Source organism: Nocardia sp. NPDC050408 (genome assembly GCF_044458905.1).
Taxonomy (GTDB): domain Bacteria; phylum Actinomycetota; class Actinomycetes; order Mycobacteriales; family Mycobacteriaceae; genus Nocardia.
In genome coordinates this window covers 1-56,791 of sequence record NZ_JBITIL010000026.1, presented here as the reverse complement: position 1 = coordinate 56,791, position 56,791 = coordinate 1, and the positions used below count along the sequence as shown (strand labels likewise).

The following is a 56,791-nucleotide window of genomic DNA, read 5'->3' as shown; positions in this document are numbered from 1 at the left end:
AACCCGCGCCGCTGCAACAGATCCGCGCGATTCACCCCGGCCGCGGCAACCTCGATCAGCACCTCCCCATGCCCAGGCACCGGATCCGCCGCCTCGCCCCACTCCATCACCTCGGGCCCCCCGAACCCGTTCAGCTTGATAGCGCGCATCACCCCATCGTGCCCCACCCCCGACCGGCCCGCTGCTCACCCCTGCACACCCGGGGTAGAGCCTGTTGCCGAATCAGCGCGGATTTCGGTCGTGCCACAGGTCACCTGCCTGGATGGACTGCTGCCACGTGATCATGCTCCGCTGGTAGGTGATTTGGTCCCAGCAGCGACGTCACGGCTCGGTACTGGATGCGGCTCACACATGGAGTGCGGCGTCCACGTCCTCGGGCGGGGAAATATCGTGAGCTGCCTGCGGGCATGAGGGCGTGGGACTAGCGTTCCCGGCGTGAGCAGCTTTGTCGACTTCCAGAATGAGATCTACGCGGGTGGACTGGGGGGCGTGGTGCCCGAATTGCCGTTGACGGCTGCGGGTTTGGAAGAGCGGGCGCGCGAAGTGCTGAGCAAGGAAGCCTTCGCTTATGTGGCGGGGAGTGCGTCGAGCGAGCGGACGGCGGCGGCCAATCGGTCCGCATTCGACCGGTACCGGATTGTGCCGCGGATGCTGCGCGGCACCTCGGGACCGGGGGCGCGCGATCTGTCGGTGGAGGTGCTCGGGACGCGACTGGCCGCGCCGGTGCTGACCGCGCCCGTCGGGGTGCTGGAGTTGCTGCACGAGGGTGGTGAGGTGATCGTCGCGGAGGTTACGAAGGAACTCGGTGTCGGGACCGTGCTCTCGACGGCGGCCTCCTCCACCATCGAGGATGTCGGCGCGGCGGCCGGTAGCTGGTGGTATCAGCTGTACTGGCCCGCCGATAACGAGCTGGCCAGATCCTTCGTCGAGCGCGCGGAGCGGGCGGGTGCGTCGGCGATCCTCGTAACCGTCGACACCCCGGGTCTCGGTTGGCGACCCCGCGATCTCGAGCTCGCACATCTGCCGTTCCTGCACGGCAAGGGCATCGCCAACTATCTATCGGATCCGGTCTTCCGCGCGAAGCTTTCCGCGCCACCGGAACAGAGCGAGGATGCGATGCGAGCCGCGATCCTCACCTGGAGTGGCCTATTCGGCAACCACGCCCTGCGCCCCGCCGACCTCGCGCACCTGCGGGAGTGGACCGATCTGCCGATCGCGGTCAAGGGCGTCCTGCATCCTGACGACGCCCGCCAAGTCGTCGACGCTGGTGCGGACGCGGTGGTCGTCAGCAACCACGGCGGCCGCCAGGTAGATGGCGCCATCGCCGCACTCGATGCCCTCCCCTCCGTGGTCGCCAGCATCGGCGACCGCGCGGACGTCCTGTTCGACTCCGGGATCCGCACCGGCTCGGACATACTCACTGCGCTGGCACTCGGCGCGAAGGCGGTGCTCTACGGTCGCCCATGGGCATACGGTCTCGGCATCGCAGGCCGAGCGGGGGTGCGCCACGCGCTGCGCGTTCTGCTCGCCGACTTCGACTCCGTCATGGGCCTGTCCGGATGCGCGAACCCGGCCGAGCTCGACCGTTCAATGATCGCGACAATCCGCTGAACCGCCCGACCCACATGCCCTGGTTCAGGGCATGATTAGTCGTGTGTCCAGGTCTTTCGCCGGACCGCTGGGTTATGCGTTTGCGCAGTTCAGGCGCGCTTAGAATGGAGCATGTGCAACCAGAACCGAGCAGCTACGCGCCCGCCGAGCCGAGGTGGCTCTCGCCGTCGCAGCAGCGTGCCTGGCGGGCCTATATGGACGGTAATCAGCGCTTGGCGACGGCACTCAACCGTCAACTGCAACGCGACTCCGATCTCACCCTCGCCGAATACCGGATCCTGGTCCTGCTCTCGGAGGCCCCTGACCGTTCGTTGCGCATGAGCGAGCTGGCCGACGGCGTGCTGTCCTCACGCAGTCGACTCACCCATCAGATCCGCCGCTTGGAAACCCAGCGGATGGTCCGCCGCAACACCTGCGTCGAGGACGGCCGCGGTGTACTCGCCGAACTCACCGATGAAGGTATGCGTCGGCTGGAGGCCGCCGCACCCGGTCACGTGGAGGCGGTCCGACGCAACTTCATCGACCTACTGGGTCCCGAACAACTCGACGTCGTCGGCGAGGTCTTCGCCCGCGTCGACAACGAGGTAGGCAACTCCGACTGACCCCTCGGCGGACGACGTACGGCGACGGGTACTCTCGTGGGCCTGGAGACGTGGCAGAGCGGCCGAATGCACTCGCCTTGAAAGCGAGCGTCGCGAGAGCGACCGGGGGTTCAAATCCCTCCGTCTCCGCAACACTTTTCGCCGAACCGTCCCTCGCGATCAACCGGTCGCCGTGACCATCAATTCGGTCAGCAATCGCAGTGCGTGGTCCATCTCCGCTTCGGTCATCCGAGCCATACCGCACGATGTGCTCAGCCCGCCGAATGGACGAGGGTAATACTTCCTCGCCTGCGTCAAGGCCGAGCGGATATGGTCCGCACTCGCCTGCTCGTGCACGATGCCGGCGTAGATGGTCGCGTCGGTGGTCAGCTGCTCCAACGGCTGATAGATATCGGGATTGTCCACGTCGGCGAACGGCAGTACGTCGGCCGCCGCCAGCGGAATATGAATACCCTGCAGCGTCCGGCCCTCGGGCCATGCCGCCACAATGGCATTGACCAAAAGCACAACCGGCTCGAATCCGTTGATCTGCTTCAGCCACGTGCTGTGCTCCCAGTCGCCCCGACACAGATGGATCGTGACACGGGCGCCGTCGGGCATGCGGCGCACGAATGCGGCCAGATCCGACGCCAGCTCAACAGCTTTCGCGGCCCGCTCTTGCGCCGACTCGATCACTTCGATCGTCAACATGCGCCCGGGGCTCTCGAGTTGGAACACCACGTCACCGTCGAACAGCCGATGAATAGCGAAGATCTCCTCCAGCGCCGGTTTCCGGAACGACTCGTAATGCTGCTCGAGTCCGGCCTCACCCAGGGCGAAGTACGCATGATCGTACGGATCGACAATGCACGCCTGATAGCTCTTGCTGCTGCCGCGTTCGGCGATCATGCGCTCCAGAATCGGCTTGGCCGCCTCGGCTTGGTCGAAATACCCGAGCAACACTGGCGGAATCTCGAGCTCGCGCTCGCCGGTGTACTCGTAACCAGGCATCCCCGGATAGGCCAACTCGATGTTTCCGTCCTTCACCTTCCGCATTCCAGGAAGCGCGAAGGTACTGCGCAGCCTCGGCATGATCCAACCGGGAAAGGCCGTGTCACCCTCCGGAAACGATGGCAGGTACTCCCACATCGTGCCGAATTTCTCCATCGCGATCTGTCGTGTCGGCGCGTTGGCGCTTCCGACCAGGTATGTCACGGGAAGTGAAAGAGCCATCGAGTGTCCTCTCCGTACGGATGTGCCGGGACTATAGCGCCCAAGACCTCCGCCCGACTCTCACTACGCGGCATCGATCCGAATCGGATACTGCACGAAATCACCTTTCTCACAGGCAAATTCACCGAATTGACGTCGATGCTCGACCTGCCCCGATCGCCCTCCCGCTACTGGGAACTCGATGTTGGGCGCGGCCAGCCGTCACTCCAGACGTCCTGCCGACAATCGCGTTTGGCCCGCACAGCAGAGCCGTGACCATTGAGCGGGTCGGGTCCGCCTGTGGAAGTGCTCACGAATTGGGCTGTGTCAGGCCAGAATTGACCGATGACTGAGCTCGCGTTGACGGCGGAACGGGGTGGGGGTGGCGTGGTCAGCAAGGGGCCAGAGGCTGGTGATGACGTGCCGGAACCTGCTGGGCCGCCGACGGCCGCCCGGGGGTTGCGGAGCAGCGACGAACTGTCGATCAGTGTGACGCGGGCGGGATGCTCTGCTCGTACTGGAAGACGTTGTGGGGGTCGTACTTCGCCTTGATCCTGCGCAGCCGCTCGAAGCGCTGGCTCCCCCAGTAGGCGGTCTGCCACTCTTGCATTCCGACGTTCGGCACGTTGACGTAGGCGCCGTCCGCGTAGGGCCGAAGCGCCTGGCTGAACTCAGCGGTCCATGCCTGGGCCTGCGAGGTCAGCGGGTCGCCGACGCCTGGTTGTGTTGACCGAGTCCCCCAGGCCGCGCCGATCTCGCCGTAGAAAAGCGCGTCGCGATGCGCGAACGCCGTGCCGCCGGGGGGCTCCCTCTTGATCGCCCCGCCGAAGGCATCGACGAAGTAGTTGCTCTCCTCTGTGGGAGCGTTTCGCATGAAGTCGCCGATGATGTCGATCGCCTTCTTCGGGAACCGCTCTTTGACGAACTCCGAGAAGAACTTCCAGTTCGCGGGCTCTTGCGCGAGCGGGACCTGGGCTCCCGCAAAGAAGTCGCCCCAGTTACCGACCTGCACCGTGACATCGGGTCTGCCGACCGACAGGATCGGAGCCAGCATCTCTGTGGCCTGTGCCGCTGCCCCGTCCACAAGCCACGCGGACAGCAGGATCTGGGACTTGTGGATCTCGAGCTCCGATCCCAGACGGCTGTCGGCGGACGGTACCGTACGCTGCCACGCTTCGAAGACCCCGTACAGGTCCCCGAGTCCATCCCATGTCGCCTGCACGTAGGCGAGATGCTCGAGCGGATACACCTTATAGGTGAGTTGTGTGACGATCCCGAAGTTGCCGTTTCCGGCCCCGCGAAGCGCCCAGAGCAGGTCCGAGTGGTGCTGCAAGTCCGCGTTGATCACCTCGGCGCAGTCGTGACCCGACGGGACGACGACCTCGGCCGCCATCAGGCTGTCGCAGGCCATGCCGAGCCAGCGGTTGAGGGGCCCGAGGCCACCGCCGAGCGTCGCACCACACAAGCTCACGCTGCCCTCGCTCCCGGTTGTGACCGCAAAGTTCTGCTTCGCGAGCGTCGTCACCGCTTCCAATTGGTTCAGCCCGGCACCGACCGTCGCGATACGAGCGTCAGGGTCGATCTGGACCGACTTCAGCTGGCTGACGTCGATCACGATGCCGTTGTCGAGGTTCGACCAGCCTTCGAGGGCGTGGCGGCCGCTGCGCACCCGCAGCGCGATGTTGTGCTGCCGCGCCCACGTCAGGGCGTTCACCACGTCCTGGGTTTCCTGTGCGAAGGCGATGACCAGCGGATAGTGAGAAAAGAGCTGGTCCCAGCCGAGTCGCGCATCCGTGTACGACGCGTCACCCGGGCGGACGATGTGGCCGGTCAGCGTCGCGGCCACACTTCCAGGGGCGCTCGCGTCCGCAATATTCGGCGTGTCCGCGGCCGTAAGGCCCGAGACAACGACTGCTCCGACGCCAGCGGCCGCCGACGTCCTGAGCAGGTCACGGCGAGAAAGATCGCTCAAGGTTGAGATCCTCTCAATCGGTCTACGCCAGTACCGGCTGCCAAGGGAACTCTTATCCGCTGGCCGCCGGGCAGTCCCTTGTGGTCGACCCCGCACGGTAACGGGATGACGTGGTGGTGTGTCCCGACACGCCAACCGAGAACGATGACGACAGCCTGAAGGAGTAATGGACTGAGCACACGCTCTACGCAGCGGGGTTTGACGGCTTTCACGATCGCCGAGTGCATACCGTCGGCCACCGAATGGGTCGGGATGATCTCGACATCACCAAATCCCGCCGCCTCCAGGTGGTTTCGATACTCGGTGAACGACAGGGCTGTCGCGGTGCCGTCGAGCCGTGCGCCGTTATTGCAGTTCCTGATCAGTACCGGCCGTCACCACGAATACGAGTCGCTGGCAGAGGCTCGGCTCCTATTGATGCTGGGCATCGCTGGAGAACTGACCGAGGTGCTGGCTCAACCGCCGAGGTTGCGCTACCTCACGGACGAGGGCGCGGCGAACCATACGCCGGAGTTCTCGGCCTGCACCGAGTCCGGGGATTGGCTGCGCAACGGCGAGTCGCCCCAATCTTCGAGCGCGCGCTTGCCCGCGGCCGTGATGCGGTATCGCTTGGTGTCGCGCGGGCACCGTCCCGGCACGACGGTGTCTCGCAACCGCCTGCAGACTCGAGTGCCGCGAGTTCGCCGTAGACCTGCGAGTGGCTGGTCGACCACATGTACCCGATCGGCACGTTCATGCGTCGCGTGACGTCATAGCCGGTCATCGGCTTTCGAGCGAGCAGCACGCCGGAGGCCGCTGACGCTACCGCCGAGAACTCCTGCACTAGACAGCAGCGGGCACCGCATTCGGAGTCTTCAGCCGATCACCCGGTGCCCGGCCCTGCGCAGCAGCTCAGACGCCTCGTCCACCCGATCAACGGGGATCAGCACGATGTCGCCGTCGAAGCTGGCCGCGACCCAGACAGGCACATTGCCGGCTGCGAGCGGCGCCACGATCGCAGCCAACATGCCGGTCGCGTCCGGCGGGTGCGCCTCGTCGCCATTCCACAGCGCCACCCAAGCGTCGTCGGCCGCGTCCTGGCGTCGCATGCAAGCTCCGCCGTCAGGGCCGCGCACGACCGCGAGCACCTCGCCATCATGGGCGACCTCGACGTCCGATACCGCGCGCTCCAGCACGTATCGACCCTCCAGCATCCGCAACGTCTGATGATCAGCGACCGACACCAGCGCATCGTCGCACACCGATCGCGTCTGATGTCCAGCGTTATGGACAGTTCGTAAGGAATCACAAACGGGAACGCCACAGACCACCGCGGCCCGGCGATGCACGCATCCCGCAAGACCCGTCCGGTGAATCGTCCGGGAAGCGACGTCGGCCGGAGCAGGAGCCGGCGCCATCGCGACCGCGAAATCGTTTACAGCTACTTGCGGACCGGCGCTGCCTCGGACTGGCCAATCTGTTGGCTCTACGTGCGAGGGCTTCCTATCACCATCTTCGGCCCAATCGAACTCGGGCGGCGGCGGTCCCCATTGCCGCGGATTGGTGAAAACAACTCGGCAGGCACCGAAATGGCCGCGAACCAGTTGGGGCATTCTCGTGAGGGCGTCACGGAGCGGCATTACATCGTCTCGCCGGAGTAGGCACCGGACTCATCGGCCGTGCTGGAGCTGGGACTAGGAACGGCCAGGTGACGAATTTTTGGTGTTTCTTTGGTGGTGGTCCGATATTACGGATTGACCCGACCTCGAAAAGGTCTCGACCTGGTAAATATGGTGCGCCCGAAGGGATTCGAACCCCTGACCTTCTGATCCGTAGTCAGATGCGTCGGGCCGAAGCAGCGTGATGCTCAGCGGTTTTCGTCCGTCTTCGGCGGTGGAGATGTCGCCGGTGTCGTCGCCGTTGTCGTCAGACCTGTCGTTTGCTCCGGAGGGCAGAACCCCCTAACTGGTTAAGAAGCTGAGCACAAGAAAGACCATCGCGGCGGCGGCGGACCACAGCGAGAATTGGATGTACGTGTGTTTTTTCCAGGCGATTTCGCTGACCCGGTGCAACTGCTCTGCCAGGGCGGGAAGAACCTGCTTGCTTTTGAGAATCTTCTCTACAGCCGGAGGATCGCTGTATTTGCGAAGGTTACCGAAATAGATGAAGTTCTCCTCAGTTGGTATGGACCGCAGCTTGGGAATTACGACGGAGACTGCGAACGCAGCCGAGGCCGCCAGCAGCACCAATCCGACGAAATACCAGATACGCGAAAATCCGCCCAGCCCGGCGAAGATACCGCCGTCTTTCGACACAGCAAGGACACCACCGAGCGCAGCGAAATCGAGGGTTAGCGTGATAGACGCCTTGAGGTCGACCTTGCCCATCCAGTCCATGATTGCAGTGTGGATCCGCCATGCCGTTTCCACCGGATCCGCATCGCGGTCGGTTTGAGGTGCAGCACCCAGCGGGTTCAAGTCGTCAGCCATGAGACCGTCTCCTTCTTTGATCGGTGGAGAGTCGTTACAGGTGCGCCCTTGTTGCCCAGCGATAGCTAGAAGCTATGTTCCTCTCGTGGCCAGGCGTGCGCAGGCGATTAGCCACCTCGGCCTCTTGACCAGCCTCTTGCCTCATTTCCGTGTCGAAAACCGCGATCACCACCGGCTTTCGCATGTCTGGGGACTTCCCATCCCCTGCTTCCTCATACTGGCCATCCCTGGGCTGAGGGAGGACGTGTCAAGGGCGTTCTTTCCCTTGACTCGGCCGAGTGAGGTCAGACAATTGGGCCATGAGGAGGCAGGGGTTTACGGCAACCGCGTGCTTCCACCTCGCGAAGGTGCCGAGCCGATTTACAGGGTGTCGTTGAATGACCGGACCACAGCCAGTCACCCCGTCAGGTGCTGGTCGATTTCGTGGGCGGGTTGCGGGAGAGCAAGTCGGGGACGGCTAGCGTCGTGCCCAGCACTGCCTGGTGAACGAAAATGCGGCCAGAGTCGAACAGTCCGCGTGCTACCACGTCGTCAAAGCGGATGCCAGAACACGCAAACAGGGCCAGAATGCGCCCCGGCGGCCGGTGTGCCGCCGACGCGCCGCGGTGACCGCCGTTCAGGGAACCGCGCTGCGCGTCGCAGCGCCGCCGGGGCGCCCTTGATCCTGTATGGCGGAATTCGGCAATGACTTTGGTGCTTTGGTGTACGTGCAGCGCATCGTGCGTGAGGCGCGAACGGAAGCTCCCTGGGTACGGGCGTGGTAGACCGAGGCGACCCGGAGCATGAACGTCCCAACGGTCGTGGGATCGGCGGAAGTGTTCGCCAATTGGGCTGTGTCAGGCCAGAATCGAGGGATGACGGAGCTGGCGCTGACCACGGATCGTCGTGATGAACTGGCTGCGTTGCTTGGGGATGAGGGGAAGCTTCGGGCTGAGTATCCGAAGGTGGCGGAGTACTTGGATACGGCGCCGATGTTGGCGGGGACGGGGGACGATCGGGCCGACGCCGCGTTCGATCTACGGTTCGTGCACTACATGACTGGTGGACGGTCGGTCAGTGCGAATCCGTACTGGGAGATCGTGGCGCCATCGGTGTTCGAGCATGAAGGCCGTCGTGTGGTGAACGGTGGTCGTGAGAAGGGCAGTGTGCGGCTGGGGTTCGCGCAGACGATCTTGCAGGCCGCGTACGCGTACGCCATCCCTTCTCCCGAGACGATCGAGTGGCTGACTCAATTTGCTGATGGCCGCAAGGTGGTCGAGCTGGGAGCCGGTCGCGGGTATTGGGCGGCGCAGATGACCAAGGTGGGAGTGGACGTCGACGCGTACGACTCTGAGCCACCGAACAAGACGGAGAATGTGTCGTTTTCAGGCGCAGCGGGGCAGTCGGACGTGTGGCACGCGGTCGGTGATCTCGCTGAGTTCGCTGCGCGTCCAAGCGGCGGCCCGAATGATGTGCTGTTCCTCTGCTGGCCGCCTGGCTGGGGTAACACGATGGCGTCTGATGCGCTTGCCGCGTTCGAAGCCAAAGGTGGCGAGCGGCTGGTCTACATCGGAGAGCCGAAAGGCGGAAAGACCGGTGATGAAGCGTTTTTCGATGGCCTCGCTATGCGCTGGGAGCTGAAATCCGAAGATCCGCAGTTCGTTTCGTGGTGGAATCTGGCGGACCGCGCACAGGGTTGGGTTCGTCGCTGATTCCGCCGACGGCTACATGAACCCGGGAGTTCATGCGCCACGCTGCTATTCACGGTGGACGTGGGCTCGGTAAAAATGAGGCGCGTCCTGGATTAACGGCACATTGGCATTGGGTGTTGCCGAGTGCCGAGTGCCGAGTCGGCGGCGCAGGATTGTGCGATGGCTGACTGGGGCACGTATTCGTCCTGGGGCGCTGCGGGCATCTCGGCTGGCGTGCTTGGGGTCTCAGTGTGGCGAGACTGGTGGCATCGTCCACTCGCGGACTGGTCGGTGAGTGGACGGATGGTCTCGGTATCTCAAATGCCTTCTGTGTCCGGGGCATTTCGACCGAACGATCCGTACTACGTGTTCGGGATGGCATCGGTCGTCAACTTCGGGGATGGGGATGCACATCGGGTTTCCGTCAACCTGCGTGATCGTCCGGGGGCCGATGTTCGTATTATCGGGGCGGCTTCATTGCTTCGGCCAGGAGAAAGGCTGGACGTCCACTTCGCTATCGAGGTGAGTGACTGGACGGCGAGTTTGAGCGAGATGTGGGTGACGTGGACACCACCCCCGATTCGTCGTCGACGTGTCCAGACGTCCCACGCGTTTCGCCTCAGCCTGCGTCTGGAACGCGACTCGGACGTGGACGAAGAGATCGAGAAGGTCCAGCGCAAGAAGAAAAAGAAGGCTGAGTGAACATGACAGCTTCGCGGCGACTGCGCAAATGATCTGCGCACAGTTCGACCACTGACAACAAGCAGCCGGTATTGAAGGGCCGTCCGGGGGCGAGGCCCTACTCACTGAACCCGGCTCAATTTCACTGAAAGATGTCGTTAACGTGTCGCTGGTCAATTGACCTTAGCCCTTGCCCGCCAGTGATTTTCGCGCAGTGAGGGACCGACGACGGCTCATCCACGCCCAGATTCGACCCCTAACCGGCCCTACCACCCCTCCCGCTACCGGACCGCTGACTTGCTCGTCCTGAATACGGATTCCCAGGGGGCAAGTTCAACGCTGGGGACTTTTGCGCTTCTGCGCTACCCGCCCCGGTATCGACTTTCTCGTTCCCGTTCGGCTTCGCGTTCGCGTTCCCTGGCAGCTTCTCGCGCTCGGTGCTCGTTATGGTCGCGTTCATGTTCGAGTGTTCTGGGTTTCTCTCCGGGCTGTATTCGGCCGACTTCCAACACGTGTATGACTTCGCGCGGAATACCTTCCCGTGTGGCACGTTCACGGACTTCGCGCACTTGTTCGCGTTGTTTCTCGACAACTTCCTGCTCCGCCCGCTCTGTGTCTTCACGTGCGAGGGTAGAACCGATGTTTCCGAGCTCATGCGTTACGTCTCGGCGTTTGTCTTCGTGGTTCTGTTCGATGAGTCGTTCCGTTTCTTGGGCGTGTTCGCGTCCTAGTCCGGCGTTTCGAACCATCTCCCGAGCCTTCGCGCGTTCTATTTCGCGGATATCCGCGAGGTCTTTGGTTAATCGCATGTGCGATTCCCGTAGCTTATCGATTTCTAGTGTCCGGCCTTTTTCACGTGGTTGGGCGATCTTCCGCGCCTCGGCCATGCGTTTGCGTAACTGCTCGCGTTTTTCGTTCAACTCTCGCGGGCCGACGCTACGCGCTAATTCCTTGTCGCGTTCTCGCTGCTCGCGCTCTTTCTCCTGAGCATGCTGCTCGCGTATCCGCTCGTCCCGTGCTTCTCGTGCAGCCTGTTGGCGTGCCTTATGCTGTTCCCGCAACTGGGCGATATCAAACAATTCTAGCTGCGGTGCTTCTCGTTCGAGCTGTCTGCCTAGTTCTATGGCCTTCAACCGCTCGGTCTTCGTGACTACTATGATTTGGAACCGTTCCGGAAATTCTCTCGCCAACTTTTCCAGGGGGTCCCGAATTTCTCTATCGAACCGTTCTCCAGCGACCGTCACCCATTGCCCCGACCATCCCTCTTCCCGAACTAGATAGATGTCTTTATCTACCTGTTCACGGCTCGTCTTGCCCGAGACCTGACCAGATTTATATTCGGTGAATCGTCTATCATCCTTGTCGACTACTCGTGACGAATCCATACGTCGATAGCCGTCCGGCGTCCAGACTTCCCGCTCGTGCCGCCAACCCTTCTCCGGTGTCTCGCCCCTTTGATGAGCCATTCCGTGATGGAAAAGTCTGGCATTTTCTCGGCGTTGGTCGTCGTAGTCGGACAAAGATCAACCCACCCCCGTATGTCGAGATTATCGAACAAACCTGAGGTCAGCCGAGCGCATGCCTCACATACGCGAGGTCATCGTGAGCGGCCCACTCCAATATTTCGATCACGAATGTTGTCTCGGCTTCGTTGCTGGGTTCCCGCACTGCCGGACCGAATCCCTGATACAGCCCACCAGAGGCGTGAGGATGGTTGTACCACTGCATACCGCGACGATGTACGTAGCATTCACCGATCCAACGGATGAATTGGTCTGCGATATCAGCCTTTTGAGGGTCCGTAACGGAATCCTCATTGGGGAAGAACTCGCCGAATACCGCTGCAACCCGATCTATTGCAGCGTCCGACCATATCGGCTGCGGCAGACCAGGAACCGTCTCGGTGGTGAATTTCTCCAGTTGTGCGTCCATCTGCCGGAACCATCGAACCCATTCCGGCGGTCCAGGTGGCGGTGTCTTGACCTGTGTCGGGTCGACCTCGCCGAAATCCAGACCGATCTGTCCGTCACTCCCCACGATGATCCCTCCGCTTCCGTCGCTGCTCGGCCTCGGCCAGTGTCTCACTTCACGCTGACAGGTCGCGGCGCTCACAACTGCCTTACCGTTCGACACGTGTGCTTGGTCGGAGCACCCCCGCGTCGATCAAAGTCCAGACGGCCTCGTGCTTTGCGCCGCATGAGTCGGCGTCGCAGTTGATGCGCTGACGGAATACGCGGCGCGCTTCATCGATGCTGTACGGATAGTCCGGTGCACGGTGGCACTGGTCGCGAGCGAGGCGAGCGAGTATTTCCGTGCTGGGGCGTTCCCCGTCGACGTGCACCGGGCGGTCGACAAGGTAGGGCAGTACGTAGAAGACCACGACGCCCAACGTCACAACCCCTGCGACGGCGGCGCATACAAGTCCGGTCGTCGACACAGCTAATCGACCTCCGTGCCGTCGATCGAGATCGGCTCGATGGTGATCACGGTGTGTTCGTCGAATTTGTGGCGGTCATCCGATGCGAAGGCGAATGTCCGGCCGATAAATCCGTGATCGTCAACAGGTGCCCAAGATCCGTCGTCGCGCTGCAACCACCCCGCCTGGCGATCGGTTCTGGCGTTGGTGTCGCGTAGCGCGAGGACGATTGCGCCGCTTGCACATTCAATATCGGCCGTGCAGTTGTGGCAAATGCCGGTGTCCGGCTCGGCGTCCTCGTAGGTGCAACGGGGGCAGAGCTTCGCTTTCGGCTCACTGAGCACCATTTGGCACCCCCGTGCGTGGTTCGTAGTCACCGGTGCCGGAGGACTCGACACCCCGGCACCGGGACGATTCGTTCGACGCTGGACCAGTTCCCCACTCCCGGACCGCTTCCGCGAAGAGTTCAACTTTTTCGGCCGGTGCTCCTGTGTACCTGCGGGGCGGCCCTACGAACGGGTCGCGTTGTTGAAGCTCGTTGTTCGGCATCTGCCGACCTCCGGTGCGTCGACTGCGGCTTAGGTGCGCTCGGTCCTGAATGGCGGCGTGCCGACTCGGGGCACAGGAATCGGCCGACATCGGGACGACGGGCGCAGTGCACGGCGTCGGGCTTCTTGATGAAACGTCGCTGACGTGCACTGAGTAGTAGTCTCGTGTGAGAAGGCTTGACACAGAACAAGTTCAGCGTCCACCAGCGTCCACAGATCGGTACCGCAGATCCATGGATAAGCCCGGCTCACTGCTTCGGCTGGCCCGCGAATCACAAGGCGTCAGCCTGTCGGCTGTCGCGGCCAAGACCCACTTCTCCAAGTCGATGCTTGGGATGTTGGAGAATGATCAGCGGGACGTGAAGCAGGAACACATCGTCGCGTACTCGCGGGCGTTGAACATCCCCATATCAGCTTTGATGGCACCGCCGGATGACCCGATCCGGCTGGCTCATGAGTGGCTGGTGTCCGACTCCGCTCCGGTCACTCATTCGGCGGTAGGGCACCGGGTTGGGCGTTCACTCGCGGACAGTGTTGAGCAGCGCGTTATTGACCTCCGCCATCTCGATGACACAGTCGGCGGCAAGGACCTATTTCCGCTCGTCGTCAAGGAACTCGAAGACCTCCGAACGGTCATCAACGAATGCAGCTACGCCGAGAACATCGGTCGTCGCCTCCTGACGGCGGCTGGCGAGCTTTCACAGCTCGTCGGATGGGTCGCGAGCGATGCCGGGTACTACGGGCGCGCCCAATACGCCTACCTGGACGGCGCGAAAGCGGCCAGTCAGGCTGGGGATCGTGTCCTCACCGGCCAACTGCTCTCGAGCTTGAGCTACCAGATCGCGAACGTCGGCCAGCCGGATGAGGCAGTCCTTCTCGCCCGGACTGCGGTCAAAGGGGCGCACGGGGCCACACCCGTGGTTGTCGCACTACTGACCGAGCGAGTGGCGTGGGCCGCAGCGCGCGCCCGTGACCGTGACGGGGCGATGCGCGCTCTAGATACTGTGGACGACACCTATGAGCGCCGGACAGCCGGTCTCGAAGAACCTGAATGGGTCTATTGGGTAGATCGGTCCGAAATCGATGTGATGGCAGGGCGATGCTTCGTGGAACTCGGCGATCCGTCGCGCGCCCGGCCTTTGCTGCATCAGGCGATCGACAACTATCCAAAGGATCGGGCACGAGAGGTTGCGCTCTATCAAACCTGGTTGGCGGAGTCGTATGCGCGGAACCGGGATTTCGACGCGGCACAGGAGACCATCAGGGCAGCTCGGAAGGCTGCGGACGCTATCCCTTCGGCGCGGTTGGAACGGCGGGTTGTTGAAGTTGAGCTGATCCTCAGCGGGCGCGGTAGCTGGTAGACCCCAACCGGCCCGGCGCTTGTGTTCCCCCCGGCTCAGTGGGAGGCGTGCAAGCACGATAAACCCGTCGATGATTTCTAATTCACGTCGGACGGCATCACCGAGGTCGAGGTATTGCTCGCGAGTAATGGGCTGACGCTGTGACCCATGCCAGTTGACGGTCAGCGATTTCCAAAGGCTGAGTGGTGCTGAATAAGAGCCCGCCCGATGGGAGCCGAACCGAACCCGCTGCCGAATCCACCCGGGGGCGAAGCCCTCCGGGGTGGGGGTGTGGGGGTTCCACCCCCACAAAACACGACGAAACGAGCAACGGCTCACGCTCTTCGTGAGCATGAGCCGCTGGCGAGTGAAGTGCGCCCGAAGGGATTCGAACCCCTAACCTTCTGATCCGTAGTCAGATGCTCTATCCGTTGAGCTACGGGCGCATGCTTGTGTTCAGTTATATAGCCCGGCGAACCGGGGTGTGGCGGAGGCGAGAGGATTTGAACCTCCGGTCCCCGTGAAGGGACAACTCATTAGCAGTGAGTCCCATTCGGCCGCTCTGGCACGCCTCCTGGAGCCTTCTCTTCGAGGGCACCGGTCCTTTCGAACCGCCGAACAGGAAGGTTACAGTAGCCGACGTCCAGATCGCAAAACGCCAGGTAATCACCGAAGATTGCTGTCGAACCAGTCGAAAATCCGGGTCTGGGAATCGATGAGATCGAAGTCGTCGTCGCCGCCGGGTCGGTCGGCGCGGTGGTGCAGGCCCGGATAGGTCACGACGAGGCTGGCGACTGCGGCGCGGGCGGTGGCGTCGCGGAGTTGATCAACTTGGCTGGGTGGGGTGTCCGGGTCGTCGGAGCCGAAGAGCCCGAGCCATGGCGCCTGCAGATCGGGGGCCGCGCGGATGAGGGCATCGGCCTCGTCGGTGAGCGGTTCGACGATGCCGGCCGCGGCAACGCTGACCGCGGCACCGACGGGGCGATTGGTCGCCACCAGGAAGGCCGCGGTGCCCGCATGGTCGAAGCCGAGCACGCCGATGCAGTCCGGGAAGACGCCGCGGCGGGTGAGCCAGTCGAAGCAGGCGTCGAAATCGTCGAAGAGCTCGTCGCCGAAAACCTCGTTCGCCGGCTCGCCGTCGATGCGATGGAACAGATCGGGCGCGACTACCGTCCAACCCTCGGTCGCCAGGGCTTTCATGAGTTCCAGCAATGGCCCGGTGAACTCCCGGGCTTCGTGCAGCATCACGATGCCGCCGCGCGCATTGCCTTCCGGCTCGGCGACCGTGATGGGTACCTGTGCGCTGGCGGTCCGAGGCCGATCGTCGGTCGATTGTTGTGGGTGCGAACCGGAAATGATCTCGTCGCGACTACGTAGCGGCGCAATATCGTCGTAAATGCCCGACATGAAACAAGGGTAGGTGGATCTGCTGATCTTCGCGAGAAATTGCACGTGAGCGGCCCTGACGCGCAGATTTTCCGGTACCCGGCATATGGTTGAACGGTGACAGCGCACATCCGGCCGGACCTCGATTCGATCCCGGCGTACGTCCCCGGCCGCAACCATCCCGGCGCGGTCAAGCTCGCCAGCAACGAGACCACCTTCGGTCCGCTCCCGTCCGCCGCGAAGGCCATTGCCGAGGCCGCGGAACTGGCGAACCGCTATCCGGATAATCAGGTCACCGAGCTGCGCGCGGCCCTCGCGGACTTCCTCGGCGTCTCCTCGGCGAACGTCGCGGTCGGGTGCGGCAGCGTCGCGCTGTGTCAGGAACTGGTGCAGATCACCTGTGACGCACCGACCGACGAGGTGCTGTTCGCTTGGCGCTCCTTCGAGGCGTATCCGATCGTCACCCAGGTCGGAAATGCGACCTCCGTGCAGGTGCCGCTCACCCCGGAGCATGTGCACGATCTGGATGCGATGGTCGCCGCGGTCACCGAGCGCACCAAGCTGATCTTCGTCTGCAACCCGAACAACCCGACCGGCACCGCGGTCGGCGAGGCCGAGCTGGTCCGCTTCCTGGACGCGGTCCCGCGGCACGTGCTGATCGTGTTGGACGAGGCCTACTTCGAATATATGCGGCTCACCCCGGAGCAGCGCCCGAATGGTGTCGAGTTGGGCCGGAATCGGCCGAATGTCATTGTGCTGCGGACCTTCTCCAAGGCGTACGGTCTGGCGGGGCTGCGCGCGGGCTATGCGGTCGGCGATCCGGCGGTGATCACCGCGCTGATGAAGGTACACATCCCGTTCAGCGTTAACCGGGTCGTGCAGGCCGCCGCGATCGCCTCGCTGGAGGCGCGGCACGAACTGCTCGACCGCACCGACGGTCTCGTCGTCGAACGCGATCGGATCCGCGACGCACTGCTCGCCGCGGGCTACGAGGTGCCGCCGAGTGAGTCGAACTTCCTGTGGCTGCCGCTGGGCGAGCGCAGCGCTGAATACGGCGAGGTGAGCGCGGAGGCAGGGGTGCTGTTGCGGCCGTACGGCACCGATGGCGTACGGGTGACCGCCGGTGAGCCGCACGAGAACGAGCAGTTCCTGCGGTTCGCGACCGATCCGGATGTGTTGGCGCGCTTCGGAATCGGCTAAAGACCCAACGCCCGCGAGATGGTCGGCCACGACAAACCCAACTCATCGGCCCAGTACGGCCACGAATGCGTCCCGGTCGCCCGGAAGTTCGCGGTCACCGGAATCGCGAGCGCGGTGAGCCGATCGGCCAGCCTGCGGGTGCAGGCATTTGTCGCGGCCTCCAGCGGACCGCCGAATCCGATGGTGCTGACCACATCCGGGTTGTTCGGGGTGTCATATTTACCGGGCAGTCCGCTGCCGACCGACAGATAGATCGCCTTGCCGCGCAACGCTTCCGCGTGCAGCAGCACATCATGGTCCAGCCAGGCGGGATCGTGCTGATCGCCGAACATATTGTCCGGCCCGCCACGATAGGTCGCGATCACCGCGCGAGCCTGTGCCTGCCCGAGATCGGTTCCCATGGAGAAACACCCGCTGTGCGCCGCTATCGCCGTGTACAGCTTCGGCTGCCGGAAGGCCAGCATCATCGCGGCCTCGGCGCCCATGGAGACGCCCATGACGGCATTGCGCCCATTGCCGTTGAATTTCGCGTCGATAAGCGGCGGCAGTTCCTTCGTCAGGAAGGTTTCCCACATATTGGTGCCGAGCACCGGGTCCGGGCGCTGCCAGTCGGTGTAGAAGCTGGCCGGTCCGCCGACCGTCAGCACCACGTTCACGTCTTTGTCTTCGAAGAATTTGTCCGCGTGCCCGAGCTCGGTCCAGTTGTTGCTCTCCGCCTCGGCGCTGCGCCCGTCGAGCATGTAGACGGTCGGGCGCGGATGGTTCTGCTCACGCGGCAGCAACACCTGTACCTCGACGGCGCGACTCATCGCGGGTGAGTTCACCCACACCCGCAGCCACCGGTCGTTGACGGGCACGATCCGATCGATCGAAGCGTGCGTCACGCCGGGGACGATGGGCTCCGCGGGGGAGGGACCATCCGCCGAACCGGTATTCGGGCGGGGCTGATCGCCCGGCGCTGCTAGCACCTGGGGTGGGCCGAACATCGCCGCACCGGCAATCAGTGCGACGCTAACTATGGCGCTGGATACCCAACGCCGCACCTCGCGCCGAGACAGCATGCCGCCCATCCTGCCAGAAATGCGAAAGTGGGCGCGCCAGGACGAGGCACTGGTGCCTGGCGGATTCCGAACAGGCATTACGGCGAATTCAGGCACACGGCCAGCACACCGGTCTTAGGCTGCTGTGCGGGCGTTTTCAGGCGTCGATTGGGACGAGCATGATCGTGCACAGCAAACGGCAGCAGTCAGGTCATGCTGCTGTGCGCGTGCTCGGCAAACCGACAGCCTGCGCGACCCCGCTTCCTGAACCGTCTGTCGCATGCGGGTTCTCCGCAACGCGGAGGCTACCGCGCGGACCTCCGGCGTAGCCCGGTGTCAGCTGCGCCCTGTGCGCGAAATTCTCTGCTCGATCAATGCCTGTCTGTTTAGCCGCAGTACCTCGTGCCCGACCGGAGAACACCGTGAATCAAGCGTTACCTGTCATGCCGCTCGAAAGCACCGCTGACACAAAACCTTTCGGACTCGATCTGAAAAGGCGGATGCGGGAGTGCGATGAGTTCTTTCGACTGCCCGAACTCGCGCATCTATCCGCGCAGCGCCGCCGCGCCGCATTGGAGCAACTCCAACAAACCGGCAGCTACGTGCAGACCGCCGAGGAAATCCTCATCGGCGCCAAGCTCGCATGGCGCAACCACGCCCGCTGCGTCGGGCGAAAACACTGGCGATCACTGAAATTGCTCGACGCACGGCGAGTGCGTTCGGCCCGCGACTTGGCCGAGGTGTGCTGGCAGCACCTGCATATGGCGACCAACGGCGGCGCCATCCAATCGATGATCACCGTCGGACCACCGCGCCAGGCCGACGGCCGCGAATTCCGCATCGTCAGCCCACAACTCATCCGCTACGCCGGCTATCGCAACGGCGACGGCACGGTAACCGGCGATCCGGCCAATATCGCGATCACCGAATTCGCCATGAAGCTCGGCTGGCGCGGCGCGGGCACGCCCTTCGACATCCTGCCGGTGCTCATCAGCACACCGGACGAGCCGATCCGCTGGTTCGACGTCCCGCCCGAACTGGCCCGCGAGGTCGAACTCGAGCATCCCGAATTCGACTGGTTCGCCGGTCTCGACCTGAAATGGCATGCGCTGCCAGCTGTTTCGAATATGAACCTGGAAGTCGGCGGTATCACCTATCCGTTCGCACCGTTCAACGGCTGGTACATGGGAGCCGAAATCGGCGCACGCAATCTCAGTGACACGACCCGCTACAACATGCTGCCGCTCATCGCCGAAATGATGTGCCTGGATACCCGACACGAGCGTTCACTGTGGCGCGATCAGGCGCTGGTCGAATTGAATCGCGCTGTGCTGCACAGCTTTCGGAAGGCCGGAGTGTATATCGTCGACCATCACACGGTCGCCAAGCAGTTCTGCGACCATGTCAGTCGCGAGCAGGCCGCGGGTCGCAAATGTCCGACCGATTGGAGCTGGATCAATCCGCCGATTTCATCGGGTGTGACCCCGACCTTCCACCGCTACTACGACGAACCCGAGCCGGAGCTGCGCCCGAATTTCGTGCGGCGGGACTTCGGCGGGGAAGGCGAAATCTGATCTTCGTTCGGCAGCGGTGGTGCGGTTGATGGACAAGAATGAGGCCATGGCACGGCGTTCCATGGGCTCGCAATGGGAAGAATTCGGCGCGCATCTGGAAGGTGCGCCGGGGCGGCTGCCGGTCGAGGTGCGGCGGTCGATTCGGGCCCGGGCATCGGGGGAAGATGGGGCGGCCGGGGTCCCCGATGATCTCGCCGACTTCGTCGAGCTGGTCGCCGAACGCTCGTATCGGCTCACCGAAAAGAACATCACGATGCTGGCCGAGGCGGGTCGTAGCGACGACGAGATCTTCGAGGCGGCCGTGGTCGCGGCCTACGGCGCCGCCGATCGACGGCTGCGTGCCGCCCGCCGTTCGTGGGAAGGTCGGTAGAATGTGGCTCGACGCAGTCGAATCCGGCCAAGAACTCCCGGCCCGAATCATGTTCGCGACCATGCAGCGGTTGGGCCGTACCGAGGTTCCCGCGGTCATGAAGGTCATCTGCTATCGCCACCGCTACTTCGGCACCCCGCTATCCGACCTCATCCAGGACGCCATGCGCGGACCGTCCTGCTGGACCGTCGCCGAACGCGAAATCTTCGCGACCAGGGCCTCGCAGTCCAATGAATGCCCTTTCTGCCAGTCCGCCCACCGCGGCATCGCGGGCGCTTACATCGCCGAAAACCTGGTCGATGAAGCACTGGCAGACGGCGACAACTCACCCCTGCGCCCCGAAGCCCACGCCATGCTCGAATTCGTCGGAAAAATGGTCCGCGACCCCGACGGCCTCACCTCCGGCGACGCCGATAAAGTCCGCGAGGCCGGAGTCACCGCCGAAGCTTTCGACGAAGCCGTCTGGGTAGCAACCCTTTTCAACGTCATCAACCGAGTTATGAATACCGTAGGGGCCGAAGCGCTCGAAGCCGGCCAAGCCCGAGTCGGCGCCCGCTTCATCAAGGCCTTCGGCTACCGAACCCCACCCCCGGTGCGCTACCTTTCCCGCGGCGCTCGAGAACCAAGCGGCTTCGAGCATGCTTGACCGGCACTCGGGAGATGTGCCGGGTTGGGCCTGCGGCCCTGAAGTAGCTTCGGCACTTCGGCTCGCGCCGACGCTGCGGTGATCAGCGCACGCACCGCCTCGCCCGTTAACGCTTGGTCGGCCGAATGCCGAACGCTGTGCCGTAGCGCCCGATCCCACGCGGCTGGCCACCGTCAATCGAGGGTGTTATCGAGTAGCGGGGGCAACTGACTCGCTGCTGGTGCGTGTGTGGGCGGCGCGCTGAATGGACCCGCAGCGCAGTCCGGGATCGTGACGAAAGTCTGACGGCGTGGGCGGGTTGCGGCGAATATCGAGGTGTTGGCAGCAGAATCAGCGGCATGACCTCACTAAACGACGGAGTGGGTAGCGGGCGGGTCGGGCACTGCGATCTGGGGTGGTGGTGACATGCGTGTGCTACTGACGGGGGCTGCGGGGTTTATCGGGGCCCGGGTGCATCGGGAGCTGGTGCGGGCGGGGCACGAGGTGGTGGCGGCTGATTTGATGTTGCCTGCGGCGCACGGGGTTGGCGCGGTTGTTCCGGAGGACGTGCGGTTGGTCGATGTGCGGGATGCGGCTGCGCTGGATTCGGTGTTGCGGGGGATTGATGTGGTTTGTCATCAGGCGGCGGTCGTGGGTGCAGGGGTGAGCGCGCAGGATGCGCCCGCTTACGCGAGCCATAACGACCTGGGGACCGCGGTTTTATTGGCGGCGATGGATCGGGCTGGGTGTCGGCGGCTGGTGTTGGCTTCGTCGATGGTGGTTTATGGGGAGGGGCGGTATCGCGGGGCTCGGGCCGTCGAGGTCGGGGTGCGCCGACGCGGGGATCTCGAGGACGGGATGTTCGAACATCGGGATCCGGATTCGGATGAGGCTTTGAATTGGGTGCCGGTGCCGGAGCATGCGCCGTTGCGGCCGCGGAGCCTCTATGCGGCGGCGAAAGTGGCGCAGGAGCACTACGCGTCCGCGTGGGCGGCGGTAACCGAATCCGGGGTCACCGCGTTGCGTTATCACAATGTTTATGGCCCCGATATGCCAAGGGATACACCGTATTCCGGAGTCGCCGCGATCTTCCGATCCGCGCTGGAAGCGGGCGAGCCGCCGCAGGTTTTCGAAGATGGCAGGCAGGCGAGGGATTTCGTACACGTCAGCGATATCGCGGCGGCGAATCTCGCGGCGGTCGAATATGCGCATACCGGGTTCGTTCCGCTCAATATCGCCTCGGGACGTCCGATCACTATCGGCGCGGTCGCGGGCGCCTTGGCCGCGACGCGCGGTGGTCCTGAACCGGTGATCACCGGACGCTATCGCCCCGGCGATGTGCGGCATATCGTCGCGAGCCCCGAACAGGCACAACGCATTCTGGGATTCACCGCGCAGGTGGATCCACTCGACGGCCTTGCCGAGTTCGCGTTCGCACCGCTGCGCGCGGTTGCGGGGGCGGGCGCGCCGGTGGCGTAATTCAGTTTCCGCTGAGCGGTAGTCGAACTTCGAAGCGGCAGCCCTGCTCTCGGTTCTCGGCGCTGATATCACCGTGGTGGGCTTCGACCAGTCCCGCTGCGATCGCGAGCCCCATACCGCTCCCGGAGGACACACCGTCGGAGGCGACAGGGGAGCGAGCGGCGGTACCGCGGTAGGCGACTTCGAATATTCGTGGCAGATCGGCCTCGGAGATGCCGGGGCCGGTGTCGTCGACGCGTGCCCAAGCCTGACCGTTGGAGGTACCTGCGGATATCGCGACCTGGCCACCGGGTGGGGTGTGGGCGATCGCGTTGGAGACGAGGTTGGTCAGCACACGGCCGAGGGCGCGATCACTCGCCGCGACAACGATTTCGGAGTCGGGTTGTTCGGCATGCAGGAGGACTTCGGCACGTTCGGCATTCGGTCGGTTGGCGGCCAGTACCTCATCGATCAACTCGCGCAGATCGACCGGCTCCAGCTCCAAACGCAACGCACCCGCATTGATCTTCGACATTTCGAACAGGTCATCGACCATGACCGACAGCCGATCCGTTTCGCGCACAATCTGTTCCGCGTAACGTGCCACGTCGTCGGTGCCGGTGACTACGCCGTCGGACAGGCCCTCGGCCATCGCGCGGATACCGGCCAGCGGGGTCCGCAGGTCGTGGCTCACCCAAGCGACGAGTTCGCGGCGTGAGTGTTCCGCCATCCGCTCCTGTTCGCGGATCTGCTTCTCCCAGACCGTCTTTCGGGCCTGCTCTCGGCCGAGTAGCAGTGCGGCGGGCACGGTGACCGCCGCGACGACCGCGAGCACGACCGCCGTGCGCTCGAGTTCATCGGTGAACATCAATCCGCTGACCCCGATAATGCCTGCCAGCGTGGACAGCGTCGGGATCAGCACCAGCACCGCCATGCTCGCGGTCATGGAGCGATTGCTGGTGGTGCGCAGGATCGTCGCGCCGATGGCGACGATCGGAAGCGAACACGCCAGCGCGTAGCCGATCAACTGGAGGGTGTTCTCAGGCACTGGATTCTCCATTCCGGCCCCAGATATAGCCGCGGCCCCAGACTGTCTCGATTCGGTGCCGGGCACCGAGTTTCGCCCGCAGACGCTTGATATGCACGGTGACGGTGGACAGGTCACCGAAATCCCAGCCCCACACCTTGGCCAGCAGTTCCTCCCTGCTGAACACCTGGTGCGGATGACGCAGCAGGAAGACGAGCAGATCGTATTCGCGCGCGGTCAGGTCGACCGGCCTGCCGTCCACCAGCACCGACTGCGAACCCGGTCGCACCTCGACCGCACCGTCGCGCAGGACCTCCGTACTCGGCTGCCGCGGCGCCTGCGAACGCCGCAGCACCGAGGCGACCCGCAGCGCGAGCTCGCGGGCGCTGAACGGCTTGGTGACGTAATCGTCGGCGCCCGCTTCCAGCCCGAGCACACGATCGTCCTCGTCGCCGAGCGCGGTGAGCAGGATGATCGGGGTGTCCGGGCGTGGGCCGGAACGCACCGCGCGGCAGATTTCGATGCCGTCGGGGGCGGGCATCATCACGTCCAGGACGGCCAGCTCGATGGGGTCGCCGGTGGGTTCGGTGAGTTGTGCCAGGGTCGAGATGCCATCCGAGGTTTCCACGACGGTGAGCCCGTCGCGTTCGAGGTAGCGTCGCACCACATCACGAACCAGCGGGTCGTCGTCGGCGATCAGAATGCACATGGATTACCAATTCGTCAGGATCGTGTGGGCGAGTACGAGGGTGCCCAGCGCTTGCAGAAATAGCCAGACGCGGGTGCTGGACCGTGGCAGAAACGCGGTCGCGGCGAGTAGCCAGAGGTCGAACGGCAGCCAGATGCGCTCGGTCTCCGCCTTGCTCAGGCCACTGAGGTCTGCCACCAATATCGCGCACAATGCCGCCACCACCAAGAGCGCGGTCGCATCGAATGGTCTGCGCAGCGCGCTCGGTAGACCGGCGGCGGTGGCCAGGCCGACCGCGCAGACGGTGGCGGCGAGATTCGCCCAGACCCAGTACGCGTACGGACGCTCGGCGGCGATGCCCTGGTAGTACCGCTCGACCACCAGGTGATAGCCATCCAGCCACCAGAAGCCGGCCAACGTGAAGGCTGACACGACGATCAGCGCGCCGAGCGCGGCAGGCAGCAGCGGCCGGAGGGTTCGGCCCGCGATCAGGACCGCGAGGGCGGGAACGACCATGATCACGAGGCCGTAGCTGAGATAGCTGCCGAGCCCGAACAGCACACCAGAGCCAACGGCGACCAACGGCCGTCGGACCGCGATAGCCAGCAGTGCCACCGCCCATGCTGTGACACCCGCGAACATGGCGTCCGCCGAAACCGCGATCCACACCGCAGCGGGCGCTATCGTCAAGAACGGCAATGCCTGTCGTGCTCGATCCTCGGCACCGAGCGCGCGCAGGGTGACCGCGACCGCGACGATCGCACTGGATCCGATCAGTAGACAAGCCAGTCCCGCCCATGCGCCGCCGCGCAGGCCGATGCGATCGAGTAGGACGAAGAACAGCAGCGCGCCGGGTGGATGCCCGGAGACGTGGGTCGTCCAGGAATCCGGTTGGAAATCCAGAATGCGGTCGGAGAACCCGCGCAGCATGGCCGGAATATCGCGGACGGCGGGGACCTCGTACAGATATTCGTGGCCGTCGGTGAGTCTTGCGGCGAATCCGCGCTGCCAGCCGTCGATCATGGCCAAGGCGAAAGCCCATGCCATAGCAGCCACCCAAGACACCGTGAGCAGTCGCCGCCAAGGCAGCCACTGCGCCATTGCTGGACCGAATCGGATAACCAGTATCGCGATCGCGATGGCCGGTACCGAACCCCAGCCGACGTGCGGCAACCAGTTGCCGAAGATGGGGGCTGATCCCGCGTAAAGTTTGCTCCGCCACTGTTCGCTGGCAATTCGCGGGACCAGGAATGCTGCCAGAGTGAGCACTGCGGCAATACCTGCTCCCAGATACTCGCCACGTATCCGGCCGCGTGGGGATGTCGGGGCCTCCGTCACGTCATGCACGAACCTCACGATAAGGCCGCATCACGCGGAAAACCTGTGCTCGAGCGGTTCTGAACATGGATGTCACTGTTTCGTCACCAGTTTTTCGGCCTCGATTCGGCCGGGCTGACATAGCGTCGGAAAGGTGACCGAGACCCTCCACAACCCGGACGGCGTGACCGTTGTCATCCCGTGCCGAGACGAAGCTGAGGCGTTGCCAGATGTGCTCGCGGCCATCCCGGCAGGGTTCCATGTGCTGGTCGTGGACAATGGCTCGACCGACGCGACGGCCGAAGTGGCCCGCCGATGCGGCGCCGCTGTCGTATCCGAGGTGCGGCCCGGGTACGGGGCTGCCGTGCAAGCCGGGATTGCCTCGACCAGAACGGATTTGGTCGCCTTTCTCGATGGTGACGGATCGATGGACCCGAGCGAGTTGCCGCCGCTGGTCGAATTGGTGCGTGCGGGTGCCGATTTGGCGGTCGGACGGCGTAAGCCGGTGCGTCGGGGGGTATGGCCGTGGCATGCGCGGCTCGGCAATCTGGTTATCGCCGGGCGGTTGCGTCGCCGATACGGACTGCCCGTGCACGATATCGGTGCCATGCGCGTGGCCCGCCGCACCGCTTTGCTTTCCCTCGGACCGCTGCACACGCGCTCCGGCTATCCGCTGCAATTGTTGATCGGCGCGGCAGGCGCGGGGTGGCGCGTGGTCGAGCGTGATATCGCTTATCGGCCACGGGCGGGCGGTGTTTCGAAGGTATCGGGATCGTGGCTCGGCACCCTGCGCGCGACCCGCGACTTCCTGGCGGTGCTGCGATGAACTACTTTCGACCCTCGCCCGTCGCCGCGACACTGCTCGTGCTTGCCAAGGCTCCGATTGCTGGGCTCGCCAAAACTCGTCTGACACCGCCGCTTTCGCCCCGTGACGCCGCCCGAGTCGCCGCGGCATCGCTGCTGGATACCTTGGAATCGATGTCGCGGAGTCCGGTCGCACACCACATCGTCGCGTTCACCGGTGAACTCGCGGATGCCGAGTGTGCGGATGAAGTAGCAAGGGCACTAACTGGTTTCGAGGTGATCCCGCAGCGCGGCGCATCTTTTGGTGAGCGCCTGGCCAATGCACACGCCGATGCCGCGCGGTACGGGCTGCCGGTTTTGCAGATCGGCATGGACACACCGCAGATCGGTCCGGAGGTGCTGAGCTGGGCCGCCCGCGAGCTGGTGTTGCGCGGCGACGCACTGCTCGGCCCCGCCGACGATGGCGGCTGGTGGGCGCTCGGGCTGCCGACACCACAGGCCGCGCGCGCACTCGTCGACGTTCCCATGTCGACTGATCGAACCGGCGAGCTAACCCGAGATGCCGTGCGGCACTGCGAGCTTCGCGTGCGCTCGCTGCCGCGCTACAACGATGTCGACACCTTCGCCGACGCACTCCAGGTGGCACGCGAATCCGACGGGCGGTTCGCGCGCCTGATTCAGCAGCTGCACCACGCCCTGCTGGCACACCGATGAGCGATATCTTCGATCTCGCGCTGGCGGGTGAGGACTGCTGGGTGCGCGATGCGGACGGACGGCGTCATCCGCTGCGCACCCGGCGCTGGCTGGGCTTCGACGATGCCGACCGTCCGGCCGATGTAGCGCTGACCTGCTGCTGTGATGGACCGACGCTGGATCTTGGGTGTGGTCCGGGGCGGTTGGTGGCAGCATTGCTGCGCCGCGGGATCATCGCATTGGGGGTCGATATCTCGCCGATGGCCGTGGCTACCACCAGATTTCGCGGTGCGCCGGCATTGCAGCGGGACCTGTTCGGGCCATTGCCCGGCTCTGGCCGTTGGTCTTACGCGATTCTCGCGGACGGCAATATCGGGATCGGTGGTGACCCGGTCCGCCTGCTGACCCGAGCGGGCGAGCTCCTTGCCCGCGATGGCATCGCGGTGGTCGAATTCGCTCGTCCCGGTGTCGGTGTAGTGACGAATCCGATTCGGCTGGAGACGAGAAACCGAGTGGGGGAATGGTTTCCGTGGGCGCGCGTGGGGATAGATCGGGCCGAGGAATTGGCTGCGGCGGCCGGGTTCCGCATGGTGGCGGCAATGGAGGTGTCCGGTCGGCATATTGCCTGGTTGAGATCGGGAAGTAGTAGGTGGGCGTCATGACGACCGCGCGCGGACCCGAAGTCGCGAGTCGAATAGGGCTGGCTCTGGGCAGCGCGATACTGCTCTGTTTCATCACCGGTTTGCTGAGTCACTGGATTCAGCATCCGCCGAGCTGGTTCTGGTGGCCTGCCCATCCCGCGTGGATGTATCGGGTCACCCAAGGCACCCATGTGATCTCGGGTGTCGTAGCGATCCCGCTGCTGCTGGTGAAGCTCTGGGCGGTGTACCCCAGACTGTTTCAGCGTCCGATCATCGGTTCACCGTTGCGGATCCTCGAACGTGGTTCCATCGCGATCCTGGTCGGCGCTGTCATCTTCCAACTGTCGACCGGCCTCCTCAATATCGCCCAGTACTACCCGTGGAAGTTCTTCTTCCCCACCGCGCACTACGCTATGGCCTACCTTGCCGCCGGTGCGCTAGCGGTGCATTTGGCCGTCAAACTGCCTGTCATTCGTGACGCGCTGCAACGTCCGCTGACGGAATCCGAGGTCGGGTCTCCCACCAGACCGCGCACTGGGCTGCGGACCGGAGCGGTTGCGGTGTCCGAGACGAAGGTCGGGAGCGGTAGGGCCGACGAAACCGATTCCCGGCCGCATATTTCACGGCGCGCGGTGTTGACCGGCACGGGCATTGCCGCTGTCGCAGCGGGTTTGGCCGTTGCCGGGCAGACGATCCCATTCCTGCGCTGGGCCGCCGTGCTCGCACCGCGCAGTGGGCGTGGGCCGCAGGGGGTTCCGGTCAATCGATCCGCTGCGGCCGCGGGGATCGGTGAGCGGGCGAGCGACCCCGGATACCGGTTGACGGTGACGATAGGTGATCGGAAGCGCCAGTTCACCAGAAACGAACTGCTTTCCCTGCCGCAAACTCGGGCCAGTCTGCCGATTGCGTGCGTCGAAGGATGGAGTGCCGGAGCAGACTGGTCCGGCGTGCGCCTGTTGGATCTGCTCACGGCGGCCGGGGGCTATTCCGGTGGCGATATCCGATTCCGCTCGCTGGAGCAGACCGGCATCTACGGCAGTTCGATTCTCCCGCAACGTCATGCGGTCGACGACAGCACGCTGGTCGCCCTGACCATCAATGGTGAAACCCTCGATCTCGACCATGGCTACCCCTGCCGTCTAATCGCCGCCAACCGGCCCGGCGTCCTGCAAACGAAATGGCTGTCCGAAATCGAGGTGCTGCCATGATCGCGGCCCGCATTGTGCTGCTGCTCGTCGGCATCTGGCTCGGCTGGTTTGGCATCAGCGCGTTATTCCACCTGCCCCCAACAGATCTCACTTCTGCCGTGATCTGGTTCGCGGGCGGAATCCTGCTCCACGATGCGGTATTCGCCCCGATCTGCGCCGCAATCGGACTTACGGCACGCCATCTCCTACCGCGCACGTGGTGGGCCGTCACCGCCTGCGGTGCGATCTGCTCGGTCGCCCTGGTGCTGATCGCCCTCCCGGTCCTGGATCGTCGCAACGCCATGCCGAGTAACCCGACGGTCCTCGACCGCAACTACACCCTCGGACTGGTAGCCGCCTTGATCCTCGTTTGGTTGCTGGTCTTCATCGCACACGCCGTGTCGAACCGATCCGGTCGAGGGCATGCGCCCAACCAGAAACCAGGCCTGCAACAGGCGAAGATCAGGCGTGGAGGCGCATCGTAGCCGGGGGCTTCTCTACAGGCTCCATGCAACAGCGACATCTGCTTGGGCGACAGCTTCACCGAACCGCGTGCACTGCCGGTCCCGTCGCAGCACGCGAGAAGACTGCAGTGCGGAGCTGCGCACCTCGCGATGCTATTTCCACGAGGGAAGAGTAGGCAGCGCGCCGCTCAGCTCCGCACCTTCGGAACGGCCGAGCAGCCACGCGAGCACGGCGGAAGCGGGCCCGCTGACGGCGTGGTCAGCAGACCCACCCCCAACAGTCGCCGTGAAGCCCGTATCAGTGGTTCGGACCTCGAAAGCAGCCGCAGGATCAGCCTCAGCAGCAATCCCTTTCGTCAGATCCGCAACGGCGCGCGGAAGTAACCGAGCAACGAAATCAGCTGGCCAGTCACCAGGTTGGTAGCCAGCCGCCAAATCGACATGGTGGATCTCCACCTCTTGTAGCCGCATCCAAATGACCTCGGTCGCCGGAATAGGCCGCCCCTGCCTGGTCCGAACTGTCGCGGTCCACGCATCCTCGGGAATTGCCTCGGCGAGCGCCAGCCAGCGATCAGCCGCCGCTTCGTTATCGGCCAACTGCTCGGCAAGCGGCCGCGGCGCACCCGCCTCGATATCGGCATCCCGGATGAACATGCTCGCGTACTGCGGTGTTTCGATCCCGGTCCGCGCCCAGAGCAACAAATTGACCAGGCTGTCGGCGTTGCGCGCAAGGTGTGCGAGCAGATGTCCCCGCGTCCACCCGGGCAGCAGCGACGGCACTGTCACGTCATCGTCCAGCCCACGGATGGTGTCGAGCAGACGTTTCGTCGCCGCGGCGACAGTTTCGAGCTGAACGGTGGTCTCCGGCGCGTCGCTGGTCACCCGATCGACATTAGCGATCCGAGCCCGGAACCGTCGCACAAATTGCGTCGGCCTCGATCTCCACCAGCAGTGCGGGGGTGATCAGCGCCTTGATCTCGTACATCGACGCGGCCGGGCGGATATCGCCGAATACCTCGGCGTGCGCCTTCGCGACCTCGGGCCAGCGCGCGATATCGGTGACGAAGATCCGCGTCCGAACAACATCGGCAAAGCTCGCACCCGCCTCGGTGAGCGCAGTGCCGATGCGGCGCAATGCTTCTCGGGCCTGCTCACCGATATCGTCACCGCCGACGGCGTTCCCGCCGGGCAGCGAGGCCGTGGTGCCGCTGACGGCGACCGTATTGCCGACCCGAACCGCCCGCGAGTAGCCGACGATATCCTCGAACTCCGATCCCGACGCGATATTCATCCGATCACCCATGGCGAAAGCATGACATCAACTGGTCATTTGGACGTAGGGCTTTTGTCGGAGATGTGCGGTAGGCAGACATCGTGAAAGCGCACCCTCGTATCACCGCGGTCGCCGTCCTCTGTGTGGGCGTGCTGGCCGCAGGCTGCTCGTCCTCGGACACCAAGGCCGACTTCACCGTGGCCAAGGACCAGCCGCTGGTGATCTCCCTGGACGACCTGCTGGCCGCCACCGGTGGCACCGCCGCCGTGACGATCGCCGATCCGGAACACGGCACACTGACCCGCCGCCTCGACGGCGCGCTGGTCTACCAGCCGAAGCCGGGTTATAGCGGCACCGACGAGCTGAAGGTCACCACCACCGACGCGGTTCGCCTTTACACCACCGACATTCCATCGCTCGGCGAATTCGGTGGCACTACCGTGCAGGCCAGCGGTTACGGCTCCGCATGGACGCCGGTACCGGGCACACCGGGCGAGTTCTACGGACTCACCGACCGCGGCCCCAACGTGGACGGTCCCGGTAAGAACGAGAAGCTGACCCCGACACCGGGTTTCGTACCCAGGATCGGTCGATTCAAGCTGATCGGCAATCGCGCGGTCCTGCAATCGACGATCGATCTGCACACCGCCAGCGGCACCCCGTTCAACGGCCAGGTCGACATCGCCGCGAGCACCGGCGAAACCATCAGGGACCTCGCCGGAAATATCCTGCCGCCCACCGACCATGGCCTCGACCCCGAGGGACTGGTCGCCCTGCCGGACGGCAGCTTCTGGGTCAGCGACGAATACGGCCCATTCCTGGTGCATTTCGACGCCAAGGGTTCCGAAATCGAGCGATTCGCGCCGGGATCAGTTCTGCCCAAAGAACTTTCGCTGCGCACCCCGAACCAGGGTATGGAGGGCCTGACCATCACACCCGACGGTGGCACCCTCGTCGGCGTCGTACAGAGCGCCCTGAAAACCCCCGGTCTCGACGGTTCGGCCAAGGACGTGCCGATGACCCGCATCGTCGCCGTCGACCTGAAGACCAAGGCGGTCAAGGAATTCATACTCCCGCTGCAGGATCCCAAGCGCACCAAGGTCGCAGACTCCGAGATCACCGCGCTGAGCGCCACCACCTTCCTGGTCGACGAACGCGACGGCGAGTTGCCCCCGAAGGCCGACAAGAAACTGTGGACAATCGATATCTCCGCTGCCACCGACGTCGGTCCGGATTCGAAGGTCCCCGGCGCACAATACGATCCGGAACGTGGCGGCCTCCAGGTCGAGGGCAAGCCGCTGGAAACCCTGGTCGGCCCCGTTTCGACGAATGACGCAACCGCGGCACTGAAGAAGGTGGGCATCACCCCGGCCGCCAAGACCGCGAACCTGGATTTCGCCGCCCTGGTCACCAGCTTGAACGCCGACGGCAAGTTTTTCGGTCACGATAAGATCGAGGGCGTCGCCACGCTCGACGGCGGCAAAACCCTCTACATCGCCAATGACAGCGATTTCGGCCTCGCCGCCGGCAAGGGCGACCAGCCACCCTTCGGCCTGAAGCCCAAGACGCTGCCCAACGGTCTGCCGGACACCGGCGAAATCCTCGAGATCGACACCACCGAACTGCCCGCGAAACTCGACACCCACACGGTCGAGATCGAAGTCGACTAACCCGAATCGCTCTCGACCCATTCGCGGCCTTCCAGAATCACCGCGGCCGCCAATGTGATCAGCCACAGCGACATCGATCCGACCTGGATCCGCTGGGCGATGCCGAGCGCGTAATTGCCGGTCAGGTTGTCGGCGACCAACATCCACACGGTCGCCGCCGACCCGATCACCAGCACCACCACACCGGCCTCGCGCAGAATCCGCCAGCGGTGATACCGGAAGGCGGCCACGCTGAACGCGAAGGTCGCGACGGCGATAGCGGTGACCGCGATGGTGCTGGTCAGCGCGTGCGGCTGATGCAATTGCGGGAACAGTTCGCTGCCACCGCCGCCGCATTCGGCTTTGTCCTGCGGGGTGCAATCATGCAGTGGGAGCAGCACATCGCCGATGGTCGCGGCGCCGAAGCAGAACAGCGCGATCCAGCCGATGGTGGTGAATCTGCGACGCGGAAATAACAGCAGCCCGGCGATCGCGGCGGGCATCAGCAATACTCCGACGATCTTGTCGGCGGTCGCGAACAACTCGCGATGTGGTTTGCCCTCGGCATCGAGCTCACTGAGGAACGAGTTGACCGGATCGACGTCGATCTTCAGTACGAACTCCAGCAACCACGACGAATAGCAGAGTCCGGCGATCGCGATCGCGACCGCGATGAGCCCGCAGGCCACCCGGACGTGGCGTTCGGCGAGCGTCCGGCTATCAGTCACTGGATCATTCTCCGCCTCCTGGTTGGTCCGGTGTTCAACAGTAGGTGCGGGTGTCCGCACCGACAGGTCTTCCACACACCTCATTACCAACTCGAACACAGGCTTCTGTCAGGTCCGTCGGCGATGGTTGGTAGAACTGAGGAGGTCCCCATGATCGGAATCACAACGGCCATCGCCGGAATGCTGGTGCTGACGGTAATGGCGGTGTCGGGCTATCTGGCCGCACACGCGCCTCGCACGCTGGTTCGGGTGCGAGAGCGCCGCTAGCGACTGCTTGCAGGTCGCTCGAAAGGGTCGGCTAGCGACTGCTTGCAGGTCGCTCGAAAGGGTCAGCTAGCGCCGCGCGGCCAATACGGCCTGGATCCGGTCGGCCGCCACAGTGGCGTCCTCGTGTTCCCACACTCGGATCACCAGCCAGCCCGCGGCCGCCATTGCCGCATCGGTGGCCCGGTCACGGGCCACATTTCCAGTCAATTTGTCTGCCCACCACTGTGCGTTGTTCTTCGGATCGGTCGCGTGCTGCGGGCACCGATGCCAGAAACATCCGTCCACATACACCGCAACGCGCAGCCGGGGAAACACCAGATCCGCCCGCCGACGCTGCCCGCGTACGGGCGCACGATCGACGAAATAGCGCAATCCGCGCCGATGTAATTCCCGGCGCAGCGCGAGTTCGGGCCGGGTACCGCTGCGCCGCTGGCGGGCCATCCGCGCACTGGTCGCGGCATCGGTGAGCGGACGCCGAGCCGGGTTCATGACGTCGGTAACCTCATGCCGCCCAGCCGCCCATCCGGTCGAGATGACTCTCCACATCGGCCAGAAATCCGGGCGGGAACCGTAGATTGCCCATTCCGGTGCGGCGTAGGAACCCGGCAGTCGCCCGCGCCGAGAGCAGCCGCGAATCGGTGAGGAAATGGTGCAAGTCCTCGTATGGCTCGTGCACCGGCCAAGTCGAAACCGGCACCCGATAGGCGCTGCCCGCGCGACCCCACGCGGCAACCGGCCACGGCCGTCCCGCCGGCAACGGCTCATCACCCGGAATCGGGTCCAGCGGTTCGGCCAGCCGGGCGCCGACCCAGGAGGCCATCCGCACACTCACCGCATTCCCGATCAGCTTCCACCGGTGCCCGTGCCGAATTCCGGGCACCGTGGTCGCCGGTTCGGTCCAGTCGGCGTCGAAGCCCTGCAGCCGCTCACCGTCGATGATGCCCGGCGTCACGATCTCGCCCGATGGCAACCGAACCGCGGGCGGACTCGCGATGCCCAGCGCCGAACCGCCTTTGAGCGTCGGGATCGCATTCACCGCCCAGCCGAGCCCCCGCACACCCTCGGTCCAGTAGAAGCCGCACGGATCCTGTTCCGGGTCACCGAGATCGAGCTGTCCGGCATCGTCGGCGAACAGCACCCGGCGCGGATCCTCGGTGCGCGAGGCCAGCATCAGCACCCGCTGACGGCGTTGTGGCAGCCCGAACGCGCGCGCATCCACCACCCGGTATGCCCAGGTGTAGCCGAGCTCCTCCAGCGCGTTCGTGATGTGTCGCATGGCCGCCCCGCGGCCCAGCTGCAGCATGAACGGCACATTCTCGATCAGCAGCCAGCGCGGCCCACGCTGACGGCGCACCAGCCGGAACACCTCGTCCACAAGACCTGAGCGCTTACCGGTGATGCCCGCGGTGCGTCCGGCCTGCGACAGGTCCTGGCAGGGAAATCCGGCGGCGACCAGCTCGGTACCGGCGGGTAGGGCACGCAGCCGAGTGATGTCGGCCTGCAACGGAACTCCGGGAAAGCGCGCGGCGAGCACCGCCTGCGCACCGGGATCGATCTCGCACAGCAGCTCGGTGTGCCAGCCGTGGTCGCCAAGGCCGAGCTCCAGCCCGCCGATACCGGCGAACAGCCCGACCATCCGCCCGCCCGTCACAGTCATCCCTTCTCGCGGTTGCTCGCGGATCGCTCGGACCTCACCAGCACTGCGTATCCGCTCAGCAGGTTACTCGAGCAGTAGATGCGACGACCAGCGACGGCCACGGTAGTGTGTCGAGCACCTGATCCGGCCGGATGCGCGACAATGCTCACGGTCGAATCACGGTTTGCTCGGTCGTTCGATGACCTTCCACGCGCAGTTCCCGGTTTACCCCAAGAGTGATGCCAGGAAAGTGAGCGAAATGCAGATTCCGTCCACCAAGAACGGGAACTATCCCAACGTTGTCGTGACCAGTCTGGCGGCGACCACTTCGATCGCCGGTGATATCGACTCGACCTGGAAGGGCCTGCTCAACGGTGAGAGCGGCATCGATGTCCTGGAGGACAGTTTCGTAGAGCAGTTCGAGCTACCCGTGCGCATCGGCGGACATCTGAAGGTCAAGCCGTCGGATTGCCTCACCAGGCAGGAGACCCGACACCTGTCGTATGTGGAGCAGATGGCCGTGGTGTTGGCCCGTGAGGTGTGGCGCAATGCGGGCAGTCCGGAGGTGGACAAGAACCGCCTCGCCGTCGCCATCGGCACCGGTCTCGGCGGCGGCGAATACATCACGGCCGCCCGCGACCGGCTGCAGAACGGCGGCTACCGCAAGGTGTCGCCGCTGACCGTGCAGCGCATCATGCCCAATGGCTCGGCCGCCTGCGTCGGCCTGGAACTGGGCGCGAAAGCGGGTGTGGTGACGCCGGTCTCGGCCTGTTCGTCGGGTTCGGAAGCGATCGCGAACGCCTGGCAGATGATCGTGATGGGCGATGCCGACATGGTGGTCGCCGGCGGTGTCGAGGGGTCCATCCAGGCCGTGCCGATCGCGGCATTCACCATGATGCGCGCCATGAGTACCCGCAACGAGGACCCGAGGGCTGCCTCGCGACCGTTCGACAAGGATCGCGACGGATTCGTCTTCGGTGAGGCGGGCGCGATGATGGTCATCGAAACCGAGGAGCACGCCAAGGCGCGCGGCGCGACGATTCACGCGCGGCTGATGGGTGCCGGGATCACTTCCGACGCCTTCCATTTGGTCGCACCCGATCTCGATGGCAAGGGCGCCGCGCGCGCGATGACCAGGGCGATGCAGAAGGCCGGTATCACCAAAAACGATGTAGGCCACGTCAATGCGCACGCGACCGCGACCCCGATCGGCGATACCGCCGAGGCGCAGGCCATCAATGCCGCTGTGGGCAACCATGTTTCGGTTTATGCGCCGAAATCCGCACTTGGCCATTCGATCGGCGCGGTCGGCGCGCTCGAATCGGTGCTGACGGTGCTCTCGGTGCGTGACGAAATCGTTCCGCCGACGTTGAATCTGGACAATCAGGATCCGGAAATCGAGCTCGATGTGGTCAAGGGACAGGCCCGTCCCGGACGAATCGACTACGCCGTGAACAACTCGTTCGGTTTCGGCGGGCACAACGTCGCGATCGCCTTCGGGCGGTACTGAGTAAGTCGGGAAGGCGCACCTGCTAGCCTTCCCGACGCTTCGTTATCGACCTGTGTTCGGTGTAATCGCACGGCCTGAGTGCCTGCGTTGGCAAAAGGATAAGGCGATGATCGACGAGACATTCGACGACTATTTGGACGACCAGGGCAATATCAAAATCCGTGAGAATAAGACCCTGATCGACTTCGTCGACAAGCACAGCGCGGAGAACGGCGACGAGCTCGCCTACCGCTACATCGACTACTCGCGCGAGCGCGACGGCGAGTACATCGAATTGACCTGGCGCGAATTCGGCGTACGGCTGCGCGCCGTCGCGGCCCGGCTGCAGCAGGTGACTCAGCCGGGTGATCGGGTGGCGATCCTGGCCCCACAGGGTTTGGACTATGTCGTCTCGATCTTCGCGGCGGTTTACGCGGGCAGTATCGCGGTGCCGCTGTTCGATCCGGAAGAGCAGGGCCACACCGATCGCCTGCACGCGGTGCTCAATGACTGCAAACCATCGGCGATTCTCACCGTCGGCTCGGCCGCGGCGGGTGTGCGGAACTTTTTCCGGCACCTCCCGGCAGCGCAGCGTCCGCGCATTATCGCGGTGGACGCGATTCCGGACAGTGTCGGCTCGACCTGGGTGCGACCGGAAATCAATATCGACAGCGTTGCCTATCTGCAGTACACCTCGGGTTCCACCAGAACCCCGGCCGGTGTCGAGATCACCCACCGGGCGGTCGGCACCAATCTGCTGCAGATGATCGATGCCATTGGGGTGCAGGAGAATTCGCGCGGCGTAACCTGGCTGCCGCTATTCCACGATATGGGTCTGCTGTCTGTGATCCTGCCGACCATCGGCGGCGGATTCATCACGATCATGTCGCCGAGCGCTTTCGTGCGGCGGCCGTATCGCTGGATCAAGGAACTGGCGGCAGCCTCCGACGGCGCCGGAACCTTCGCGGCCGCACCGAATTTCGCATACGAACATGCGGCCGCGCGCGGTAAGCCGAAAGCCGCTGAGGAACTGGATCTTTCGAAAGTAATCGGGTTGATCAACGGCAGCGAGCCGGTTTCGGTGTCGTCGATGCAGAAATTCAATGAAGCGTTCGCGCCGTACGGTCTGCCCAAGACCGCACTCAAGCCCTGCTACGGCATGGCCGAGGCGACGCTGTTCGTTTCCGCGACCAGGGCCGAGGACGAGGCGAAGGTCGTCTACGTCGATCGCAATGAGCTCAATGCGGGTCGGATGGTGGAAGTGCCGAAGGGCACGCCGAATTCGATCGCGCAGGTGTCCTGCGGCTATGTGGCGCTATCGCAGTGGGCGGTGATCGTCGATCCGGAAACCGGCATCGAACGCGGTAACGGTGAGGTCGGCGAAATCTGGCTACACGGCGACAATATGGGCATCGGGTACTGGGGTCGGCCGGATGAAACCGCCGCGACCTTCCACAACACCTTGGCGCGGCGACTACCGGAGGGCAGCCACGCACAGGGCACCGATCCGGACGCGAAGTGGATGCGCACCGGCGATTTCGGTGTCTACCTGGACGGCGAATTGTATATCACCGGTCGGGTGAAGGATCTGGTGATCGTCGACGGACGAAACCACTATCCGCAGGATCTGGAATTCTCGGCGCAGGAATCCAGCACCGCACTGCGGCCCGGATTCATCGCGGCATTCTCGGTGCCCGCGAATCAATTACCCGCACTGGTATTCGAACAGGGCAGCCATTCCGGACTCGCCTTCGATGCCGATGACACCTCCGAGCAGTTGGTCATCGTGGCCGAGCGCGGCAACGGTGCGGCGAAGCTTGATCCGGGGCCGATCGCCGATACCGTGCGCGGCGCGATCGCACAGCGTCACGGGGTCACGGTGCGTGATCTGCTGCTGGTTCCGGCCGGTTCGATTCCGCGCACGTCCAGCGGCAAGATCGCCCGACGGGCCTGTCGCGCGGCGTATTTGGAGGGCACATTGCGCGGCGGTTATCAGCAGCACGACTTCCCGGACGTGCCGGTGGACCAGCAGGATTCGACCGTCTGAGCTCGGATTATTCGACGGTACAATCGAAGTAACGGCCATCGGCGCCCGTGCATGTGGGCGCCGATGTCGTGTGCGGTGCGTTCGGGGGTAGTGCGGGGGTTCTTGACCTCGAGGTGACTCGAGGTTGTTGGCTGTGGACGTGGCGGAAAATCGGTTGGCCGATCCCTGGACTGATGCCACGCTGAAATGTCGGACCCCGATGCGAACATCACCGGGGTTCCGTTCGCGACACAGCCAATCCAAGACGATCACGAGGGGGAGCTTTGTCCGTCACGCTCGATTCGCCATTGGCCGACACGGAGGTCGACAGACCGGAGCGGCCCGCCGCTGCGGTGCCGGGCCGCCTGTATTCGTTACGTCGATTCTGGCCGTATCTGCGGCCGCATCGGTTCACGCTGCTCGGCGCCACCACGCTTGCGGTGCTCGCCACCCTGACGGCCATCGTGCTTCCGCTGGTCATCGCGCGAATAATCGACGGCCCGATCCAGCGGCGCGATTTCGGCGGCGTCGTACTTCCGGTGCTGCTGGTGCTGGCGCTCGGTCTGCTGGAGGCGTGCGGCGTATGGGGGCGGCGGTGGCTGATCGCGAAGCCCGCCGCCCAGTTCGAGATCGATATGCGCGCCAAGATCTTCCGCAAGCTGCAGACGCTCTCGATCGGACGGCACGATGCCTGGGAGTCCGGTCAGTTGCTCTCGCGCGCGGTCGACGATATGGGCACCATGAAGCGGTTCGTCGCATTCGCGGGGCCGTTCCTGATCATCCACTTCATCGTGATCCCGATCGGTCTGGTGGTGCTGTTCGCGCTGAGCTGGCAGATCGGGCTGACCTTCGCGGTCATCGCGATCCCGCTGTCCTATGTGTGCCTGCGGTTCGAGCGGCGCTACGGCGTTGCCTCGCGGCGCTCGCAAGATCAGGCCGGTGATCTGGCCACCACCGCCGAGGAGTCCGCACAGGGCATCCGGGTGCTGAAGGCATTTGGTCGCGGTGCGTTCTTCGGCGGGCGGTTCACCGCGCAGGCGCGGGAATTGCAGCAGACCGAACTGCTCAAGGTGCGGTTGGACGCCACACTCTGGTCGGCGATGGTGTGTCTGCCGCAGCTGGCCATTGCCTTCGCGCTCGGCTACGGCGGTTACGCCGTCGCACACGAGATGATGACGCTCGGCACCTTGGTCGCGAGCATCACATTGGCGACCTTCCTGCAGTGGCCGATCATCTGGACCGGGTTCCTGCTCGCCGAGTGGAACGATGCGCGTACGGCGGCGGACCGATTCTGGGAGATCATCGACACCCCGGTCGAAATCACCGATCCCGCGAATCCGGTGGCACTGCCGGAGCGGATCGTCGGCGAACTGACGATGCACGGTGTGCGTTTCGCCTTTCCGGACGCGAATGACGAAGTACTGCACGATATTTCGCTGAAGGTGCGTCCCGGTGAGACGGTCGCGTTGGTCGGTGCGACCGGCAGTGGAAAGACGGCACTGCTCAACCTGATTCCGCGGCTCTACGACGTGACCGACGGCGCCATCACCATCGACGGCATCGATATCGCATCGATGCGGGTGTCCGATCTGCGTTCGCTGGTCTCGGTGTCGTTCGAGGAACCGGTGCTGTTCTCGGCGAGTGTGCGGGAGAACGTCGCGCTCGGCGATCCCGAGGCCACCGATGACGATGTGCGGCGCGCGCTGGATGTCGCGCAGGCCACCGATTTCGTGAACGATCTGCCGTGGGGACTCGATACCCGAATCGGCGAGCAGGGGCTGAGCCTGTCCGGTGGTCAGCGCCAGCGGCTCGCCTTGGCCCGCGCGGTGCTCGCGCGCGCGAGTGCAGGGGAGCGGACTCGAATCATGGTGCTCGACGATCCGCTGTCCGCACTCGATGTGGAGACCGAGGAGCGCGTACAGGAACGGCTACGCACTGTACTCGCCGGTGCGACCACACTGCTTGTGGCGCACCGACCTTCGACCGCAGCAATGGCCGACCGGGTGGCCCTGCTTGCCGATGGCCGGATCGTCGCGGAGGGCGCGCACGATCAACTACTCAAAACCAGCGGTCGCTATCGCGAACTGATGGGAGGTGAATCATGACCGCAACCGAAACTACCGTCTCCGCAGACGATTCGACCGACCGCGACGAGGTCGCAGACTGGCGTGGCATCGCCAATGAGGACAAGACGGTAACCGAGACCGGAAATCTGGTGCTGGCCGGTCGATCTCGGCGCTTGCTGCTGAGCCTGGCACGGCCCTATCGCAAGCTCGCGGTCTTCGCCCTGCTGCTGATCGTGCTCGACAACGCCGCGATGGTGTCGGCGCCGCTGTTCGTCGCGCACGGACTCGACACTGGTATTGCCGAGGGCGTCGCGGGGAATTGGGCGCCCTTGGCGCGCACCGTCGCGGGTTACCTGGGTGCCGTCGGGGTCGGTGTCTGCACCACCTTCGTCTTCCTGCGGATCTCGGGAAGGCTCAGCCAGAGTGTGCTTTTCGATCTGCGGGTCCGGCTGTTCGCGCATATGCAGCGGCTCAGCGTGGCCTTCCACGAGCAGTACACCTCCGGCAAGGTCGTCGCGCGACTGACCGGTGATATCGAGACGCTGCAGCAGTTGCTGGAGAGTGCCATGAATCAAGCGTTGAGCGCGATCCTTTCGGTGCTGACGATCGCGGTCCTGCTGATCTACCTCGATCAGACCCTCGCCGCGATCGTGTTGCTCGGATTCGTGCCATTGGCGCTGGTCACTCGCTGGGCGCAGCGCAGGCAGCGGACGGGTTACCGGCGCACCCGCAGTGCCATCGCGAAAGTTGTCGTGCAGTTCGTGGAGTCGATGGGTGGTATACGCGCGGTGCAGACGTTCCGTCGCGAGGCGCGCAACGAAGCGGTGCTGGCCGCCGAGGACGCCGAATATCTGCAGGCGACCACCGCCGCGATGCGCGGTATGGGCGACTACGCCGGTCTCACCAAGCTGCTCGGCAATCTGACCACCGTGATCGTCATCGTGGTCGGCGCCCGGCAGGTGATCGAAGGCAACCTCGCCGTAGGTGTTCTCGCGGCATACCTGTTGTACCTCAACGAGTTCTACGGTCCCCTCGATGAACTCGCCCAGGTATTCAACGCCTACCAGTCCGCCGCGGCGGCTCTGGAGAAGATCTCCGGTGTGCTCGAGGAGGAGCCCTCGGTGCGCGAGCCGCAGGAGCCGATTGCGTTGGCGAAGGCGACCGGTGCGGTGCGAATGGACCGAGTGTGGTTCGGCTATGGATCTCCAGCCCCGGCGCCTTCCGAGTCGTCGGACACTGCGCTTACGCCGCCAACCGAGCAGCGCGGGCGAGCGCGTCCGGTGTTACCGGAGTTCTCATTGGAGATTCCGGCCGGGCAGGTGATCGCGCTCGTCGGTGCGACGGGTGCGGGCAAGTCGACGTTGGCCAAGTTGCTGACGCGGTTCTATGACCCGTCGGGCGGCACGGTGACCTTGGACGGTATCGACCTGCGGCGGTTGTCGGATGCGGATCTGCGGCGCAATGTCGTGATGGTCACCCAGGAGTCGTATCTGTTCTCCGGATCGGTGGCCGACAATATTCGGCTCGGTCGGCCGCAGGCCAGTGATGCGGAGGTGTTCGCGGCGGCGCGTGCGGTCGGGCTGTACGACTTCGTGACCCAACTGCCGGATGGCTTCGACACCGACGTGCGCAAACGCGGTGGGCGATTGTCGGCGGGGCAGCGTCAGCTGGTCGCGTTCGCTCGGGTGTTCCTCGCGGAGCCCGCGGTGATCGTGCTGGACGAGGCCACCTCGAGCCTGGACATTCCGAGCGAACGGCTGATCCAGCGGGCGCTGGAAACGGTGCTGCGCGATCGCACGGCCGTGATCATCGCGCATCGGCTCTCCACGGTCGCCATCGCAGACCGCGTGCTGGTGCTGGAATCGGGCCGGATCGTCGAGGATGGCACGCCGAGCGAGCTCATCGCCGGCACCGGCCGGTTCGCCAGCCTGCACGCGGCCTGGCGTGAGTCGCTGGTGTGATGCCGGTGCGTGCGTCGCTTACGGTAGATACGTGACGAATCCAGACCTCGGCCCCGACAGCCAACCGGCGACATCGCGGTGGCCGGCGATCCTCACGTGGCGCGCGCACAACGCGTCGCGGATGGAGTCCGTCCGCGTGACGCTCAACGGCAACCGCATCCGCGCCGCCGGTCGCATGATCGGCGGCGCATGCGCGGACCATCCCGCGTTCAGTGCGTCCTATGACTTGGTCACCGACGAGAACGGGGTCACCAAGCGGCTATCCCTGCGCAGCACCACCGCCGCCGGGGAACGCCAGGCCTCGATCGCCAGGGACGAGGAGAACTACTGGCTCGTCGACGCCGGTGGCGGGCACGTCCGCTCCACCTTCGCGGGTGCCCTGGATGTCGACGTCGTGCTCAGCCCGTTCTTCAACACCCTGCCCATCCGCCGCTTCGGCTTGCAGAACGCCGTCGAGAACATCCAGGTCCCGGTCGTCTACGTCCGCATCCCCGACCTCCTGGTCCAGGAAGCCAGCCTCACCTACAGCAGCGGCGCCACCGGCATCAGCGTGCTGTCCCCGGTCTCCAGCGCCACCGTCACCGTCGACGGCGACGGTTTCCTCCTCGACTACCCAGGTCTCGCCGAGCGCATTTGACCGCGCCGTGCACCTTCACGTGCCCGCGCATGGATTCACCAGGCGGATTGCCATGTGGCGCCGCGCACATTTCCACGCGCTGCACATGAATTCACCGGGCTGTGGTGCGCGCGGGTCACCCCAGCTTCGTCGGCACCTGGCGCCGTCGGCTTGCCTGCCGCAAACGCTCTGGTCGGGGGCAGGCAGCGATTCCCAGCGCCGCGCTCGCGAGCGCGGCGATGAGGCTGTCTCATCGGTGTTCGGCCCCTCGCGCTGCGATCAGCCCAGCTTGGTGATCACCCCACCGCGCTGGCCAGCCTCGCGCAGTGCCTCGAGCCAGTTGTGGTCGCCGGGGCGGATATCGGTGATCTCCCAGCGCTGCGTGGTTTCGTAGCGTTCGCGGCCGTCGTGCCCGGCTTCGACGAGGTCGACCAGGGTGCCTTCGTCGCGGAGACTATCGCGGGCGGCGCTCAGCACGGTGAGCGTCTCCTCGAGTACGTCCAGCAGGGCCATCGTGTTCGGTTCGCAGATGGCACGGACCAGGTCGGGGGCGGTGGCGGCGACTCGGGTGCCGTCGCGGAACGAACCCGCGGCCAGGCCGAGCGCCAGGTCGCCGCCCGCCGCACCGGCCACCGCCAGCGCCTCGGCCAAGACATGCGGCAGATGGGAGATCCGGGCCACCGCCCGGTCGTGCTCGTCCGCGATCACCGGGGTGACCACCGCACCGCAGGCCAGCGCCAGCCGCACCACCCGAAGCCAGGGTTCGGGACGGGTGCCCTCATCGACGCCGACCGCCCACACCGCATCACGGAATAGGCCGGGATCGGTGGCCGCCCAACCGGATTCGGAGGTACCGGCCATCGGATGCCCGCCGACATAGCGAGCCGCGAGTCCGTGCCGCCGTACCGCCTCGGCCACCGGTGCCTTGACGCTCACCACATCGGTGAGCGAGCAGCGCGGCGCGAAGGTCGCTACTTCGGCGAGGATGTGGTCCACCGCGGGCATCGGCACCGCGACCACGATCAGCGCATCGCTATCGGCGGCCCGGGTCAGCACACCGAGCAGATCCCCCGTGACATCGAATCCATCCGCCCGCGCGGCCTGCGCACCCGGCTCTGACCTGTTGTAACCCCACGCGTCATACCCCGCGCCGACGGCGGCGCGTAGCAGCGAACCGCCGATCAAGCCTGCCCCGAGGACACACACCGGTGCTTTCTGGTCAGGAGTCATTGGAACAGATTCGCATACGACTTCAACATTTCGGCTCGAGCCGACTACCGTTGCGCCCATGGCAGCACAGCGCTCGGGCACGAACAAGGCTGCGTCGGATGATTACGACGACGTGGAAGGGTTCGCAGTGGCGGTTGTCCGCGAAGAAGGAAAATGGCGGTGCAGTCCGCTGAGTCAGGCGGCGCTCACCGATTTGTCCGCAGCGGAAACAGAACTCAAGGCATTGCGCAGTTCCGGCGCGGTATTCGGATTGCTGGATATCGATGACGAGTTCTTCATCGTGCTCCGGCCCGCGCCGAGCGGCACCCGGATGCTGGTTTCGGATGCGACGGCCGCGATCGACTACGACATCGCCGCCGACGTCCTCGAGGCCCTCAATATCGAAATTCCGGACATTGATCCGGACGAACTCGACGATATCGAGCCATGGGAGGAGGGCGACCTCGGCGTTCTCGCCGACCTCGGCCTGCCGGAACCTGTGCTCAGCGTGATCCTCGCCGAGACCGATCTCTATCCGGATGAACAGCTCGGCATGATCGCCCAGCGGCTCGGCTTCGCCAACGAACTCACGGCGGTGCTGGACAAGCTGCCCCGCTGACGTGGGCTTGCTCACCGACGACACCGATATGGTCCGGGCCGCGATCGCCGCCGCAGCCGATGCGGGCGATCGCGACGTGCCGGTCGGTGCCGTCGTCTTCGATGCCGACGGGCGTGAACTCGCGCGCGCGGCCAATGCCAGGGAGGCCCTCGGCGACCCGACCGCGCACGCCGAGATCCTCGCCCTGCGCCGCGCGGCCGCGGTCCTCCGCGACGGTTGGCGGCTGGAACACTGCACACTCGCGGTAACCCTGGAGCCGTGCACCATGTGCGCGGGCGCCCTGGTGCTCGCTCGGGTCGGTCGCCTGGTCTTCGGCGCCTGGGAACCGAAAACCGGTGCCGTCGGCTCCCTTTGGGACGTAGTCCGTGACCGCCGTCTCAATCACCGCCCACAAGTCCGCGGTGGCATCCTCGAAGCCGAATGCGCAGCCCTCCTCGACGCTTTCTTCCGCCCCCAACGTTGACCCCTCCCACCTCCTCCACAGCCGATTTAGCGATCCGACCCCCGTCCGGTATGGTTGTCGGCGGTGGCGTGTCCGAGCGGCCTAAGGAGCACGCCTCGAAAGCGTGTGAGGGGTAACCCCCCTCCGAGGGTTCAAATCCCTCCGCCACCGCTGCGGGCCTCGACCTGATTCCTCAGGTCGAGGCCCTTTTCTATTGGCGGGGGTGTACGGCTCGCCGATTCTGGAGGCATTTCGGCGGCTTTCGATCTGGAAGCCGAAAGTCGCGGGTTCAATTCCCGGCTACCCGGCAATGACCGGGTCCGGCTCGCCCGTCGTCATGCCGGTGACTACCGGGCTTCGCCAGTCGCGCAGCTATCTCTTCGATGTGTCGAGTTCGCCTGTGGCGACGGCGACTACGAAAGGGGGCTGTTCGTGACAGATCTTGCGATGGCCTTGGTGACAGCAGCGGTGGCGCACAAGTTTTCACGTGGGCCCGGCGCAGCTTTCGGCCGGGTCCCGTGGATCGGTTGCTTCTAGTCCGCGCCCGGGAAAGCCTGGCGCACACCGATGGTGATCGCTTCGGCTTCGGGCAATCGGCGGCGTTGTGCGCGCTCGAGCGCCTCAACGACGCTCGCGGTCCGATTGTCGCTGTGCGCATCGATGAACGTGACCACTTCTGGACGTCGGACGGCAATTTGGATCCTCATACCACCCATACCTCGATGGTAATCCGCCTGCCTCCAGAGAGATACTCACTGATCGCGCAACCGATTTCGGTCCGCACCGATTCACGATGCGGGTGGATCCTGCCGCCGCAGGACGGCGGTCTGTCGATCCAGGTCGACGCCGAACCCAGGCGGTGCGCCTTGCGCTTCTTCGTCGCGCAGCATTGACACCGAATCCCGGTGGTCCAGTTCCATGCGCTTGGTTGCGTAGAACATGGCGGTGAACTCGTCGGTGAAGGTGCCGGAGACGGGGGTGCGGCGTTTGCGGCGTTTACGGGTCAGGGCTTCGTAGAGGGCTACGGCCAGCAGGAGTAGGACCCACCCGGGGATGGACCAGCCCAGCAAATCCGCCATGTCGCACCAACGAATCCACCGGTTGCGGAGTTCCTGGGTAAGTGGGCGGCGGGCGGGTATACGGCGATTAGGTAAGCGCGGGGAGGGTGCGCTGCGACGATGCGGTGCAGTCCAGCCGCGCATGAATGATTCGCGAGAGTTTGATGAGAGAGCCCTATTTTCGATTCGGCAGTGTGCTGGTGCTGATCTGGTTGGTGATCGGCGTCGTCGCCGCGGGGCAGCGGCACTATTTCGACAGTGGTCCGGTCAATTGCGCCGGATTCGGCACGATTGCGGTGACGGTGATCGCCGGTCCGCTCAACTACATGGGCGTGAATCCGAAGGTCGCCGATTGCAATGTGCCCCAACCCAGTCAGTAACGCCTGAGGGCTGGGCTTCGAGGGTTCGGCCACCCTCGGGGTTCAGGGCGTGCTCTGCCGGGCGGCGACATGCCGTGCGGTCGGGCGCGCCCGCCCGCCCGCGGCACGATGCGATAATTCGCTGAAACCCGTGCGCGCGATTCGCGGGAGAGAATATGGGCGAAATGAAACTTGGCAGTGTGCTGATCGTGATCTGGCTGGTTATCGGCGTTGTCGCGTCGGGGCAGCGGCACTATTTCGACAGCGGTCCGATCAACTGTGCGGGCTTCGGCACGATCGCCCTGACCGTCCTCGCGGGCCCGCTCAACTATATGGGCGTGAACCCGAAGATCGCCGACTGCAATGTCCCGCAACCGAGTCCTTAGATCGGCACCGGCTCCAGAACCCGCTGTGGTTCAGTAGCTTTCGTCGAGCCGCTGCCGGACGCGCCCACCGAGGCGATGATGACGAGGCCGATACCGACGCACTGAACGAGCGCGAGATCTTCGCCGAGCAAAAGCAGTCCCCTGCGGCCGCCGGTTCCAGACTCATCACACACCGAAGGTGGCCGCTGAAATCTGGCGGCCGCTTCGAGCTCGCTGGCGTGCGGCACCAGCGACTAGAGCACCGGCGAGCGCCGCGAGCACCAGGGGATCGAACAGTGCCGGGCTTCGTGCTGGCGCCGATGATCTCGAACAGGTACTCGGCCTGGCCCGCAACCAGTTGGATTGCTGACCATAGCGGCGAGGATAAGGGTGGGCGGGGGCACCGCGCGAGCCGTACGTGGCTGAACCTGCACAGCCCGAAGCTAGGTGCCCTAAGCAAAGACAATGGACCGGTCGGTTTCTCGAAAACGGTGCTTACCTCGCCGATCGATGCCCGATCTGTGGTGGTCGACACAAGTGCTCATCCGGCCGGAGAGTGATCGTCTCGCGTGCGGGTATCCGAGTTGGTACGCGAGTGCGAAAGGAAGCGATGACGATGCGCGAGCGTGTGACCCACCCCAGACCAGCGCCTTCCGCTGGTGCGCGACTGTTAGGCATGCTTCTGCTGATCTGGCTGGCCGTCGGCATTCTCGCCGCGGGTCAGCGCCACTACTTCGACAGCGCCCCGATCAACTGTGCTGGGTTCGGCACCATTGCCGTGACGGCGCTGGCCGGTCCGCTCAACTACATGGGTGTGAACCCGAAAGTCGAGGAGTGTAACCTCCCGCAGCCCAGTCTATAATCCCCTGTCTCCCAGTGGAATTCGAGCGATCATCGGCGAAATTCAGTGGGAGCATTCCGAATTCGAAATCGCTGCGGTGCCAGTGATTCCGTATCCCATCCCGTATGCGGAATTCAAACTGCGCCTCGGCATTGCGCGCGTCACGGACCAGATGCTCGGGTCGACTGATCGTTCGGCCCGGCCTTCGGCACGCGACCGTCACGAAAACGCAGTTGCCCCCCGAAACGCACTCGGCCCCGCACCCGAATCCGGGTGCGGGGCCGAGCCAGCAGCTCCGATCAGCTCACGCCGACCGGCACCTTGACCGTCTCCGCGGACCGCTGCTGCAGCTCACGCAGCTTCGCGCCCTCGACGTCGATATCCGGCAGGATCCGATCCAGCCACTTCGGAATCCACCAGGACCACTTGCCCATCAGCACCAGCAGCGATGGGATCACGACCATCCGGACGATGAACGCGTCGATCAATACGCCCGCCGCCAGCGCGAAGCCCATGGATTTCGCGGTGATATCGGTTTCCAGCAAGAAGGAACCGAATACGGCGATCATGATGATCGCGGCCGAGGTGACGACCCGGGCGCCGTGGTGATAACCGGCGACCATCGCGTCCTTCGGCGACTTGCCGTTGACGAACTCCTCGCGCATCCGGGTCACCAGGAACACCTGGTAATCCATGGCCAGGCCGAACACCAGGCCGATCAGCATGATCGGCAGGAAGCTGACCAGCGGATGCGGATCCTCGATCAGCCCGAGCTTGCCCTCCTGGAAGACCAGCACCGTCGCACCGAAAGTGGCCGCCATGGAGAGCAGGAAGCCGAGCGCCGCGGTCAGCGGTACCAGGATCGAGCGGAATACCAGGATCAGCAGCAGGAATGCGGCACCGGCCACGATCGCCAGATACGGCACGATCTTGCTCAGCAGCACATGGTCGACATCGGCGAAGATCGCCGTGGTGCCGGTGATGCCGTATTCGATGCCGTACTCGGACTGCATCTGCGCCTCGGCATCGCGGGCATCACTGACCAGATCCTTGGTGGCCTGGTTGTTCGGACCCGACTTCGGCACGCCGTCGAGCAGCGCGCCCGCCTTGTCCTCACCACTCCACTTGGGCTCGGTCACGTAATCCATGCCCGAGTAGGACGCGAGCTTGGATCGCAGGGCGGTTACCGCGGCCTCGCGCCGGTCGGCGGGCACATTGGTGAGGTCGACCGCGACATTCAGCACGCCGTTGCTGCCCTCACCGAAGCCCTCGGTGCGCAGTTCGTAGGCCTTGCGGATGGTGGAGGTCTTGGGCTGGCTGTCATCGCCGGGCAAGCCGAGGTTCAGACCGGCAGCGGGTGCGGCGAGCAAGCCGAGCACGACCACGCTGAGCAGCAGTGCGACCGCGGGCGCCTTGCCGATCAGACGGCCGACACGCATGCCATTGGTGACCGACTTGTCGTCCTCGGGATCATGCTGGGCCACGATCGGCAGCTTCGGCTTGAACAGGAACCGGCCGAACGCACCGAGCAGCGCTGGCATCAGCGTGATGGCTGTTAGCACCGCGAACGCCGCGGCGATCGCACCACCCAGACCCATGAACGTCATGAACTGCACGCCGACGATGCTGAGTCCGCCGAGCGCGATGATGACGGTCAGACCGGCGAACACCACCGCCGAACCCGCCGTACCGAGTGCGGTACCGGCCGCTTCCTCCGGTGAATCCTGCACTGCCAGTTCGTGTTTGTAGCGCGACACAATGAATAGCGCGTAGTCGATCGACAGGGCGATGCCGATCATGGACGCGAGGAACGTGGTGAAGCTGGGCACCTCGATGATCGAGGTACCGAGGAAGATCAGCGAGGTGGCCGCGCCGAGACCGACGATCGCGGTGATGATCGGCACGAAGGCGGCGACGATGGCGCCGAAGGCGATGATCATGACGACCAGCGCGATGCCCATGCCGATCTGCTCGGACTTACCGCTGGGGCCCTCGTTCTTCTGCGCGATCGAGCCGCTCATCTCCACCTGCAGCCCGGCATTGCGGGCATCGCTGGCGACGTTGTAGGCGGCCTCGCGCTGCGCGTCGGTGACGTCGGTGAACTTCTTGATGGTGAACGGGACGCTGAAGAAGGCGACCGAATCGGGATCGGTCTTGCTGAGCACGTTCAGTGGTGTGCCACTGCACTTGGACGGATCCGGGTCGGTGATGCAGCCCGACTTCTCGGCGGCCTCGACCGGATTCATCACCGGCTTGCTGTGGTCGACGATGTCGAGCGTGCCGAGTTTGGCGATGAAGGCCTCCAGCGCCGCCCGGTTCGCCGGATCGGTCAGCTTCTGACCGTCGGGTGCGGCAATGACATAGGTGCCGGTGACGGCGTCGAATTTGAAGGCGTCGGAGGCGCCGGGAAAGTGCTTGTCGAGAATGTCGTTGGCACGGGCGGACGGCAGCGCCGGCATGCTGAAGTCATTGGTCATCGGCTCCTTGAGCTGCGCGCCGAGGCCGCCGAGCAGCAGGAACAGGACGATCCAGACCGGAAGCACTATCCATTTCCTGCGGAAAGCGAACTTTCCCCATCTATACAGATAAACGGACACGAAGGGTTCTCCTAGCGATGGCGATGGCTGGTTACGTGCTGGTTCGTGGCGCGTAGACAGCACTCGCGGGGATTGCCCTGCCGACCCCCGCCTCCAATTGACGCTTTCTGCCTACCGTGCGGTAGGTAGACTACCCAGGGGCTAAGCGGAGGTACAACCTCAATTCTGGTGGCAACGTTAGCTCAGCGCATAAGTGATGAGAGGATCATCCCATGACCGTTCGTGACGCACGCGACGCTGTTGTCGCAGGTGGCGGCACAAAAATGGCAATTCGCGACGCCGCGGTAAAGCTGTTCGGAGCCAAGGGATTCGAGCAGACGAGCCTGCGCGAGGTCGCGGATGCGGTAGGAATCACAAAGGCTTCGCTCTACTATCACTACGCCTCGAAGTTAGATCTGTTACTGGCGATCGTCGATCCGATCGTGGATCACATGCGCTCGGTGATCGAGGATATCGATGCGGTCCCGCACGACGAGGAGGGCGTGCGAGCCGTTTTGCGCGCCTATTTGCGCGGCATGATCCGCCATCGCGACGCGGGTGCGCTGTGTGTGCGCGATACCGTCGCCATCATCAATGTCATGGCCGACCGGTATCCGGACATGATGGATTCGACTCGGGTGCTGCGTGACTGGCTTGCCGGACCCGGTGCCGACGATGTGACCAAACTGCGGGCCAGTGCGGCACTGGAAGTGCTCGGGGTTGCGCTGCTGTCCACCGAACTCGTGCCCGGCGTGGAGGATTCCGTGGTGGAACGCACATTGCTGGACGCGGCCACCTGTGTTCTTACCGGCTGCCATACCGCGTAGATTCGTTCGAACACCGAAGAGGCCAGGGAGTAGCCGCCGTGCACATCACCGCGAGGGTCGATTACGCGGTGCGGACCCTATTGGAGATCGCCCGCGCACCGCAGACCCACCGTGCTTCGGATCGGGTCGCCGTGCAGGTCGCGCCGGTGGTGAAGGCCGAGGCGATTTCGACCGCGCAGCATATCCCGCCCAAGGTGCTCGAGACGGTGCTCGCTGAATTGCGCAGAGCTGATCTGGTGACCAGTAGGCGCGGCCCGGACGGCGGCTATTGGCTGGCCCGCCCGGCCGCGCAGATCTCCATTGCCGATGTGATCCGCGCGATCGAGGGCCCGCTGGCCTCGGTGCGCGGTGAGCGTCCCGAGGATGTGCGCTATCCGGGTGCGGCCGAACCGTTGCAGCGGGTATGGATCGCGCTGCGGGTGAATATCCGTGCGGTACTGGAGAACGTCTCCATCGACGACATCGCGCAGGATCGGCTGCCCGGATTCATCGGCACGCTCACCGAGGATCCCGGTGCCTGGGCGCGGCGATAATTCGGATCGAATCATGCGGGCCGAAAGCCTCGCGCGCGAACATCGCTGCTGGTCAGGAATGTTCGCGACGGACCACACGGAATGACGGTAGCCTCCTTTTCATCATGCTGATCAGACTGCTTCGCACTCATCTGGCCCCCTACCGGGCCCAATTGGCGGGCGTCGTCGGCCTACAACTCATCTCGGTCATCGCGATGCTGTACCTGCCGACCTTGAACGCCGACCTGATCGATAACGGTGTCACCAAGGGTGATATCGGCTACATCTGGACCACCGGTCTGTGGATGCTCGCGGTCACCGGTGTCCAGATCATCGCATCGGCCTGCTCGGTCTATCTCGGTGCGCAGGCCGCGATGGGTGCGGGGCGGGATCTGCGCGGCGCGGTGCTGCATCGGGTCGGCACCTTCTCCGCGCGCGAGGTCGGCATCTTCGGCGCGCCCTCGCTTATCACCCGCAATACCAACGATATTCAGCAGGTTCAGCTGCTGATCGTGATGTCGGCGACCATTCTGGTGATGGCGCCGATCATGTGCATCGGCGGCATCTTCATGGCGCTGCGCGAGGATCTCGGGCTGTCCTGGCTGTTGCTCATCGCGGTGCCCGCACTTGCCATTTCGATGGGTGTCATCGTGGCGAAGATGGTGCCCGGCTTCCGTGATATGCAGCACCGCATCGACGAGGTCAATCGGGTACTGCGCGAGCAGATCACCGGTATCCGCGTGGTGCGCGCGTTCGTGCGCGAACGGCAGGAGACCTGGCGCTTCGGGGTGGCCAATACCGAACTCACCGAATCCTCGCTGCGGGTCGGACGGCTGATGGCGCTGATGTTTCCGCTGGTGATGCTGATCAGCAATATCACCGCCGTCGCGGTGATCTGGTTCGGCGGACATCTGATCAACGAAGACAAAATGCAGATCGGCTCGCTCACCGCGATGCTGTCCTACATCATGCAGATCCTGATGGCCGTCATGATGGCCTCCTTCCTGGCCATGATGGCGCCGCGCGCGGCCGTCTCGGCCGACCGGATCGGGGAGGTGCTCGAGACCGAGACCTCGGTGCTGCCGCCGCGGCTGCCGCAGCCGTTCAAAGGTGACCCGGCGCAGGTAGATCTGCAATTCGCCGAATTCGCCTTTCCCGGCGCGGAGAAACCGGTGCTCTCGGCGATCCGGTTCCAGGTCGAGCCGGGAACGACAACGGCCATCGTCGGCTCCACCGGTGCGGGCAAGACGACACTGCTCAATCTGATTCCCAGGCTCATCGATGTGACCGATGGCGCGGTCTACATCGGCGGCACCGATGTCCGTCATATCGACCTCGAAGTGCTGCGCGAACAGATCGGACTGGTGCCGCAGAAGGCATATCTATTCTCCGGCACCATCGCAAGCAATCTGCGCTACGGCAATCCGGACGCCACCGACGAGGAACTGTGGCGATGTCTGGAGATCGCGCAGGCTGCCGACTTCGTGCGCGATATGCCGCAGGGTTTGGCGACGCCGGTCGCGCAGGGCGGCACCACCGTCTCGGGTGGGCAGCGTCAGCGGTTGGCGATCGCGCGGGCGCTGGTGAAGAAGCCGCGGGTCTACCTGTTCGACGATTCGTTCTCCGCACTGGATGTCGCCACCGATGCCCGACTGCGCGAAGCATTGCGGCCGGAGACCAGAGACGCCTCGGTAATCATTGTGGCGCAACGGGTTACCACCATCCGCGATGCCGATCAGATCGTGGTGCTCGAGGACGGCGTCATGGCCGGGATCGGCACCCATGAGCAGTTGATGCGTGATTGCGCGGAATACCAGGAGATCGTCGCCTCGCAGCTCGGCGCCGATGAGACCGTCGTGCTCGCCAAACGCAACGGATCGCCGCCCGATCCCACCGGTGACGGGCATCGGACCCGGCGAGAGGAGATCCGATGAGACCCGGAGCGGTGAATCCCGGTGCGCCGGATGCGAAGGCGAAATCGTTCGGTCCATCGCTGCAGCGGCTGTTGCGCAGGCTGGTGCCCGAGCGCGTCTATGTCGGCGCGATCGTCGCGCTCGCGATCATCTCGGTAGTGCTGAATACGCTGGGCCCCTACATCCTCGGCAAGGCCACCAATGTGGTCTTCGACGGTGTGGTCGGTCGCCAATTGCCCAGTGGCATCACCAAAGAAGAGGCGATCCAGCGCCTGCGGGCCTCGGGCAACAACACCCTCGCCGACATGCTCGGCGCGATGGATGTCACCCCGGGCGTCGGTGTGGATTTCGGCGCGGTCGGCCGGGTGCTGATGCTGGTGCTGCTGCTCTACATCGGCGCCGCGGTCTTCAGCTGGCTGCAGTCCTACCTGCTCAATATCGTCATCAACCGCACGGTGAAACGGCTGCGCAGCGATGTCGAGGACAAGATCCATCGACTTCCATTGCGCTACTTCGATTCCACACCGCGCGGCGACCTGCTCAGCCGGGTCACCAATGACGTCGACAATGTGTCGCAGACCCTGCAGCAAACCATGAGCCAGTTGATCCTTTCGCTGTTCTCGGTGATCGGCATCCTGATCATGATGTTCTGGATTTCGCCGCTGCTCGCGTTGATCGCCCTGCTCACCGTGCCCGCCGCGATCGTGGTCACCACGCAGATCGCCAAACGCTCCAAACCGCACTTCGTGAATCAGTGGAAGTACACCGGCATGGTGAACGCCCAGGTCGAGGAGGCCTTCACCGGGCATGAGGTGGTCACCGCATTCGGGCGCAGCCGCGAGGTCGGACAGGAATTCGATAAGCGCAATAACGATCTCTACGAGTCGAGTTTCAAGGCGCAGTTCATCTCCGGGCTGATCATGCCCTCGATCATGTTCCTCGGGAATGTGAACTTCGTATTGGTGGCGCTGGTCGGCGGCCTGCGGGTAGCGACCGGCAATCTGTCGCTCGGTGAGGTGCAGGCCTTCATCCAGTACTCCCGGCAGTTCAGCCAGCCGCTGACCCAGATCGGTGCGATGGCCAACCTGCTGCAATCCGGTGTCGCATCGGCCGAGCGGATCTTCGAAATCCTCGATGCCGAGGAGCAGTCGCCGGATCCGGTCATGGAGAACACCCGGCCGGTCGATCGCGGCCGGGTCGAGTTCGAGGCGGTGTCGTTCCGCTACGAACCCGAGACGCCGGTCATCGAACGGCTGTCGCTGGTAGCCGAGCCGGGACATGTAGTCGCCATCGTCGGCCCGACCGGTGCGGGCAAGACCACCCTGGTGAATCTGCTGCTGCGGTTCTACGAACTCGATGCGGGCACCATCACCATCGACGGCGTCGATATCACCGAGATCACCCGCGATCACCTGCGCTCCAGGATCGGCATGGTGCTGCAGGACACCTGGCTGTTCAAGGGCACCATTCGGGAGAACATCGCCTACGGCAATCCGAATGCGAGCGAGACGGATATCCTCGAGGCCGCCCGCGCAGCCTATGTCGACCGCTTCGTACACGCGCTGCCGCACGGTTACGACACGGTCATCGATGAGGAGGGTGCGGGCGTCAGCGCCGGTGAGAAGCAGCTGATCACCATTGCCCGTGCCTTCCTGGCCAAACCGTCCATCCTGGTCCTGGACGAGGCGACCAGTTCGGTCGACACCCGCACCGAGGCGCTGGTCCAGCACGCGACCGCGGCCCTGCGCCGCGACCGCACCAGCTTCGTCATCGCCCATCGCCTGTCCACCATCCGCGACGCCGACCTGATCGTCGTCATGGAAGCGGGTCGCATCGTCGAACACGGCACCCACGAGCGTCTCCTAGAAGAACGTGGCGCCTACTACCGCCTCTACAACGCCCAGTTCGCCGCCGCGGCCGCCGACGCCTAGGCAGTAAGGCCGCCGAGGGTAGTCGAAAGGTCGCTCCCGTACTGCTTCCGAGCAACCATTCGACTGCCGTCAGTGCGGCTTGGTCAAACCGGGGGCCGACGTTGCCGCGGATGTCGGGCTGGGAAGATGGCGGGGTGTCTGAGCCCGAATCCTTCTCGTTCACCGTCGGCGCCCGCTTGGCTGGGCGGCACGGACGATCGGGCGTGATCAGTACACCGCACGGTGATATCGCGACGCCCGCATTCATTCCGGTCGGCACCAAGGCGACAGTGAAGGCGGTGCTGCCGGAGACCATGCGGGAACTCGGTGCGCAGGCGCTGCTGGCGAATGCCTACCACCTGTACCTGCAGCCCGGACCGGACATCGTGGACGAGGCGGGTGGGCTGCACAAATTCATGAACTGGCCCGGCCCGACCTTCACCGATAGCGGCGGGTTCCAAGTGATGTCACTGGGTGTCGGCTTCAAGAAGGTACTGGCCATGGAGGCGGTCGACGTCCGAAGCGATGACGTGATCGCCGCGGGCAAGGAGCGCCTGGCCACCGTCGACGATGACGGCGTCACCTTCCGCTCACACCTCGACGGTTCGAAACACCGCTTCACACCCGAGGTTTCGATGGGCATCCAGCATCAGCTCGGCGCGGACATCATGTTCGCCTTCGACGAGCTGACCACCCTGCTGAATACCCGTGCCTACCAGGAGAAGTCGCTGCAGCGAACACACGAATGGGCGCAGCGCTGCATCGACGAGCACGAACGACTGACCGCCGCGCGCACGCATCGCCCATATCAGGCGCTGTTCGCGGTGATCCAGGGCGCGCAATACGAAGACCTGCGCCGCAAGGCCTGCCGGGAACTGGAATCGCTGCGCGGCAGTGCCGGAACGGGTTTCGACGGCTACGGCATCGGCGGTGCGCTGGAGAAGCACAATCTCGGCACCATTGTCGGCTGGTGCTGCGATGAACTGCCCGAGGACAAGCCGCGGCATATGCTCGGCATCAGCGAACCGGAGGACATCTTCGTCGCGGTGGAGAACGGCGCGGACACCTTCGACTGTGTGAACCCATCCCGGGTCGCGCGCAATGCGGCGATCTATGTCGCCGAGGGCAGATTCAATATCAATACCGCCCGATTCCGTCGCGACTTCACCCCGATCGACGACACCTGCGACTGCTACACCTGCGCGAACTACACCCGGGCCTATATCCACCACCTGTTCAAGGCCAAGGAGATGCTCGCCTCCACGCTGTGCACAATTCACAACGAGCGCTTCACGATTCGGCTCGTCGACCGGATTCGCGAGAGCATCGAGGGCGGCTATTTCGATGAGTACAAGACCGAAACCCTCGCCCGCTGGAACTGTGTTTAATGGCAGCGCCTTCGGCGCTGCGTGTTCGCGGCCCCCTGGTGTCTCGCGTCCGAGCCGTCGAGACTCGCGACTTCGTCGCATGCGCTTC

53 protein-coding genes and 5 tRNA genes (1 of these 58 cut by a window edge) are annotated in these 56,791 nt (G+C 64.5%); 34 read left to right on the top strand and 24 right to left on the bottom strand.

Translation table 11 applies throughout. From position 1 onward, the window contains the following. On the bottom strand, positions 1-149 hold the start of the coding sequence (locus tag ACIBJI_RS38870; RefSeq protein WP_364357045.1) for an NAD(P)H-quinone oxidoreductase. Its footprint begins 841 nt before the window's first position; 149 of the gene's 990 nt are visible here — the first part of the coding sequence; its start codon is at positions 147-149; the stop codon falls past the left edge of the window. A 286-nt stretch (positions 150-435) separates the two neighbouring features. Between ACIBJI_RS38870 and ACIBJI_RS38865 the strand changes: the two genes are divergently transcribed. The 3 genes from ACIBJI_RS38865 to ACIBJI_RS38855 all read left to right on the top strand — a co-directional run bounded on the left by ACIBJI_RS38865 (position 436) and on the right by ACIBJI_RS38855 (position 2,342). Then, positions 436-1,611 carry a lactate 2-monooxygenase gene (locus ACIBJI_RS38865; RefSeq protein ID WP_396960074.1) on the top strand — a complete coding sequence of 392 codons (1,176 nt, stop codon included), beginning with the start codon at positions 436-438 and terminating at the stop codon, positions 1,609-1,611. 104 nt (positions 1,612-1,715) lie between these two features. Further along, the gene (locus ACIBJI_RS38860) at positions 1,716-2,213 is read left to right on the top strand and encodes a MarR family winged helix-turn-helix transcriptional regulator (RefSeq protein WP_396960076.1); all 498 of its coding nucleotides are present in this window, start codon (positions 1,716-1,718) and stop codon (positions 2,211-2,213) included. A 44-nt stretch (positions 2,214-2,257) separates the two neighbouring features. Beyond that, a tRNA-Ser gene (locus tag ACIBJI_RS38855) sits at positions 2,258-2,342 on the top strand. A gap of 30 nt (positions 2,343-2,372) precedes the next feature. Here the strand turns inward: ACIBJI_RS38855 and ACIBJI_RS38850 are convergent. The 4 genes from ACIBJI_RS38850 to ACIBJI_RS38835 all read right to left on the bottom strand — a co-directional run bounded on the left by ACIBJI_RS38850 (position 2,373) and on the right by ACIBJI_RS38835 (position 7,844). Beyond that, the gene (locus ACIBJI_RS38850) at positions 2,373-3,425 is read right to left on the bottom strand and encodes a hypothetical protein (protein ID WP_364357039.1); all 1,053 of its coding nucleotides are present in this window, start codon (positions 3,423-3,425) and stop codon (positions 2,373-2,375) included. Positions 3,426-3,888: 463 nt separating this feature from the next. Beyond that, positions 3,889-5,376: an FAD-binding oxidoreductase gene (locus ACIBJI_RS38845; RefSeq protein WP_397088054.1), complete on the bottom strand. Its 1,488-nt coding sequence runs from the start codon at positions 5,374-5,376 to the stop codon at positions 3,889-3,891. 854 nt (positions 5,377-6,230) lie between these two features. Then, entirely contained in the window at positions 6,231-6,599 is a 369-nt protein-coding gene (locus ACIBJI_RS38840; protein WP_364357033.1) for an ACT domain-containing protein, read from the bottom strand. Between the two features lie 717 nt (positions 6,600-7,316). Continuing rightward, on the bottom strand, positions 7,317-7,844 hold the full coding sequence (locus ACIBJI_RS38835) for a Pycsar system effector family protein (protein WP_396960084.1): 528 nt from the start codon (positions 7,842-7,844) through the stop codon (positions 7,317-7,319). An 854-nt stretch (positions 7,845-8,698) separates the two neighbouring features. Here ACIBJI_RS38835 and ACIBJI_RS38830 point away from each other — a divergent pair. Continuing rightward, on the top strand, positions 8,699-9,535 hold the full coding sequence (locus ACIBJI_RS38830; RefSeq protein ID WP_397088052.1) for a hypothetical protein: 837 nt from the start codon (positions 8,699-8,701) through the stop codon (positions 9,533-9,535). Between the two features lie 159 nt (positions 9,536-9,694). Then, a complete protein-coding gene (locus ACIBJI_RS38825) occupies positions 9,695-10,216 on the top strand; it encodes a hypothetical protein (protein WP_397088050.1) in 522 nt (173 codons plus the stop codon). A 341-nt stretch (positions 10,217-10,557) separates the two neighbouring features. Here ACIBJI_RS38825 and ACIBJI_RS38820 read toward each other — a convergent pair whose 3' ends face one another. The 3 genes from ACIBJI_RS38820 to ACIBJI_RS38810 all read right to left on the bottom strand — a co-directional run bounded on the left by ACIBJI_RS38820 (position 10,558) and on the right by ACIBJI_RS38810 (position 12,958). Then, positions 10,558-11,715 carry a hypothetical protein gene (locus ACIBJI_RS38820; protein WP_396960090.1) on the bottom strand — a complete coding sequence of 386 codons (1,158 nt, stop codon included), beginning with the start codon at positions 11,713-11,715 and terminating at the stop codon, positions 10,558-10,560. Between the two features lie 46 nt (positions 11,716-11,761). Further along, positions 11,762-12,232, bottom strand: a complete 471-nt coding sequence (locus ACIBJI_RS38815; RefSeq protein WP_397088048.1) for a hypothetical protein — start codon at positions 12,230-12,232, stop codon at positions 11,762-11,764. A 402-nt stretch (positions 12,233-12,634) separates the two neighbouring features. Beyond that, positions 12,635-12,958: a hypothetical protein gene (locus ACIBJI_RS38810; protein ID WP_397088046.1), complete on the bottom strand. Its 324-nt coding sequence runs from the start codon at positions 12,956-12,958 to the stop codon at positions 12,635-12,637. Positions 12,959-13,392: 434 nt separating this feature from the next. Here ACIBJI_RS38810 and ACIBJI_RS38805 point away from each other — a divergent pair, with 434 nt between their 5' ends. Further along, positions 13,393-14,520: a helix-turn-helix domain-containing protein gene (locus ACIBJI_RS38805; RefSeq protein ID WP_396960096.1), complete on the top strand. Its 1,128-nt coding sequence runs from the start codon at positions 13,393-13,395 to the stop codon at positions 14,518-14,520. Positions 14,521-14,872: 352 nt separating this feature from the next. On the opposite strand, the gene ACIBJI_RS38800 is transcribed toward ACIBJI_RS38805, so the two are convergent. From ACIBJI_RS38800 to ACIBJI_RS38790, 3 genes are all read right to left on the bottom strand, one after another. Continuing rightward, positions 14,873-14,945, bottom strand: a tRNA-Arg gene (locus ACIBJI_RS38800). Between the two features lie 39 nt (positions 14,946-14,984). Further along, positions 14,985-15,074: transfer RNA gene (locus ACIBJI_RS38795), tRNA-Ser, on the bottom strand. 91 nt (positions 15,075-15,165) lie between these two features. Next, a complete protein-coding gene (locus tag ACIBJI_RS38790; protein WP_364357030.1) occupies positions 15,166-15,906 on the bottom strand; it encodes a dienelactone hydrolase family protein in 741 nt (246 codons plus the stop codon). A gap of 96 nt (positions 15,907-16,002) precedes the next feature. Between ACIBJI_RS38790 and hisC the strand changes: the two genes are divergently transcribed. Continuing rightward, positions 16,003-17,085, top strand: a complete 1,083-nt coding sequence (hisC, locus tag ACIBJI_RS38785; protein ID WP_397088044.1) for a histidinol-phosphate transaminase — start codon at positions 16,003-16,005, stop codon at positions 17,083-17,085. Here hisC and ACIBJI_RS38780 read toward each other — a convergent pair. Beyond that, the gene (locus tag ACIBJI_RS38780) at positions 17,082-18,146 is read right to left on the bottom strand and encodes an alpha/beta hydrolase family protein (protein ID WP_364357024.1); all 1,065 of its coding nucleotides are present in this window, start codon (positions 18,144-18,146) and stop codon (positions 17,082-17,084) included. The genes hisC and ACIBJI_RS38780 overlap by 4 nt on opposite strands. A 422-nt stretch (positions 18,147-18,568) precedes the next feature. On the opposite strand from ACIBJI_RS38780, the gene ACIBJI_RS38775 reads away from it, so the two are divergent. The 4 genes from ACIBJI_RS38775 to ACIBJI_RS38760 all read left to right on the top strand — a co-directional run bounded on the left by ACIBJI_RS38775 (position 18,569) and on the right by ACIBJI_RS38760 (position 22,173). Then, positions 18,569-19,699 carry a nitric oxide synthase oxygenase gene (locus tag ACIBJI_RS38775; RefSeq protein ID WP_364357021.1) on the top strand — a complete coding sequence of 377 codons (1,131 nt, stop codon included), beginning with the start codon at positions 18,569-18,571 and terminating at the stop codon, positions 19,697-19,699. Positions 19,700-19,727: 28 nt separating this feature from the next. Further along, positions 19,728-20,069 carry a hypothetical protein gene (locus ACIBJI_RS38770; protein WP_364357018.1) on the top strand — a complete coding sequence of 114 codons (342 nt, stop codon included), beginning with the start codon at positions 19,728-19,730 and terminating at the stop codon, positions 20,067-20,069. Position 20,070: 1 nt separating this feature from the next. Continuing rightward, on the top strand, positions 20,071-20,715 hold the full coding sequence (locus ACIBJI_RS38765) for a carboxymuconolactone decarboxylase family protein (RefSeq protein WP_397088041.1): 645 nt from the start codon (positions 20,071-20,073) through the stop codon (positions 20,713-20,715). A 405-nt stretch (positions 20,716-21,120) separates the two neighbouring features. After that, positions 21,121-22,173, top strand: a complete 1,053-nt coding sequence (locus ACIBJI_RS38760) for an NAD-dependent epimerase/dehydratase family protein (RefSeq protein ID WP_364357012.1) — start codon at positions 21,121-21,123, stop codon at positions 22,171-22,173. Between the two features lies 1 nt (position 22,174). Here the strand turns inward: ACIBJI_RS38760 and ACIBJI_RS38755 are convergent, their stop codons facing one another. The 3 genes from ACIBJI_RS38755 to ACIBJI_RS38745 are packed head-to-tail and all read right to left on the bottom strand — an operon-like array spanning position 22,175 to position 25,214. Then, a complete protein-coding gene (locus tag ACIBJI_RS38755; RefSeq protein WP_364357009.1) occupies positions 22,175-23,200 on the bottom strand; it encodes a HAMP domain-containing sensor histidine kinase in 1,026 nt (341 codons plus the stop codon). Further along, a complete protein-coding gene (locus ACIBJI_RS38750) occupies positions 23,193-23,888 on the bottom strand; it encodes a response regulator transcription factor (RefSeq protein ID WP_396960109.1) in 696 nt (231 codons plus the stop codon). The genes ACIBJI_RS38755 and ACIBJI_RS38750 overlap by 8 nt, the downstream gene beginning before the upstream one ends. A 3-nt stretch (positions 23,889-23,891) precedes the next feature. Further along, on the bottom strand, positions 23,892-25,214 hold the full coding sequence (locus ACIBJI_RS38745) for a hypothetical protein (protein ID WP_397088039.1): 1,323 nt from the start codon (positions 25,212-25,214) through the stop codon (positions 23,892-23,894). A 124-nt stretch (positions 25,215-25,338) separates the two neighbouring features. On the opposite strand from ACIBJI_RS38745, the gene ACIBJI_RS38740 reads away from it, so the two are divergent. Genes ACIBJI_RS38740 through ACIBJI_RS38720 form a run of 5 tightly spaced genes read left to right on the top strand, consistent with a single transcriptional unit; the run spans position 25,339 to position 28,994 of the window. Next, positions 25,339-26,010, top strand: coding sequence for a glycosyltransferase family 2 protein (locus tag ACIBJI_RS38740; RefSeq protein WP_364357003.1), 672 nt, complete (start codon positions 25,339-25,341; stop codon positions 26,008-26,010). Then, entirely contained in the window at positions 26,007-26,702 is a 696-nt protein-coding gene (locus ACIBJI_RS38735) for a DUF2064 domain-containing protein (RefSeq protein WP_364357000.1), read from the top strand. The genes ACIBJI_RS38740 and ACIBJI_RS38735 overlap by 4 nt, the downstream gene beginning before the upstream one ends. Continuing rightward, positions 26,699-27,343 (top strand): class I SAM-dependent methyltransferase, encoded by a 645-nt coding sequence (locus tag ACIBJI_RS38730; RefSeq protein WP_364356997.1) that lies wholly within the window; start codon positions 26,699-26,701, stop codon positions 27,341-27,343. Before ACIBJI_RS38735 ends, ACIBJI_RS38730 begins: the two co-directional genes overlap by 4 nt. Continuing rightward, entirely contained in the window at positions 27,340-28,530 is a 1,191-nt protein-coding gene (locus ACIBJI_RS38725) for a molybdopterin-dependent oxidoreductase (protein ID WP_364356994.1), read from the top strand. Before ACIBJI_RS38730 ends, ACIBJI_RS38725 begins: the two co-directional genes overlap by 4 nt. Beyond that, positions 28,527-28,994 (top strand): hypothetical protein, encoded by a 468-nt coding sequence (locus tag ACIBJI_RS38720; RefSeq protein ID WP_364356991.1) that lies wholly within the window; start codon positions 28,527-28,529, stop codon positions 28,992-28,994. The genes ACIBJI_RS38725 and ACIBJI_RS38720 overlap by 4 nt, the downstream gene beginning before the upstream one ends. Before the next feature lie 132 nt (positions 28,995-29,126). On the opposite strand, the gene ACIBJI_RS38715 is transcribed toward ACIBJI_RS38720, so the two are convergent. Together ACIBJI_RS38715 and ACIBJI_RS38710 are read right to left on the bottom strand one after the other, a co-directional pair. Then, positions 29,127-29,855: a maleylpyruvate isomerase family mycothiol-dependent enzyme gene (locus ACIBJI_RS38715; RefSeq protein WP_364356988.1), complete on the bottom strand. Its 729-nt coding sequence runs from the start codon at positions 29,853-29,855 to the stop codon at positions 29,127-29,129. A gap of 10 nt (positions 29,856-29,865) precedes the next feature. Next, positions 29,866-30,276: a RidA family protein gene (locus ACIBJI_RS38710; RefSeq protein ID WP_364356985.1), complete on the bottom strand. Its 411-nt coding sequence runs from the start codon at positions 30,274-30,276 to the stop codon at positions 29,866-29,868. A gap of 71 nt (positions 30,277-30,347) precedes the next feature. Here ACIBJI_RS38710 and ACIBJI_RS38705 point away from each other — a divergent pair, with 71 nt between their 5' ends. After that, complete coding sequence (locus tag ACIBJI_RS38705; RefSeq protein WP_397088036.1) at positions 30,348-31,916, top strand: esterase-like activity of phytase family protein; 1,569 nt, start codon at positions 30,348-30,350, stop codon at positions 31,914-31,916. On the opposite strand, the gene ACIBJI_RS38700 is transcribed toward ACIBJI_RS38705, so the two are convergent. The 3 genes from ACIBJI_RS38700 to ACIBJI_RS38690 all read right to left on the bottom strand — a co-directional run bounded on the left by ACIBJI_RS38700 (position 31,913) and on the right by ACIBJI_RS38690 (position 34,547). Further along, positions 31,913-32,623, bottom strand: a complete 711-nt coding sequence (locus ACIBJI_RS38700) for a DUF998 domain-containing protein (protein WP_364356979.1) — start codon at positions 32,621-32,623, stop codon at positions 31,913-31,915. The genes ACIBJI_RS38705 and ACIBJI_RS38700 overlap by 4 nt on opposite strands. A 333-nt stretch (positions 32,624-32,956) precedes the next feature. Next, positions 32,957-33,379, bottom strand: a complete 423-nt coding sequence (locus ACIBJI_RS38695; protein ID WP_364356976.1) for a very short patch repair endonuclease — start codon at positions 33,377-33,379, stop codon at positions 32,957-32,959. A gap of 13 nt (positions 33,380-33,392) precedes the next feature. Further along, positions 33,393-34,547 carry a DNA (cytosine-5-)-methyltransferase gene (locus ACIBJI_RS38690; RefSeq protein WP_364356973.1) on the bottom strand — a complete coding sequence of 385 codons (1,155 nt, stop codon included), beginning with the start codon at positions 34,545-34,547 and terminating at the stop codon, positions 33,393-33,395. A 238-nt stretch (positions 34,548-34,785) separates the two neighbouring features. On the opposite strand from ACIBJI_RS38690, the gene ACIBJI_RS38685 reads away from it, so the two are divergent. The 5 genes from ACIBJI_RS38685 to ACIBJI_RS38665 all read left to right on the top strand — a co-directional run bounded on the left by ACIBJI_RS38685 (position 34,786) and on the right by ACIBJI_RS38665 (position 42,705). Next, positions 34,786-36,036, top strand: coding sequence for a KasA/KasB family beta-ketoacyl-ACP synthase (locus ACIBJI_RS38685; protein ID WP_364356970.1), 1,251 nt, complete (start codon positions 34,786-34,788; stop codon positions 36,034-36,036). Positions 36,037-36,142: 106 nt separating this feature from the next. After that, positions 36,143-38,062, top strand: coding sequence for a long-chain-fatty-acid--AMP ligase FadD32 (gene fadD32 / locus ACIBJI_RS38680; protein ID WP_396960122.1), 1,920 nt, complete (start codon positions 36,143-36,145; stop codon positions 38,060-38,062). Positions 38,063-38,325: 263 nt separating this feature from the next. Further along, positions 38,326-40,146 (top strand): ABC transporter ATP-binding protein, encoded by a 1,821-nt coding sequence (locus ACIBJI_RS38675; RefSeq protein ID WP_364356966.1) that lies wholly within the window; start codon positions 38,326-38,328, stop codon positions 40,144-40,146. After that, positions 40,143-42,068: an ABC transporter ATP-binding protein gene (locus ACIBJI_RS38670; protein ID WP_397088034.1), complete on the top strand. Its 1,926-nt coding sequence runs from the start codon at positions 40,143-40,145 to the stop codon at positions 42,066-42,068. Before ACIBJI_RS38675 ends, ACIBJI_RS38670 begins: the two co-directional genes overlap by 4 nt. Positions 42,069-42,189: 121 nt before the next feature. Beyond that, positions 42,190-42,705 (top strand): putative glycolipid-binding domain-containing protein, encoded by a 516-nt coding sequence (locus tag ACIBJI_RS38665; RefSeq protein WP_396960167.1) that lies wholly within the window; start codon positions 42,190-42,192, stop codon positions 42,703-42,705. Positions 42,706-42,963: 258 nt separating this feature from the next. On the opposite strand, the gene ACIBJI_RS38660 is transcribed toward ACIBJI_RS38665, so the two are convergent. Next, positions 42,964-43,914, bottom strand: a complete 951-nt coding sequence (locus ACIBJI_RS38660) for a prephenate dehydrogenase (protein ID WP_364356958.1) — start codon at positions 43,912-43,914, stop codon at positions 42,964-42,966. Positions 43,915-43,972: 58 nt separating this feature from the next. On the opposite strand from ACIBJI_RS38660, the gene ACIBJI_RS38655 reads away from it, so the two are divergent. From ACIBJI_RS38655 to ACIBJI_RS38640, 4 genes are all read left to right on the top strand, one after another. Continuing rightward, on the top strand, positions 43,973-44,512 hold the full coding sequence (locus ACIBJI_RS38655) for a tRNA adenosine deaminase-associated protein (protein ID WP_364356955.1): 540 nt from the start codon (positions 43,973-43,975) through the stop codon (positions 44,510-44,512). Positions 44,513-44,540: 28 nt separating this feature from the next. Continuing rightward, positions 44,541-44,975, top strand: coding sequence for a nucleoside deaminase (locus tag ACIBJI_RS38650; protein ID WP_364357102.1), 435 nt, complete (start codon positions 44,541-44,543; stop codon positions 44,973-44,975). A gap of 62 nt (positions 44,976-45,037) precedes the next feature. Continuing rightward, a tRNA-Ser gene (locus ACIBJI_RS38645) sits at positions 45,038-45,125 on the top strand. Between the two features lie 63 nt (positions 45,126-45,188). Then, positions 45,189-45,264, top strand: a tRNA-OTHER gene (locus tag ACIBJI_RS38640). 223 nt (positions 45,265-45,487) lie between these two features. On the opposite strand, the gene ACIBJI_RS38635 is transcribed toward ACIBJI_RS38640, so the two are convergent. Continuing rightward, positions 45,488-45,661, bottom strand: coding sequence for a hypothetical protein (locus ACIBJI_RS38635; protein WP_364356952.1), 174 nt, complete (start codon positions 45,659-45,661; stop codon positions 45,488-45,490). Between the two features lie 81 nt (positions 45,662-45,742). Next, entirely contained in the window at positions 45,743-46,033 is a 291-nt protein-coding gene (locus ACIBJI_RS38630; protein WP_396960155.1) for a DUF6191 domain-containing protein, read from the bottom strand. 143 nt (positions 46,034-46,176) lie between these two features. On the opposite strand from ACIBJI_RS38630, the gene ACIBJI_RS38625 reads away from it, so the two are divergent. The 3 genes from ACIBJI_RS38625 to ACIBJI_RS38615 all read left to right on the top strand — a co-directional run bounded on the left by ACIBJI_RS38625 (position 46,177) and on the right by ACIBJI_RS38615 (position 47,598). Beyond that, positions 46,177-46,392, top strand: a complete 216-nt coding sequence (locus ACIBJI_RS38625; protein WP_364356946.1) for a hypothetical protein — start codon at positions 46,177-46,179, stop codon at positions 46,390-46,392. A gap of 164 nt (positions 46,393-46,556) precedes the next feature. After that, positions 46,557-46,757 (top strand): hypothetical protein, encoded by a 201-nt coding sequence (locus tag ACIBJI_RS38620; protein WP_364356943.1) that lies wholly within the window; start codon positions 46,557-46,559, stop codon positions 46,755-46,757. A 655-nt stretch (positions 46,758-47,412) separates the two neighbouring features. Beyond that, the gene (locus ACIBJI_RS38615; RefSeq protein WP_364356940.1) at positions 47,413-47,598 is read left to right on the top strand and encodes a hypothetical protein; all 186 of its coding nucleotides are present in this window, start codon (positions 47,413-47,415) and stop codon (positions 47,596-47,598) included. Between the two features lie 278 nt (positions 47,599-47,876). Here the strand turns inward: ACIBJI_RS38615 and ACIBJI_RS38610 are convergent, their stop codons facing one another. Then, complete coding sequence (locus ACIBJI_RS38610) at positions 47,877-50,174, bottom strand: MMPL family transporter (RefSeq protein WP_364356937.1); 2,298 nt, start codon at positions 50,172-50,174, stop codon at positions 47,877-47,879. A 212-nt stretch (positions 50,175-50,386) separates the two neighbouring features. Between ACIBJI_RS38610 and ACIBJI_RS38605 the strand changes: the two genes are divergently transcribed. The 5 genes from ACIBJI_RS38605 (at position 50,387) to tgt (ending at position 56,703) form a co-directional block, all read left to right on the top strand. Further along, positions 50,387-50,980, top strand: a complete 594-nt coding sequence (locus ACIBJI_RS38605; RefSeq protein WP_364356934.1) for a TetR/AcrR family transcriptional regulator — start codon at positions 50,387-50,389, stop codon at positions 50,978-50,980. Between the two features lie 38 nt (positions 50,981-51,018). Next, positions 51,019-51,513 carry an RrF2 family transcriptional regulator gene (locus tag ACIBJI_RS38600; protein ID WP_396960161.1) on the top strand — a complete coding sequence of 165 codons (495 nt, stop codon included), beginning with the start codon at positions 51,019-51,021 and terminating at the stop codon, positions 51,511-51,513. A 104-nt stretch (positions 51,514-51,617) separates the two neighbouring features. Then, on the top strand, positions 51,618-53,426 hold the full coding sequence (locus ACIBJI_RS38595) for an ABC transporter ATP-binding protein (protein WP_397088031.1): 1,809 nt from the start codon (positions 51,618-51,620) through the stop codon (positions 53,424-53,426). Next, a complete protein-coding gene (locus tag ACIBJI_RS38590) occupies positions 53,423-55,336 on the top strand; it encodes an ABC transporter ATP-binding protein (protein WP_364356928.1) in 1,914 nt (637 codons plus the stop codon). Before ACIBJI_RS38595 ends, ACIBJI_RS38590 begins: the two co-directional genes overlap by 4 nt. A 134-nt stretch (positions 55,337-55,470) precedes the next feature. Beyond that, a complete protein-coding gene (tgt, locus tag ACIBJI_RS38585) occupies positions 55,471-56,703 on the top strand; it encodes a tRNA guanosine(34) transglycosylase Tgt (protein ID WP_364356925.1) in 1,233 nt (410 codons plus the stop codon). Positions 56,704-56,791 lie beyond the last annotated feature (88 nt).

Coding starts and splice junctions, on each gene's coding strand:
- ACIBJI_RS38860 (WP_396960076.1), top strand. CDS start 1,716: ATGGAGCATGTGCAACCAGAACCGAGCAGCTACGCGCCCGCCGAGCCG.
- ACIBJI_RS38850 (WP_364357039.1), bottom strand. CDS start 3,425: ATGGCTCTTTCACTTCCCGTGACATACCTGGTCGGAAGCGCCAACGCG.
- ACIBJI_RS38835 (WP_396960084.1), bottom strand. CDS start 7,844: ATGGCTGACGACTTGAACCCGCTGGGTGCTGCACCTCAAACCGACCGC.
- ACIBJI_RS38830 (WP_397088052.1), top strand. CDS start 8,699: ATGACGGAGCTGGCGCTGACCACGGATCGTCGTGATGAACTGGCTGCG.
- ACIBJI_RS38825 (WP_397088050.1), top strand. CDS start 9,695: ATGGCTGACTGGGGCACGTATTCGTCCTGGGGCGCTGCGGGCATCTCG.
- ACIBJI_RS38810 (WP_397088046.1), bottom strand. CDS start 12,958: ATGGTGCTCAGTGAGCCGAAAGCGAAGCTCTGCCCCCGTTGCACCTAC.
- ACIBJI_RS38805 (WP_396960096.1), top strand. CDS start 13,393: ATGGATAAGCCCGGCTCACTGCTTCGGCTGGCCCGCGAATCACAAGGC.
- ACIBJI_RS38790 (WP_364357030.1), bottom strand. CDS start 15,906: ATGTCGGGCATTTACGACGATATTGCGCCGCTACGTAGTCGCGACGAG.
- ACIBJI_RS38780 (WP_364357024.1), bottom strand. CDS start 18,146: ATGCTGTCTCGGCGCGAGGTGCGGCGTTGGGTATCCAGCGCCATAGTT.
- ACIBJI_RS38775 (WP_364357021.1), top strand. CDS start 18,569: ATGCCGCTCGAAAGCACCGCTGACACAAAACCTTTCGGACTCGATCTG.
- ACIBJI_RS38770 (WP_364357018.1), top strand. CDS start 19,728: ATGGACAAGAATGAGGCCATGGCACGGCGTTCCATGGGCTCGCAATGG.
- ACIBJI_RS38765 (WP_397088041.1), top strand. CDS start 20,071: ATGTGGCTCGACGCAGTCGAATCCGGCCAAGAACTCCCGGCCCGAATC.
- ACIBJI_RS38760 (WP_364357012.1), top strand. CDS start 21,121: ATGCGTGTGCTACTGACGGGGGCTGCGGGGTTTATCGGGGCCCGGGTG.
- ACIBJI_RS38750 (WP_396960109.1), bottom strand. CDS start 23,888: ATGTGCATTCTGATCGCCGACGACGACCCGCTGGTTCGTGATGTGGTG.
- ACIBJI_RS38735 (WP_364357000.1), top strand. CDS start 26,007: ATGAACTACTTTCGACCCTCGCCCGTCGCCGCGACACTGCTCGTGCTT.
- ACIBJI_RS38730 (WP_364356997.1), top strand. CDS start 26,699: ATGAGCGATATCTTCGATCTCGCGCTGGCGGGTGAGGACTGCTGGGTG.
- ACIBJI_RS38725 (WP_364356994.1), top strand. CDS start 27,340: ATGACGACCGCGCGCGGACCCGAAGTCGCGAGTCGAATAGGGCTGGCT.
- ACIBJI_RS38720 (WP_364356991.1), top strand. CDS start 28,527: ATGATCGCGGCCCGCATTGTGCTGCTGCTCGTCGGCATCTGGCTCGGC.
- ACIBJI_RS38710 (WP_364356985.1), bottom strand. CDS start 30,276: ATGGGTGATCGGATGAATATCGCGTCGGGATCGGAGTTCGAGGATATC.
- ACIBJI_RS38695 (WP_364356976.1), bottom strand. CDS start 33,379: ATGAACCCGGCTCGGCGTCCGCTCACCGATGCCGCGACCAGTGCGCGG.
- ACIBJI_RS38690 (WP_364356973.1), bottom strand. CDS start 34,547: ATGACTGTGACGGGCGGGCGGATGGTCGGGCTGTTCGCCGGTATCGGC.
- ACIBJI_RS38685 (WP_364356970.1), top strand. CDS start 34,786: ATGCAGATTCCGTCCACCAAGAACGGGAACTATCCCAACGTTGTCGTG.
- fadD32 (WP_396960122.1), top strand. CDS start 36,143: ATGATCGACGAGACATTCGACGACTATTTGGACGACCAGGGCAATATC.
- ACIBJI_RS38670 (WP_397088034.1), top strand. CDS start 40,143: ATGACCGCAACCGAAACTACCGTCTCCGCAGACGATTCGACCGACCGC.
- ACIBJI_RS38665 (WP_396960167.1), top strand. CDS start 42,190: ATGGAGTCCGTCCGCGTGACGCTCAACGGCAACCGCATCCGCGCCGCC.
- ACIBJI_RS38660 (WP_364356958.1), bottom strand. CDS start 43,914: ATGACTCCTGACCAGAAAGCACCGGTGTGTGTCCTCGGGGCAGGCTTG.
- ACIBJI_RS38655 (WP_364356955.1), top strand. CDS start 43,973: ATGGCAGCACAGCGCTCGGGCACGAACAAGGCTGCGTCGGATGATTAC.
- ACIBJI_RS38650 (WP_364357102.1), top strand. CDS start 44,541: ATGGTCCGGGCCGCGATCGCCGCCGCAGCCGATGCGGGCGATCGCGAC.
- ACIBJI_RS38635 (WP_364356952.1), bottom strand. CDS start 45,661: ATGAGGATCCAAATTGCCGTCCGACGTCCAGAAGTGGTCACGTTCATC.
- ACIBJI_RS38630 (WP_396960155.1), bottom strand. CDS start 46,033: ATGGCGGATTTGCTGGGCTGGTCCATCCCCGGGTGGGTCCTACTCCTG.
- ACIBJI_RS38625 (WP_364356946.1), top strand. CDS start 46,177: ATGAGAGAGCCCTATTTTCGATTCGGCAGTGTGCTGGTGCTGATCTGG.
- ACIBJI_RS38620 (WP_364356943.1), top strand. CDS start 46,557: ATGAAACTTGGCAGTGTGCTGATCGTGATCTGGCTGGTTATCGGCGTT.
- ACIBJI_RS38615 (WP_364356940.1), top strand. CDS start 47,413: ATGCTTCTGCTGATCTGGCTGGCCGTCGGCATTCTCGCCGCGGGTCAG.
- ACIBJI_RS38605 (WP_364356934.1), top strand. CDS start 50,387: ATGACCGTTCGTGACGCACGCGACGCTGTTGTCGCAGGTGGCGGCACA.
- ACIBJI_RS38595 (WP_397088031.1), top strand. CDS start 51,618: ATGCTGATCAGACTGCTTCGCACTCATCTGGCCCCCTACCGGGCCCAA.
- ACIBJI_RS38590 (WP_364356928.1), top strand. CDS start 53,423: ATGAGACCCGGAGCGGTGAATCCCGGTGCGCCGGATGCGAAGGCGAAA.